This is a genomic window from Hymenobacter daeguensis (assembly GCF_054780555.1).
Window position 1 is genome coordinate 1 of sequence record NZ_BAAGWC010000024.1, and the last position, 55,990, is coordinate 55,990.

At 63.5% G+C, this 55,990-nt stretch carries 50 protein-coding genes and 1 riboswitch (1 of these 51 cut by a window edge); of the genes, 26 read left to right on the forward strand and 24 right to left on the reverse strand.

Annotated elements, in window-relative coordinates:
* Positions 1-273: 273 nt before the first annotated feature.
* On the reverse strand, positions 274-1,224 hold the full coding sequence (locus ACYVHT_RS18915; protein ID WP_460555641.1) for a hypothetical protein: 951 nt from the start codon (positions 1,222-1,224) through the stop codon (positions 274-276).
* A 126-nt stretch (positions 1,225-1,350) separates the two neighbouring features.
* Here ACYVHT_RS18915 and ACYVHT_RS18920 point away from each other — a divergent pair, with 126 nt between their 5' ends.
* The 3 genes from ACYVHT_RS18920 to kdsA all read left to right on the forward strand — a co-directional run bounded on the left by ACYVHT_RS18920 (position 1,351) and on the right by kdsA (position 3,179).
* Positions 1,351-1,974 carry a class I SAM-dependent methyltransferase gene (locus ACYVHT_RS18920; RefSeq protein WP_460555644.1) on the forward strand — a complete coding sequence of 208 codons (624 nt, stop codon included), beginning with the start codon at positions 1,351-1,353 and terminating at the stop codon, positions 1,972-1,974.
* The gene (locus tag ACYVHT_RS18925; protein WP_460555647.1) at positions 1,967-2,233 is read left to right on the forward strand and encodes a hypothetical protein; all 267 of its coding nucleotides are present in this window, start codon (positions 1,967-1,969) and stop codon (positions 2,231-2,233) included. The genes ACYVHT_RS18920 and ACYVHT_RS18925 overlap by 8 nt, the downstream gene beginning before the upstream one ends.
* A gap of 88 nt (positions 2,234-2,321) precedes the next feature.
* A complete protein-coding gene (gene kdsA, locus ACYVHT_RS18930; protein WP_460555650.1) occupies positions 2,322-3,179 on the forward strand; it encodes a 3-deoxy-8-phosphooctulonate synthase in 858 nt (285 codons plus the stop codon).
* 124 nt (positions 3,180-3,303) lie between these two features.
* Here kdsA and ACYVHT_RS18935 read toward each other — a convergent pair whose 3' ends face one another.
* Both ACYVHT_RS18935 and apaG read right to left on the reverse strand, forming a co-directional pair.
* Positions 3,304-4,083, reverse strand: a complete 780-nt coding sequence (locus ACYVHT_RS18935) for an O-methyltransferase (RefSeq protein WP_460555653.1) — start codon at positions 4,081-4,083, stop codon at positions 3,304-3,306.
* 97 nt (positions 4,084-4,180) lie between these two features.
* Positions 4,181-4,567 carry a Co(2+)/Mg(2+) efflux protein ApaG gene (gene apaG / locus ACYVHT_RS18940; RefSeq protein WP_460555656.1) on the reverse strand — a complete coding sequence of 129 codons (387 nt, stop codon included), beginning with the start codon at positions 4,565-4,567 and terminating at the stop codon, positions 4,181-4,183.
* A 117-nt stretch (positions 4,568-4,684) separates the two neighbouring features.
* Here apaG and ACYVHT_RS18945 point away from each other — a divergent pair, with 117 nt between their 5' ends.
* A complete protein-coding gene (locus tag ACYVHT_RS18945) occupies positions 4,685-5,347 on the forward strand; it encodes a uracil-DNA glycosylase (protein WP_460555659.1) in 663 nt (220 codons plus the stop codon).
* 227 nt (positions 5,348-5,574) lie between these two features.
* Here ACYVHT_RS18945 and lepB read toward each other — a convergent pair whose 3' ends face one another.
* The 6 genes from lepB to ACYVHT_RS18975 all read right to left on the reverse strand — a co-directional run bounded on the left by lepB (position 5,575) and on the right by ACYVHT_RS18975 (position 10,884).
* Entirely contained in the window at positions 5,575-6,723 is a 1,149-nt protein-coding gene (gene lepB / locus ACYVHT_RS18950; protein WP_460555662.1) for a S26 family signal peptidase, read from the reverse strand.
* 87 nt (positions 6,724-6,810) lie between these two features.
* Entirely contained in the window at positions 6,811-7,530 is a 720-nt protein-coding gene (gene dapB, locus ACYVHT_RS18955; RefSeq protein ID WP_460555665.1) for a 4-hydroxy-tetrahydrodipicolinate reductase, read from the reverse strand.
* An 87-nt stretch (positions 7,531-7,617) separates the two neighbouring features.
* Positions 7,618-8,340, reverse strand: coding sequence for a DUF5683 domain-containing protein (locus tag ACYVHT_RS18960; RefSeq protein WP_460555668.1), 723 nt, complete (start codon positions 8,338-8,340; stop codon positions 7,618-7,620).
* An 89-nt stretch (positions 8,341-8,429) separates the two neighbouring features.
* Positions 8,430-9,374, reverse strand: coding sequence for a ParB/RepB/Spo0J family partition protein (locus ACYVHT_RS18965; RefSeq protein WP_460555671.1), 945 nt, complete (start codon positions 9,372-9,374; stop codon positions 8,430-8,432).
* A gap of 314 nt (positions 9,375-9,688) precedes the next feature.
* Positions 9,689-10,075: a hypothetical protein gene (locus ACYVHT_RS18970; protein ID WP_460555674.1), complete on the reverse strand. Its 387-nt coding sequence runs from the start codon at positions 10,073-10,075 to the stop codon at positions 9,689-9,691.
* A gap of 2 nt (positions 10,076-10,077) precedes the next feature.
* Positions 10,078-10,884 (reverse strand): ParA family protein, encoded by an 807-nt coding sequence (locus ACYVHT_RS18975; RefSeq protein ID WP_208176324.1) that lies wholly within the window; start codon positions 10,882-10,884, stop codon positions 10,078-10,080.
* A gap of 182 nt (positions 10,885-11,066) precedes the next feature.
* Here ACYVHT_RS18975 and ACYVHT_RS18980 point away from each other — a divergent pair, with 182 nt between their 5' ends.
* Together ACYVHT_RS18980 and ACYVHT_RS18985 are read left to right on the forward strand one after the other, a co-directional pair.
* Positions 11,067-12,830 (forward strand): ABC transporter substrate-binding protein, encoded by a 1,764-nt coding sequence (locus tag ACYVHT_RS18980; protein WP_460555678.1) that lies wholly within the window; start codon positions 11,067-11,069, stop codon positions 12,828-12,830.
* Between the two features lie 12 nt (positions 12,831-12,842).
* Positions 12,843-13,700, forward strand: a complete 858-nt coding sequence (locus tag ACYVHT_RS18985) for an alpha/beta hydrolase (protein ID WP_460555681.1) — start codon at positions 12,843-12,845, stop codon at positions 13,698-13,700.
* 107 nt (positions 13,701-13,807) lie between these two features.
* Here ACYVHT_RS18985 and ACYVHT_RS18990 read toward each other — a convergent pair whose 3' ends face one another.
* The 3 genes from ACYVHT_RS18990 to ACYVHT_RS19000 form a co-directional block, all read right to left on the reverse strand.
* Positions 13,808-14,326: a DUF6438 domain-containing protein gene (locus tag ACYVHT_RS18990; protein ID WP_460555684.1), complete on the reverse strand. Its 519-nt coding sequence runs from the start codon at positions 14,324-14,326 to the stop codon at positions 13,808-13,810.
* A 208-nt stretch (positions 14,327-14,534) separates the two neighbouring features.
* On the reverse strand, positions 14,535-16,322 hold the full coding sequence (yidC, locus tag ACYVHT_RS18995; protein ID WP_460555687.1) for a membrane protein insertase YidC: 1,788 nt from the start codon (positions 16,320-16,322) through the stop codon (positions 14,535-14,537).
* A 210-nt stretch (positions 16,323-16,532) separates the two neighbouring features.
* Positions 16,533-18,179: a CTP synthase gene (locus ACYVHT_RS19000; RefSeq protein WP_460555690.1), complete on the reverse strand. Its 1,647-nt coding sequence runs from the start codon at positions 18,177-18,179 to the stop codon at positions 16,533-16,535.
* A gap of 240 nt (positions 18,180-18,419) precedes the next feature.
* On the opposite strand from ACYVHT_RS19000, the gene ACYVHT_RS19005 reads away from it, so the two are divergent.
* The 3 genes from ACYVHT_RS19005 to ACYVHT_RS19015 all read left to right on the forward strand — a co-directional run bounded on the left by ACYVHT_RS19005 (position 18,420) and on the right by ACYVHT_RS19015 (position 22,055).
* Positions 18,420-20,030: a cation:proton antiporter gene (locus tag ACYVHT_RS19005; protein WP_460555693.1), complete on the forward strand. Its 1,611-nt coding sequence runs from the start codon at positions 18,420-18,422 to the stop codon at positions 20,028-20,030.
* A 224-nt stretch (positions 20,031-20,254) separates the two neighbouring features.
* Positions 20,255-20,458: a hypothetical protein gene (locus tag ACYVHT_RS19010; protein WP_460555696.1), complete on the forward strand. Its 204-nt coding sequence runs from the start codon at positions 20,255-20,257 to the stop codon at positions 20,456-20,458.
* A 143-nt stretch (positions 20,459-20,601) separates the two neighbouring features.
* A riboswitch (SAM riboswitch) is annotated at positions 20,602-20,716 on the forward strand.
* A gap of 142 nt (positions 20,717-20,858) precedes the next feature.
* Positions 20,859-22,055, forward strand: a complete 1,197-nt coding sequence (locus tag ACYVHT_RS19015) for a trans-sulfuration enzyme family protein (protein WP_460555699.1) — start codon at positions 20,859-20,861, stop codon at positions 22,053-22,055.
* 83 nt (positions 22,056-22,138) lie between these two features.
* Here the strand turns inward: ACYVHT_RS19015 and ACYVHT_RS19020 are convergent, their stop codons facing one another.
* Together ACYVHT_RS19020 and ACYVHT_RS19025 are read right to left on the reverse strand one after the other, a co-directional pair.
* On the reverse strand, positions 22,139-23,245 hold the full coding sequence (locus tag ACYVHT_RS19020) for an NADH:flavin oxidoreductase (protein WP_460555702.1): 1,107 nt from the start codon (positions 23,243-23,245) through the stop codon (positions 22,139-22,141).
* Positions 23,246-23,396: 151 nt separating this feature from the next.
* Positions 23,397-23,969: a helix-turn-helix domain-containing protein gene (locus ACYVHT_RS19025; RefSeq protein WP_460555705.1), complete on the reverse strand. Its 573-nt coding sequence runs from the start codon at positions 23,967-23,969 to the stop codon at positions 23,397-23,399.
* Positions 23,970-24,330: 361 nt separating this feature from the next.
* Here ACYVHT_RS19025 and ACYVHT_RS19030 point away from each other — a divergent pair, with 361 nt between their 5' ends.
* Positions 24,331-25,776 (forward strand): D-alanyl-D-alanine carboxypeptidase, encoded by a 1,446-nt coding sequence (locus ACYVHT_RS19030; RefSeq protein ID WP_460555708.1) that lies wholly within the window; start codon positions 24,331-24,333, stop codon positions 25,774-25,776.
* Between the two features lie 92 nt (positions 25,777-25,868).
* Here the strand turns inward: ACYVHT_RS19030 and ACYVHT_RS19035 are convergent, their stop codons facing one another.
* Positions 25,869-27,107: a YHYH protein gene (locus tag ACYVHT_RS19035; RefSeq protein ID WP_460555711.1), complete on the reverse strand. Its 1,239-nt coding sequence runs from the start codon at positions 27,105-27,107 to the stop codon at positions 25,869-25,871.
* A 413-nt stretch (positions 27,108-27,520) separates the two neighbouring features.
* Here ACYVHT_RS19035 and ACYVHT_RS19040 point away from each other — a divergent pair, with 413 nt between their 5' ends.
* Positions 27,521-29,362, forward strand: coding sequence for an FG-GAP-like repeat-containing protein (locus ACYVHT_RS19040; protein ID WP_460555714.1), 1,842 nt, complete (start codon positions 27,521-27,523; stop codon positions 29,360-29,362).
* A gap of 95 nt (positions 29,363-29,457) precedes the next feature.
* Here ACYVHT_RS19040 and ACYVHT_RS19045 read toward each other — a convergent pair whose 3' ends face one another.
* Positions 29,458-29,868: a hypothetical protein gene (locus tag ACYVHT_RS19045; protein ID WP_460555717.1), complete on the reverse strand. Its 411-nt coding sequence runs from the start codon at positions 29,866-29,868 to the stop codon at positions 29,458-29,460.
* Between the two features lie 252 nt (positions 29,869-30,120).
* Between ACYVHT_RS19045 and ACYVHT_RS19050 the strand changes: the two genes are divergently transcribed.
* Positions 30,121-30,471: a hypothetical protein gene (locus ACYVHT_RS19050; protein ID WP_460555720.1), complete on the forward strand. Its 351-nt coding sequence runs from the start codon at positions 30,121-30,123 to the stop codon at positions 30,469-30,471.
* 78 nt (positions 30,472-30,549) lie between these two features.
* Here the strand turns inward: ACYVHT_RS19050 and ACYVHT_RS19055 are convergent, their stop codons facing one another.
* On the reverse strand, positions 30,550-32,466 hold the full coding sequence (locus ACYVHT_RS19055) for a hypothetical protein (protein ID WP_460555723.1): 1,917 nt from the start codon (positions 32,464-32,466) through the stop codon (positions 30,550-30,552).
* 18 nt (positions 32,467-32,484) lie between these two features.
* Positions 32,485-34,386 carry a phosphoglycerate dehydrogenase gene (gene serA / locus ACYVHT_RS19060; protein WP_460555804.1) on the reverse strand — a complete coding sequence of 634 codons (1,902 nt, stop codon included), beginning with the start codon at positions 34,384-34,386 and terminating at the stop codon, positions 32,485-32,487.
* A 55-nt stretch (positions 34,387-34,441) separates the two neighbouring features.
* On the opposite strand from serA, the gene ACYVHT_RS19065 reads away from it, so the two are divergent.
* The 4 genes from ACYVHT_RS19065 (at position 34,442) to ACYVHT_RS19080 (ending at position 38,773) form a co-directional block, all read left to right on the forward strand.
* Positions 34,442-35,113 carry a hypothetical protein gene (locus ACYVHT_RS19065; protein WP_460555725.1) on the forward strand — a complete coding sequence of 224 codons (672 nt, stop codon included), beginning with the start codon at positions 34,442-34,444 and terminating at the stop codon, positions 35,111-35,113.
* Positions 35,114-35,120: 7 nt separating this feature from the next.
* Positions 35,121-36,092, forward strand: a complete 972-nt coding sequence (locus ACYVHT_RS19070) for a hypothetical protein (protein ID WP_460555729.1) — start codon at positions 35,121-35,123, stop codon at positions 36,090-36,092.
* A gap of 210 nt (positions 36,093-36,302) precedes the next feature.
* The gene (locus tag ACYVHT_RS19075) at positions 36,303-36,659 is read left to right on the forward strand and encodes a hypothetical protein (RefSeq protein ID WP_460555732.1); all 357 of its coding nucleotides are present in this window, start codon (positions 36,303-36,305) and stop codon (positions 36,657-36,659) included.
* Positions 36,660-36,778: 119 nt separating this feature from the next.
* Positions 36,779-38,773 carry a M1 family metallopeptidase gene (locus tag ACYVHT_RS19080; RefSeq protein WP_460555735.1) on the forward strand — a complete coding sequence of 665 codons (1,995 nt, stop codon included), beginning with the start codon at positions 36,779-36,781 and terminating at the stop codon, positions 38,771-38,773.
* A 118-nt stretch (positions 38,774-38,891) separates the two neighbouring features.
* On the opposite strand, the gene ACYVHT_RS19085 is transcribed toward ACYVHT_RS19080, so the two are convergent.
* The 3 genes from ACYVHT_RS19085 to ACYVHT_RS19095 form a co-directional block, all read right to left on the reverse strand.
* On the reverse strand, positions 38,892-39,353 hold the full coding sequence (locus ACYVHT_RS19085) for a DUF983 domain-containing protein (protein WP_460555738.1): 462 nt from the start codon (positions 39,351-39,353) through the stop codon (positions 38,892-38,894).
* 139 nt (positions 39,354-39,492) lie between these two features.
* Positions 39,493-40,353, reverse strand: coding sequence for a helix-turn-helix transcriptional regulator (locus ACYVHT_RS19090; protein WP_460555741.1), 861 nt, complete (start codon positions 40,351-40,353; stop codon positions 39,493-39,495).
* A 160-nt stretch (positions 40,354-40,513) separates the two neighbouring features.
* Positions 40,514-41,230, reverse strand: a complete 717-nt coding sequence (locus tag ACYVHT_RS19095; RefSeq protein WP_460555744.1) for a DUF421 domain-containing protein — start codon at positions 41,228-41,230, stop codon at positions 40,514-40,516.
* Between the two features lie 231 nt (positions 41,231-41,461).
* Here ACYVHT_RS19095 and ACYVHT_RS19100 point away from each other — a divergent pair, with 231 nt between their 5' ends.
* Positions 41,462-42,490, forward strand: a complete 1,029-nt coding sequence (locus tag ACYVHT_RS19100) for a transglutaminase-like domain-containing protein (protein ID WP_460555747.1) — start codon at positions 41,462-41,464, stop codon at positions 42,488-42,490.
* A gap of 14 nt (positions 42,491-42,504) precedes the next feature.
* On the opposite strand, the gene ACYVHT_RS19105 is transcribed toward ACYVHT_RS19100, so the two are convergent.
* Complete coding sequence (locus tag ACYVHT_RS19105) at positions 42,505-43,605, reverse strand: serine hydrolase domain-containing protein (protein ID WP_460555750.1); 1,101 nt, start codon at positions 43,603-43,605, stop codon at positions 42,505-42,507.
* Between the two features lie 234 nt (positions 43,606-43,839).
* Between ACYVHT_RS19105 and ACYVHT_RS19110 the strand changes: the two genes are divergently transcribed.
* The 8 genes from ACYVHT_RS19110 (at position 43,840) to ACYVHT_RS19145 (ending at position 51,634) form a co-directional block, all read left to right on the forward strand.
* On the forward strand, positions 43,840-45,291 hold the full coding sequence (locus tag ACYVHT_RS19110) for an alpha-amylase family glycosyl hydrolase (protein WP_460555753.1): 1,452 nt from the start codon (positions 43,840-43,842) through the stop codon (positions 45,289-45,291).
* 142 nt (positions 45,292-45,433) lie between these two features.
* The gene (locus ACYVHT_RS19115) at positions 45,434-46,027 is read left to right on the forward strand and encodes a nitroreductase family protein (RefSeq protein ID WP_460555756.1); all 594 of its coding nucleotides are present in this window, start codon (positions 45,434-45,436) and stop codon (positions 46,025-46,027) included.
* Positions 46,028-46,158: 131 nt separating this feature from the next.
* Positions 46,159-47,295: a redoxin domain-containing protein gene (locus tag ACYVHT_RS19120; protein WP_460555759.1), complete on the forward strand. Its 1,137-nt coding sequence runs from the start codon at positions 46,159-46,161 to the stop codon at positions 47,293-47,295.
* Positions 47,296-47,463: 168 nt separating this feature from the next.
* Positions 47,464-47,853, forward strand: coding sequence for a VOC family protein (locus ACYVHT_RS19125; RefSeq protein ID WP_460555762.1), 390 nt, complete (start codon positions 47,464-47,466; stop codon positions 47,851-47,853).
* A 205-nt stretch (positions 47,854-48,058) separates the two neighbouring features.
* Complete coding sequence (locus ACYVHT_RS19130; protein ID WP_460555765.1) at positions 48,059-49,402, forward strand: alpha-amylase family glycosyl hydrolase; 1,344 nt, start codon at positions 48,059-48,061, stop codon at positions 49,400-49,402.
* 8 nt (positions 49,403-49,410) lie between these two features.
* On the forward strand, positions 49,411-49,890 hold the full coding sequence (locus ACYVHT_RS19135) for a DinB family protein (protein WP_460555768.1): 480 nt from the start codon (positions 49,411-49,413) through the stop codon (positions 49,888-49,890).
* A 70-nt stretch (positions 49,891-49,960) separates the two neighbouring features.
* Positions 49,961-50,926: an aldo/keto reductase gene (locus ACYVHT_RS19140; protein ID WP_460555771.1), complete on the forward strand. Its 966-nt coding sequence runs from the start codon at positions 49,961-49,963 to the stop codon at positions 50,924-50,926.
* 54 nt (positions 50,927-50,980) lie between these two features.
* Entirely contained in the window at positions 50,981-51,634 is a 654-nt protein-coding gene (locus ACYVHT_RS19145) for a phosphatase PAP2 family protein (RefSeq protein ID WP_460555774.1), read from the forward strand.
* On the opposite strand, the gene ACYVHT_RS19150 is transcribed toward ACYVHT_RS19145, so the two are convergent.
* Together ACYVHT_RS19150 and ACYVHT_RS19155 are read right to left on the reverse strand one after the other, a co-directional pair.
* Positions 51,635-52,180 carry a GNAT family N-acetyltransferase gene (locus ACYVHT_RS19150; RefSeq protein ID WP_460555777.1) on the reverse strand — a complete coding sequence of 182 codons (546 nt, stop codon included), beginning with the start codon at positions 52,178-52,180 and terminating at the stop codon, positions 51,635-51,637.
* Between the two features lie 89 nt (positions 52,181-52,269).
* On the reverse strand, positions 52,270-55,443 hold the full coding sequence (locus ACYVHT_RS19155) for a TIM-barrel domain-containing protein (RefSeq protein WP_460555780.1): 3,174 nt from the start codon (positions 55,441-55,443) through the stop codon (positions 52,270-52,272).
* Here ACYVHT_RS19155 and ACYVHT_RS19160 point away from each other — a divergent pair.
* Positions 55,385-55,990 carry the 5' portion of an NYN domain-containing protein gene (locus ACYVHT_RS19160; RefSeq protein ID WP_460555783.1) on the forward strand. 459 nt of this gene lie beyond the right edge of the window, so only the first 606 of its 1,065 coding nucleotides appear in the window; its start codon is at positions 55,385-55,387; the stop codon falls past the right edge of the window. The two genes, ACYVHT_RS19155 and ACYVHT_RS19160, sit on opposite strands and share 59 nt — an antisense overlap.

The following is a 55,990-nucleotide window of genomic DNA, read 5'->3' on the forward strand; positions in this document are numbered from 1 at the left end:
GCGCCGCTGGCCCTGACCGATGCGCTGGGCCGCACCGTGCGCCGCTACCCCGCCCCGGCCGGCCCCGAGGCCGCGCTCGACCTACAGGGCCTACCCGCCGGGCTCTACCTGCTGCGCGGGGCTGGCCCGGCCCAGCGCCTGGCGGTGGAGTAAGACAATAAAAAAAGCCGCTCATGTAGCGGCTTTTTTATTGATTCCGGCGGGCTTGAAAGTGGCTTGTTTATGCGTCCATAAAATCCGTGAAATCCGCTTAAATCCGAGCGAACCCGTGGTCTACTTCAGCGTGAACGTCGTTTTGCCCATCAGCTGGCCGCTCTCATAGAGCTCCACCGTGTGCGAGCCTTTCTTGTATTCGGCGCCTTTGGCGTACACGAATTCCACTTTCTGGCGGGTGTTGTCATACACCACGTCCTGCTTCTGGGTGTAGAAGGCCTCCTGGCCATCCACGGTGAAAGTGCCGCCGCCGGTGCTCAGGTTGTAGAGGGCCGCGCCATCGGGCTCCAGAATGCGCATATAGATGGCCTTGGTTTCCTTGGGCGACACGTCGTTGCGGGCCAGGTTGAAGGTCACCTTCACCTTTTCCACGCGCTTGGCCTTGAATTCTTCCTTGTCGTCTTCTTTTTCCTTGTTTTTCGAGGTGATGATGGCGACGTGAATGTTGTCGGCCTGCAGGCGCGAGGCCACCGACACCTTGTCCGACAGCTCGCGGTTGGTGCGGGCAATGGTGCTGATGGTGTCGGTGAGCTTGTTCTGCTTCTCCTTCAGCGTGGTGGTTTCGGTGTAGAGCGTTTCGTTGTCTTTTTTCAGCTGGGAAATGTCCTCGTCCTTTTTGCGGAGCTGGCCTTCCAGGTTCTGGGCGCGCTGCTTGAACAGGTTTTGCTGGGCAATGGAGAAGCTGCCGGCGCGGAAGGAGCGGAGCTTCAGCAAGTCGGCGTTCACGCTGGCAATCTTGGCTTCGAGCGAGTCGTTGCTCAGGCCCAGGGCTTGCAGCTCCTGGCTTTGGCGCTCAAAATCAGCCTTTAAGGCTTCGTACTGCTTGATTTGCTCCTGCAGCTTGCTGTCCTTGGCTTTCACCTCGGTGGTCAGCTCTTCGTTTTTCTGCCCCTTCTGCTGGTTGAGGTAGAACAGGACCCCGTTGATGCCGAGCAGCACGAGCACGAGGGCAACCCAGAGCAGGACGCGGCTGTTGTTGGAGCGAGGTTCGGGGGTTTCGTTAGGGTCCATGCGGGAATAGTTAAGCGAAAAGAAGCGTAAGAAAATTCGCGGTCCGTGGCGCACTGCGGCACGTACCTTTGGCGTAAAAATAGGGGACTTTGCTGCCCTGGCAACTTTCTCCTATACTTTGGCTGAATGGAAACGGTTTTACCCAACTTCGATGCCGCCTACTGGCAAGCACGTTACGCCACCGGCCGCGACGGCTGGGACGCCCACGCCATCACCCCGCCGCTGCGCGCCTATTTCGACCAGCTCGACGTGGCCCGGCAGCCGCGCATCCTCATTCCCGGGGCCGGCCGCGCCTACGAGGCCGAGTACCTGCACCAGCTGGGGTTCCGCCAGGTTTTCGTGGCCGACATTGCCCCCGAAGCCCTGGCCGCCCTGGCCGCCCGCGTGCCCGATTTCCCAACCGAGCACCTGCTGCTGGCCGATTTTTTTACCCTGCCCAACGACCCGCCCTACGATTTAATTGTGGAGCAGACGTTTTTCTGCGCCCTCAATCCCGGCCTGCGCCCGGCCTACGCCCGGCAGTGCACCCGCCTGCTGCGCCCCGGCGGCACCCTCATGGGCCTGCTCTTCGATACCGATTTCGGGCCGGTGCAGGAGCCGCCGTTTGGTGGCAGCAAAGACGAATACCGCGAATACTTTGCGCCTTACTTCGAGTTTCGGCATTTCGAAACCGCTACCAATTCGCTCCGGCCCCGGCAGGGGCGGGAGTTGTTTATTTGTTTGAAAAAGAAGCCTAGAGTAGATGCTTAAAGTTTCAACTCGTTTTGCTAAGCTTCTAGCCAATGTGGTTATGGTTGCGCAGCTATTGATTGCGCTGTTCTTCGGCTATTTGTGGGCGACGAGAAGGAATCAGGTTTATCCAAAAAATCAATTGCCGGACGCAAACCGTCAGTACACTGAAGATACATTAACCGCTTACGCCGCTCTCGCCACAGCCGGCATTGTACTGGCTGCCATTCAATATTTTATCCGCAAGTCTCCGCGACTAATGCGTTTGTTTACAGATTAAGAAGCAAGAGCAGCTTGGGATTACGGCTTATCACCAATACCAAGCTCACTACTTGCTACTTATTACCCTCCACTAACTACTGACCGCCATGCTCCAAGCCCTCGCCAATACCCTCCCGCACTTCCGCCATACCAATTCCGGCCAGTTTTTTCTCATGGCCGGGCCCTGCGTCATCGAAGGCGAGGACATGGCCCTGCGCATCGCCGAGCGCATCAAGCACATCACCGACAAGCTCCAGATTCCTTACATTTTCAAGGGCTCGTACCGCAAGGCCAACCGCTCGCGGCTGGATTCCTTCACCGGCATTGGCGACGAAACGGCGCTGCGCATCCTGCAAAAAGTAGGGCGCGAAATCGGCGTGCCCACCGTGACGGACATCCACGAATCGACCGAAGCTGCGCTGGCGGCCGAGTACGTTGATGTGCTGCAAATCCCGGCTTTCCTATGCCGGCAGACCGATTTGCTGGTGGCCGCCGCCCAGACCGGCAAGGTGGTCAACATCAAGAAAGGCCAGTTCCTGAGCGGTGAGGCCATGAAATGGGCCGTGGACAAGGTGCGCCAGGCCGGCAACGAAAACGTTATTCTCACCGAGCGCGGCAACTCGTTCGGCTACTCCGAGCTGGTGGTCGATTTCCGTAACCTGCCCACCATGCGCCGCTTCGAGGTGCCCGTGGTGATGGACGTGACGCACTCGCTGCAGCAGCCCAACCAAGCCAGCGGCGTGACCGGCGGCCAGCCCGCCCTCATCGAAACCATTGCCAAAGCCGCCATCGCCGTGGGGGCCGACGGCCTGTTCATCGAAACCCACCCCACGCCCGCCACGGCCCTTTCCGATGGCGCCAATATGCTGCCCCTCGACCAATTGGAAGCCCTGCTGATGAAGCTCACGCGCGTGCGCCAGGCCATTCAGGACCGCGGCGAAGTGGAGCTGAATCAGCTACCGTAGTTTGTAGCGTCTGTCATCCTGAGCGCAGCGAAGGACCTTATCACGTTGATGTAGCTTGCCGTGCAGGCATCACAAACGTGGTAAGGTCCTTCGCTGCACTCAGGATGACGGATGGGGAGTTGGCTCACGTTCGCAGCCAGAAGTGCTGCTTGGGCTGGTTCTTCCGAAAGAAAACCAGGCCGATGTAGAACAGGTCGACCGTCAGCGTCACCTCGGGGTGCGCTTTGATGACTTCCCAGGCCCGCTCCATGTCTGCCGACCAGTGGATGTCGTCGAATACGAACACCGACTCATCGGTCCGGTGCTGCAGGCACAGCTCGAAGTAATGCAGCGTAGGCTCGTAGCGGTGATTGCCGTCGAAAAAAGCAAAGTCGATGGGCACCGGCAGCGCGGCCAGGGCAGGAGCGAGGGTGTCGTCGATATTGCCTTCCACCACCTCAATATTGCGTAGCTCCAGCTTATCAAACGTGTCGCGGGCCACGCCGGCCACATTCGGGCAGCCCTCGAAGGTGATGACGCGGTGGCGCGAGTCGGCCGCCGCCAGGTAGGCCGTGGTGAGGCCCAGCGAGGTGCCCAGCTCCAGAATGGTTGCCGGGCGGAAATAGTTGGCCAGCCGGAACAGCAGCTGCGCCAAGGGCCTGGGCTTAGCCGCCGTGCGGGCAATGTCGGCAACGCGGCGCTGGCGGCCGGCCCCTGTGTGCGAGCCCGCCCCAAAATCGGTCACGCTGATGCTGGCCGGGCTGTTGAGCAATTGCCGCCGCCGTTCCTCGATGGCGGCGTAAGCTTTGTAGAGGCCCGTGTGCCGCACCACGGAGGTGTAGAGGCCAAATACAAACGGTGAGTGCAGCCCGTGGGCGTTGCCGGAACGCAGCCAGAAGCGGAGGTAGGCGAGGAGTTGAAACAAGACGTAGCGCGAACGTTGTAGGTCGCGTTCCCGAACGACGAACGATAACACGGCCGAATAGCCTGGAAACGCGAACTACAAAGTTCGCGCTACTTTCCTAATTCATCCGGTACGGCACCATGAGGGTAAACTCCGGGATTTCCACCACAAATTCCTGGCCGTTGGCGAGGCGCTCCATCAGGTAGGTGCCGCGCATCTTGCCCACGCCCGATTTCAGGTTGCAGCCGCTCACATACTGGTGAGCCTCACCGGGTTCCAGCACGGGCTGGCGGCCCACCACGCCCTCGCCCTCCACTTCGCGCACCACGCCGTTGGCATCGTGAATGTGCCAGTGGCGGCGCAGCAGCTTCACCGTAAACTCGCTGTTGTTGCGAATCTCAATCTTGTAGGCAAACACAAAATGCTCCTGGCCGGGGCTGGAATAATCGGGCAGGTAATTGGTCGTAACCGAAACGGTGACGCCTTGCGTAGTGGTGGTGGGCATAGGTGTCGGGAACTGAAGAGTAGCTTGCGGACGTAACAGCCGCCCGCTGAAATTGGTTTTACGCGAATACGGTTGTCAAACGCCGTGAAATCCCCTTTATTTTCCTGAAAACGTTCGATGGTAAAGATAGCCGAAAGCTGGCGGCCCGTGCTAGCCGATGAGTTCGAAAAGCCGTATTTTCAGCGGCTTATTGCTTTTGTGAAGGGCGAGTACGCCACCACGACTGTGTACCCGGCCGGTCCTCAGATTTTCCACGCCTTCGACGCCACGCCGTTCGACAACGTCAAGGTCGTCATTCTGGGCCAGGACCCTTACCACGGCAAAAACCAGGCCCACGGCCTCTCGTTTTCGGTGCAGGAGGGCCAGCGCACGCCGCCCTCGCTGGTCAATATTTTCAAGGAGCTGCAGAGCGACATGCCCGGCACGCCCCCGGCCCCCAACGGCAACCTCGACCGCTGGGCCCGCCAGGGGGTGCTGCTCCTCAATGCCACCCTCACCGTGCGCGCCAGTGAGCCGGCCTCGCACCAGAAAAAGGGCTGGGAGGAGTTCACCGATGCCGTTATCCGCAAGGTTTCGGAGGAGAAGGAACACGTTGTGTTCATCCTCTGGGGCGCCTATGCCGGCAAGAAGTCAGAGCTGATTGACGAGAAAAAGCATTTGATTCTGAAGTCGGTGCACCCCTCGCCCTACGCGGCCGACAAAGGCTTTTTTGGCAGCAAGCCCTTCAGCAAGGCCAACGCCTGGCTGGAAAGCAAAGGGCTGACGCCGATTGAGTGGTAAAGCTTATGGTCTGTCATTGCGAGGGCGCAGCCCGTAGCAATCCGTCCTGTTCTCAGCGACCAGCCTCCTAATGTGCAACCCGTTATCTGAAACGCTGAAACGCAAAAAGCCCCGACACTACGCAGTGTCGGGGCTTTTCACATCTTAGGGCTGGTGACATCGGGAGGACGGATTGCTTCGTCGTGCCTCTTCGCAATGACAGATGGGCCCTGTCGATTACGGGTCGCTTAGTGAATGATGTTGAACAAGCGGCTCCAGCGGATTTTGTGCCAGAAGTCGCCGTTGGGGTCCATCGACAGCCAGATGAGGACGGCCTTGCCCACCACATGGTCTTCGGGCACGAAGCCCCAAAAGCGCGAGTCTTCCGAGTTGTGGCGGTTGTCGCCCATCATCATGTAGTAATTCTGCTTGATGGTGTAGCTGGTGAGCGGCTTGCCGTTCTGGTAAATCATGCCGTCCTGCCAGGTCACGCCGTCGTTGTGCTCGTAGCGGGCCACTATTTTGTAGTAGATGGCCGCATTGCCGGGCGTGAGGGCAATGGTCTGGCCTTTTTTCGGGATGGGCAGCGGTCCGTAGTTGTCGAGGTTCCAGTTGCGCGGCGTGGCGCTCATGGCCGCCGAGCCGTGGAAATCAGCCACATCCGGAAACAGCTGCACCTGCGGTTGCAGCACGGTCATTGCCTTCACGTAGGGCTGGGCTTTGAAGTAGTCGTAGGTGGCTTTGGTGCAGCTGATGGCGTAGCCAAACTTGCCGTCGGGGCCGGCCACGGCCTGGGGCAGGCCGCCGGGCTGGTCGTAGTCGACCACCCCCTGGGCACGCAGCGCCGCCAGCACCTCGTCGTTCGGGTTGTCCACCTGCATGAAGTAGGTGGTTTGCAGGCCGGGGGGCGTCACGCCGGGCTTGCCGTTGAGGTACACCTGGCCGTCTTTGATTTCGAGGGTGTCGCCGGCCACGGCCACGCAGCGCTTGATGTAGTTGGTGCGCAGGTCGGCGGGGTACTGGGCTTCGTGCGGCACGTGGAAGACCACCACGTCGTTGCGCTTGATTTCGGAGAAGCCGGGCAGCCGGTACGTCGGCAGCTGAATCAGCTCGGAGTAGCTTTTCAGGCCGGTGCCCCAGATGGTCTGGTGGGTGAGGGGTACCTGCAAGGGCGTTTGGGGCGTGATGGGCCCGTAGTGCAGCTTGCTCACAAACAGGTAGTCGCCCACCAGCAGGGAGTTTTCCATGCTGGGCGAAGGAATGGTGTAGGCCTCAAACGTGGCCCAGCGAATGAGCGTGGCCGCCACGATGGCAAAAATCAGCGAATCGGCCCACTCACGGGTTTTCGTTTTGGGCGGCTTCGGGGGAGCAGTGGGGTCGGTTTTGAGGAAGGGCATGAGGAGGGCAAGCTTGGGCCTGGCAATGAATATCAGGTAAAGAAACGCAGCAGAACGCCAGTGCGCCTGCGCCGGGCACGACGAGGACTACAAATCCAGCAGGTCTTTCATGCCGAATACGCCCTGGCGGCCGGGCAGCCACTCGGCCGCCAGCAGCGCACCCAGCGCAAAACCGGTCCGGCTGTGGGCTTCGTGCCTGAGCTCCAGCGTGTCCACGTCGGAGGTGTAGGTCACGATGTGCGTGCCCACGGCTTCGCCCTCGCGCTCGCTGATGATGGCCAGCTCGGTGGGTGCTTCGGCGGGGGCGTTGCGCCAGGTGGTTTTGGTGGGGAAGTGGCGCAGAATACCCTCGGCCGTGGTGAGGGCCGTGCCGCTGGGCTGGTCGATTTTGTGGGTGTGGTGAATTTCGCGCACCGCTACGTCGTAGCCGCCAAACTGCGCCATCTTGCTGGCAATGTACTCGTTGAAGTGGAAGAACAGGTTCACGCCCACGCTGTAGTTGGAAGCGTAGAACAGGCTGCCGCCCAGCTCATCGGTCAGGGCCCGGGCTTCTTCAAAGTGGTGCAGCCAGCCCGTGGAGCCGCACACCACCGGCAGGCCCTGGCGCAGGCAGGCCGTCACGTTGGCAAACGCCGAGTCGGGGTGCGTAAACTCGATGGCTACATCGACGATGGCAGGCGTGAAGTCGGCAATGGTGGCCTCGCTGGCGTGAGAATCGACGATGCCGGCAATTTCATGGCCGCGCTGCTGCGCGAGAGTGGCAATGGTGCGGCCCATTTTACCGTAGCCGATGAGTAGAATTTTCATGGAAATTAACAGTGGTTCACCGTTCGCTGCGGATAATCCGGACGTTAGAAAAAGCCTGACAACGGACCATCAGCAGCAAACAACTAATTATTTCACCCGCAGCGCAAACGTGAGGCCGGGGTTGGTGGGAAATGCGGCGCGCTGGCCGGGCACGGCCATGAGCGTCGGCTCCCAGTGCAGGCTCAGGTCGTCGCTCACGTCGAAGTCTTTGAGGTGGGCATCTACCAGCGCATCCACAATCTGCAGGCCGTACACGAGGCCGATGTAGAGGTAAAAAATGTCGCGGTAGCCGCGGTAGAACACCACGCCCGTGTTCAGCGCATCAGCCGTGTTGAAGAGGCGGGCACGAGGGCCTAACAAGGGGCTATGCAGCGGCACGCCCTGCTGCGTAACCATATTGTAGGCATCGGCAAATTCGCGGTAGCCTTGCTGGTAGAAAATCTCGCCGTAGATGACGCCGCCCAGCCCGCCGTATACCAGCGGCAGCTTCCAGTAGCTGTGGTTGTAAATCTGGCCCGCGCCGGGCAGCACCAGCGCCAGCATGGCCGCCTTGCCGGGCCGCGTGAGGCGGATGCCCTTGAAGCCGAAGGCCCGGAACATGTGCTCCGTGCGCTTGGCCGAGTCGGCGGCGGCTTTCTGCTTTTTGGCCTCGGGCGTCACCACCACTTCGCGGCGCTCGGTGGTGTCGGCCAGAATCTCGGCCGAGGTGCGGGTAGCGGGCACGTTGGGGTCAATTACTTGCGCCCGTCCGGCGTGGCCCGCCAGCAGGCTGCCCGCTGCCACTGCTACCGCCAGGAGGCGGGAATACACATTTTTCATAACCAACCTGCTAACGGAAAACGCCGGCTCTTAGCGTGTTTGGCATGTTGCGAAGCGCAGAATCTCAATGCAAAGCGTACTTACGATGGCTGCAGAATGTGCAGAATGCGCTGCATGTCCTCCACCGAGTCGAAGGCAATTTTGATTTCGCCGTTGCCCTTGGCCGTGGGCCGCACCTGCACCCGCGAGCCAAACCGCTCCGCGAGGTGGCGTTCGGCCCGGCGGATTTCGGCCACGGGCACGGCCGGCTGAGCGGGCGCGCTGCTGCCGGTGGCGCTGGTTTTCTCGCCATCGCCGCTCCGGCCGAAACCGGCACGCACCAGCTCTTCCACGCGGCGCACGGAAAGCTCCTCGGCCACGATTTTGCGGAACAACTCCACCTGCGCTTTGGCATCGTCGAGGCCAATGAGGGCGCGGGCGTGGCCCATGCTGATTTCCGCGTCGCGCAGGCCAATCTGCACGTCGGGCGGCAGCTTGAGCAGGCGCAGGTAGTTGGTCACGGTCGAGCGGTTTTTGCCCACCCGGTCGCCCAGCTCTTCCTGGCGCAGGTTGCACTCGCTCAGCAGGCGCTGGTAGCTGAGGGCAATTTCGATGGCATTCAGGTTCTCGCGCTGAATGTTCTCAATCAGGGCCATTTCCAGCATTTGCTGGTCGTCGGCCTTGCGGATGTATGCCGGAATGGTTTCCAGGCCGGCCAGTTTGGAGGCCTGCAGGCGGCGCTCCCCGCTGATAAGCTGGTAGGAGTTGGTGCCGAGCTGGCGCAGGGTCACGGGCTGGATAATGCCCTGAATTTTAATGCTGTCGGCCAGTTCCTGCAGGGCTTGCTGGTCGAAATGGGTGCGGGGCTGGTAGGGGTTGGCCTCGATGTGCTCGACGGAGATGAAGCCCACCGAGTTGACGGGGTGCGACACCAGCCGGTCGCCGGTACCGGGCCGGTCGCCTTTTTTCTCGTAGCTGCCCTCAATGAGGGCGTTCAGGCCGCGGCCCAGGCCACCCTTGCGTTTTACTGCGGCGGCGGCAGCCAAAGCAGCTTGCAATTTCTCTTCGTTCTTCTCTAGCGGCATAGTTCATCGGCCGAACCCATAAAAGGCACGCGGCAACGGATGTCAAAATTACGGATTGTTGGGCGAAGGGCAAGCCGATAAGTTTGGCGGCGGCGGTTGGGGTTAGAATTAGCCCCAGCGGGGCGGCATATCGGAAGAAAAACTGGGTGGCAAGAATGACAAAGCCCCGAGGGGGCGACACTCGTTCAACGAATGCCGCCCCCACGGGGCTTTGAGAATCCGGAAGATGCTGGAGGTGCTACCGATATGTCGCCCCTTTGGGGCTAAATGATGAACTACGACTTTGGATTCTGGTGAAGCGCGAGTACCTCAACGACTTCACATACTCCAATTCGATGCCCTTCGTGGAGATACCCTCGCAAGCCTGGCTTAATATGCTGGCAATGAAACTCTCGATATGCTGGGTTAATGATAAACATGTTTGCCAAGCCATACTGAGGCATTGGCTCTCCTTCAGGTAATATTTCGCCAGATGGTGAAATAAATTCAGGCCAAATCATGAACAGTAGATTGCGAGTAGCAATTGCTTCATCCTCATAAGAGAAATCCCACCGAATATGCTGAAAATGAGATGTTTTGCGTCCGCCTTCTTCTGCACTGAACACGCTATAGCTTACCCGAAAATCGGGGGGTAACCCTGTTTGTTCGGTGTAAGAAGACATACTTAAATCCGCTCGTCCTCCGCCGTTTCCTCCGTCGCTTCCACGCTGTTTTTCTCCACGATTTCGCGGGCCAGGTTGAGGTAGCTGATGGAGCCTTTGCTCTCGGCGTCGTGCAGGATGACGGGGATGCCGAAGCTGGGCGACTCGCTCAGCTTCACGTTGCGCGGGATGATGGTATCGAAGGCCAGCTGCTGGAAGTGCATCCGCACTTCTTCCACCACCTGGTTGCTCAGGCGAAGGCGCACGTCGTACATCGTGAGCAGGATGCCTTCGATTTCGAGCTCCGTGTTGAGGCGACTCTGAATGATTTTGATGGTATTCAGGAGCTTACCCAAACCTTCGAGGGCGAAATACTCGCACTGCACCGGGATGATGACCGAGTGCGCGGCCGTGAGCGCATTCACCGTGATGAGGCCGAGCGAGGGCGAGCAGTCGATGATGATGAAGTCGTACTCGGCGGCGAGGGGGCGCAGGGCCTCCTTCATTTTCTCCTCGCGGTTGGGCAGGTTTATCATCTCCACCTCGGCGCCCACCAGGTCGATGTGGGAGGGCATGAGGTCGAGGTGGGGCAGAATGTTGGTGGGCACGATGATGTCGTGGGCGTTGATGCCGTCCACCATGCACTCGTAGATGCTGTTCTGGATGTCCTTGGGGTCGTAGCCCACGCCCGAGGTGGCGTTGGCCTGGGGGTCGGCGTCGACGAGCAGGGTCCGGTAGTCCAGGGCGGCCAGGGACGCCGCGAGGTTAATGGAAGTAGTGGTTTTGCCCACCCCGCCTTTCTGATTGGCTACCGCGATGATTTTTCCCATGAGTCTCTCTAATTGTCAGTTGTTCGTTGTCAGTTGTCAGTTGCTTGGTATTGGATGTTCAGTATCAGTGCCTGGGAGGTTTTACGCTTTCCGACGAACAACTGATAACGAACAACTGGCAACTAATAACTAATAACTTTTGCCGTAGCATTGTGACAAAGATACATTCTTTCCCTGTTCGCATGGCCCCTTTTTTGGCTCGTTGGGCTGGCTTCTCGGCTAAACTGTTTGGATTTTCGGCGGGCGTGCTGGCGCTGGCCGGCTGCCACGACGCGGCCCGCTCGGCGGCCGACGAGCGCCGCGTTTTCCGCTACAACCAGCCCGAGGCGCTGTCCTCGCTCGACCCTGCTTTTGCCCGCAACCAGGCCAATTCCTGGGCCGTCTCGCAGCTCTACAACGGGTTGATGGAGCTGGATTCGACCCTGGTGCCGGTGCCTGCGCTGGCCCGGCGCTACACCATTTCGCCCGATGGACGGACGTACACTTTTGTGCTGCGGAAGGGAATTTTCTTCCATGAAAATCAAGAGGTGTTTCCGGTTTCTGAAACGGATTTGCATCCGGAGCTCAATACGAAGCTGAGAGCCTCTAATGACCTTTCCACCCCAGTTGCCACCCGCCGGGTCACCGCTCACGACTTTGTCTACAGCTTCAAGCGCATCCTCGACCCGGCCACAGCCAGCTCGGGCGGCTGGATTTTCCGGGGCAAGGTGCTGGAGAAGCCCGATGGCAGCATCAGCGACACGGCCTTCGTGGCGGCAAACGACTCCACGCTGCGCATTCACCTGAAGGAGCCGTTCATCCCGTTTCTGGGCATTCTCACCATGCCGTATGCCTACGTGGTGCCGCACGAGGCCGTGGAGAAATACGGCAAGGACTTCCGCGAGCACCCGGTGGGCACGGGGCCGTTCCGCTTCAAGCTCTGGGACGAGGGCAACGTGCTGCTCTACGAGCGCAACCCGGACTATTGGCGTAGTGACCGGCAGGGCCGCAGGCTGCCCTACCTCGATGCCGTGGCCGTGAGCTTCCTGCCCGACCGCAAGACGGAATTTCTGACTTTCATGCAGGGCAAGCTGGATTTCCTCTCCGGCATCCGGGCCGGCTCGCGCGACCTCATTATGCACGCCGATGGCTCCATTCGGGCCGATTTCAAGGGCAAGTTCACGGTGCAGAAAGCGCCCTACCTCAACACCGAATACCTCGGCATTCAGCTTGATTCGGCCAATCTGATTGGCGAGCAGGCCGTGCAGGGCCGGGCTTTTCGCGACAAGCGCGTGCGGCAGGCCCTCAACTATGCCCTCAACAAGCCGGAGATGCTGACCTACCTGCTCAACCACGTGGGGCACCCCGGCACGTCGGGCTTTGTGCCGGCGGCGCTGCCGTCGTTTTCGGAAAAGGAAGTGCCCGGCTACTCGTACCAGCCGCAGAAGGCGCGGCTGCTGCTGCGCGCCGCCGGCTACGGCCCGCAACGGCCCTTGAAGCTGCGCCTGAGTACGGTGCTGGAACGCAAGGAGATAGGCGAATACCTGCAGAAGCAGTGGGCCGATGTGGGCGTGCAGGTTCAGATTGACATCAACCAGTCGGCCGCGCAGCAGGATTTGGTGGACAACGGTCGGGTGGCCTTCTTCGCCAAGAGCTGGCTGGGCGACTACCCCGACGCCGAAAACTACCTGGCGCTGTTCTACAGCCCCAATTTCAGCCCCGCTGGCCCCGACAAAACCCACTTCAAAAACACAGCCTACGACAAGCTCTACGACGAAGCCCGCCGCACCCAGGACGTGGCCAAACGCACGGCTTTGTACCAGGCCATGGACCGCATTGTGGTGGAGGAGTGCCCGGTTATCAGCCTGTATTACGATGAAGTAGTGCGCCTGACGCAGAACAACGTGCGCGGCCTCACTCCAAATCCGATGAACCAGCTGCTGCTGGAGCGCGTGCGCAAGGAGTAGTAACTTCCCCTAATGATAGCAACGATGCGGAGTCTGCAAACTGTAGGGCTGACTGTGGCGCTGGCCTGGGCCGGACTGAATAATGCCCATAGCCAAAGCGCGGCTCCGGCTGCGGCTCCGCTGACCATCGGCCAGACGTTTACCCTGCAATCGAAGGCGTTGGGCGAAACCCGCCGCATCAACGTGTACCTGCCGCCGGTTTACACCGATTCGGCCACGGTCCGGCTGCCGGTGCTCTACATGCCGGACGGCGGCATGGGGGAGGATTTTCTGCACGTAGCGGGCCTAGTGCAGGTATTGGTGGGCAATGGCACCATGCGGCCCTTCGTGCTGGTGGGCATCGAAAACACCCAGCGGCGGCGCGACCTGACCGGCCCCACCACCAACGCTGAAGACCGGAAAATTGCGCCCCGCGTGGGCGGCTCGGCCGCTTTTCGCCAATTCCTCCGCGAGGAGCTGATGCCGCAGGTGAAGCAGCGCTACCGCACCACGGCCGAAACCGCCATTGTGGGCGAGTCGCTGGCCGGCCTGTTCGTGGTCGAAACCCTGCTGCTCGAGCCTACACTGTTCAATACCTACCTGGCCTTCGACCCCAGCCTGTGGTGGAACAACGGCCAGCTCGCCGCGCAGGCCAGCACCTATCTGCAGAAAACCCGCCCCGCCGCCACCGTCTACCTGGCCACCAGCATCCACGGCGACACGGCCGGCACGCGCCGCCTGGTGGAACTGGCCCGTCCGCAGGCGGCACGCCTGGGCGCCTGGCACTACGAGCCGATGCCGCAGGAAACGCACGCGACGATTTATCATCCGGCGGCGCTGCGGGCTTTCCGGGCAGTATTCAAGCCCAAAGCTGGCGGCAGTTCGCGCTGAGTTTTATTCGGATGCCGAGACGCGACACTTCGCGTCTCGGTACTGAACGATTTCATTCGGATGACACCCCAATGCCAGGACGCGAAGTGTCGCGCCTCTACAGCGTTCTACTTATCAGCGCCTTTCGCCAGCGTGTCAAGCTGGTTGCCGAAGTAGGTGAACAGCTCGCGCACGTTTTCCGGCGCGCCTTCCTCCATGGCCACGGTTTTGAGCTTGCCGTCGGGCTGCTTTACGCCGATAATGGTGCTGGGCAGGTCAGTGGTGCCATGAGAATACCGCGCCTCGAAGCTTTCGAAGTGGGATTCTTTGGCCTGGCGCAGCAAATCGGCCACGGTGGCCGCGGGCAGCTTAAAGTCCTTTTTGCCCTCAATTGCTACAAAGCGCCGGCCTTCATACGCCACGCGGCCGTCGGCATACACCTGCATGACGTAGCTGGGGCAGGTGCCGAAGCAGGGCGTGCGCTCGAAGGTGATAACCGGACCGGCTTCGGCAGGGGCGGGCTTCTTAGCCGGCGTGGTGGCCTTTTTGCTGGCTTTTTTGGTTTTCTGAACGGTGGCCTTCTGGGCGCAGGAGGGCAGGCTTAGGCCAAAGAAGCTGAGCAGGAGAAGCAACGAAAAGTAACGCATGGCGGATTGGGGAAGTGGGGCCGTGAAAGTAGGCAAACAAAAACCCGGCAGAACGAAAACCGTGCCTGGGGGTTCGCGTTGCCGGGTTTGGGCCGATACCCTGAGCGTAGCGAAGGACCTTACCACGTTCGGATAGTCTGCATCACTACAAACTTTTCCGACGTGATAAGGTCCTTCGCTGCGCTCGGGATGACAGATGCTCAGGAAGTTACGACTGCTTCTTGCGGGCCTGGGCTTCGCGCTCCTGCGCGGCTTTCATGGCCTCGGCAATGCGGCCCTGCAGGCCGCCGGGCTTCTTGTCCTTGTTCTTGATTTTGTTGGCGTCGAGCTGGGCGCGGATTTTGGTGTCGTCCACGAAGGTTTTCGTGATGGCCTGCTGCGCGAAAGTGATGACGTTCGACACGAAGTAGTACCAGGTGAGGCCGGCCGCAAAGCTGTTCAGCACGAACAGGAAGATGATGGGCATCAGGTAGCTATAGGTCTTCATCGGGCCCTGCATGGCGGTGTTGGTCTGGTTGCTCTGCCAGGTCATGAGCAGGGTCGAGGCCGTCATCAGCAGGGTGAAGAGCGACACGTGGTCGCCGTACCATTTCACGTAGAAAGGCAGCTTGATGAATACGTCGTAGCTGCTCAGGTCCTTGGCCCACAGGAAGCTTTGCTGGCGCAGCTCAATGGCATTCGGGAAGAACTGGAACATGGCGAACAGAATCGGGAGCGTGAGCAGCGTGGGCACGCAGCCGCTGAGCGGGCTCACCCCGAATTCCTGGTACAGCTTCATGGTTTCCTGCTGCACCTTGGTGTTGTCGTCGCCGTACTTGGCTTTCAGCGCGTCAATCTCCGGCTTCAGCACTTTCATGCGGGCCTGGCTCTCGTAGGTTTTGTAGGTGAGCGGCCAGGTTACCAGCTTGATAAGCAGCACCAACAGCGCGATGATGACGCCGTAGGATGAGATAAACTGCTCCAGGAAGTGGAATACCGGCAGCACCACAAAGCGGTTCACCCAGCGGAACAAGCCCCAGCCCAGGTACACGTTGCGGTCGAATTCCGGCGCTACTTCCTTCAGCGTATTGAAGGCGTTCGGGCCAAAGAAGAAACGGTACTGGCCGCGGCCCTGCTCCACCTCGGCCACCGGAATGGTGAGGGTTGAGCTCAGGGTTTTGATGGTCGTGGAGTCTTCCAGGTTCACGTTGGCGTTGAACGCGCCGCCCGCGAAGGGCTGCTGGTCGGCAATAAGGCCGGCCACGAAGAAATCGTGCTTGTGGGCGGCCCATTTCACGGGGCCGGCGGCCTTGTATTCCTCGGGCTTCTCGCTGGCTTCGGCCAGGGCGCCCTGGTCGCCGGCGGCCAGGTAGTGGTTGATGGTGGTGTGGTTGCGGTTCTGCTTGAGGTCCTGCTCGGTCTGGCGCACCTCATCCACGAAGGTGAAGGTGAGCGGCTCCTGGGCCACGGTGCGCTCCAGGCCGTTCAGGCGCAGGTCGTATTTCAGCTCGAAGCCTTTGGCGGGCAGGGTGTAGGTCTGCACGATGCTGCCACCGGCCACGGGCGCGGTGAAGGTGAGCACCGACCCGCCATCGGTGGCCTGCGAAGCCGCCGACTGGAAGTTCAAGTCCGAAAACTTCACCGTTTTGCCGTCCACGGTCCGGAATCTGGTATCCATGCGGGCGCTTTTGGCGTCGAACAGGTCCATCGGCTTGCCGAAGAAGGTCTTGTACTTGCGCAGGCGCACGGCCGTGATGCGGCCCCCGCGGCTGGAAAAAGCCACACGCAGGTTTTCGTTGACCAGGCTGTCGTTCTTCACCACGCCGGCCGTGGTGTCGAGGGCCGCTTCCGGCGCAATGGCGGTGGCGGGAATGGCGGGCGCTTTGGCGGCGGCAGTGGTGGCGGCGGGCGTTTTGCCGGCGGCTTTTTCATCCGGCTTCTTCGGGCTGAAGAAGAACAGGTACACGAGGAGCAAGGCCGCAATGAGGAAAAGGCCGGTTGCTGAATTTCTATCCATCAGGTATTAAAGGTTGCGAAGGGGCAAAGGTACGGCGCGACGCTGCGCTTAAGGAAGAATGAGCAATTAAGAATGAAGTCGCCTGTCATCCTGAGCGCCACGAAGGACCTTATCGCGTTTGCCTGGCCTGCCATTACAGCAAACCGTTCGGCGGTGATAAGGTCCTTCGCAGCGCTCAGGATGACAGGCGACTTCTGACGGCGTGGCCGACTACCCCTTGCGGTGCTGGATGGCCGCCCGCACAAACCGCACAAATAGCGGGTGGGGCTGCTCCACGGTGCTTTTCAGCTCGGGGTGGAACTGGCCGGCCACGAACCACGGGTGCGTGGGCAGCTCAATTACTTCCACCAGGCCGGTGTCGGGGTTGGTGCCGGTGGCTTGCAGGCCGGCCTCCTCGAACTGCTTCAGGTAGTCGTTGTTGAACTCGTAGCGGTGGCGGTGGCGCTCGCTGATGTGGTTTTTGCCGTAGGCTTTGGCGGCGCGGGAGTTGCGGCGCAGGTCGCAGGCGTAGGCCCCGAGGCGCATGGTGCCGCCTTTGAGGGTGATGTTTTTCTGCTCTTCCATCATGGCCACCACGGGGTTGGGCGTGAGGGCGTCCATCTCGGTGGAGTTGGCGTGGGGCAGGCCCAGCACGTTGCGGGCGTATTCCACCACGGCCACCTGCATGCCCAGGCAGATGCCGAAGAACGGAATGTTGTTCTCCCGCACGTATTTCACGGCGGCAATCTTGCCCTCAAAGCCCCGCTCGCCGAAGCCGGGCGCTACCAGCACCCCGTCGCAGCCGTGGAGCAGCGCGGCCACGTTTTCGTGGGTGATGTTATCGGACTGAATGCTGCGCAGCGTGACTTTGCACTCGTTCTGCGCGCCGGCGTGCACGAAAGCTTCGTTGATGGATTTGTAGGCGTCGGGCAGCTCCACGTACTTGCCCACAAGGGCAATGGTCACTTCCTCGGTCGGGTTTTTCAGCTTGCCGAGGAAGTCTTTCCAGGCTTCCAAATCGGGCTGCTGCGCACCGCCGGTCAGCTTCAGGCGCTTGATAACCCGCTCATCCAAACCTTCTTTGCGCATGAGCAGCGGCACCGAGTAGATGCTGTCGGCATCGAGGCTTTCGATAACCGAGTTGATTTTGACGTTGCAGAACAGCGCGATTTTGCGGCGCATCTCCATCGGAATGGGGTGCTCGGAGCGGCACACCAGGATGTCGGGCTGCAGGCCGGCCTCGCGCAGGTCGCGCACCGAGTGCTGGGTGGGCTTGGTTTTGAGCTCGCCGGCCGCCTTCAGATAAGGCAGCAGCGTGAGGTGAATCACCAGCGAATCGTACTCGGGCAGCTCCCAGCGGAGCTGGCGCACGGCCTCCACGAAGGGCAGGCTCTCAATATCACCAATACAGCCGCCTATTTCGGTGATAACGACGTCGAACTGGCCGTTCTGGCCCAGCAGGAGCATCCGGCGCTTGATTTCGTCGGTGATGTGGGGGACCACCTGCACGGTTTTGCCGAGGAAAGCGCCTTCGCGCTCGCGGCGGATGACGTGGTCGTAGATGCGGCCGGTGGTGACGTTGTTGGCCTGCGAGGTCGGTGTGTTCAGGAACCGCTCGTAGTGACCGAGGTCGAGGTCGGTTTCGGCCCCGTCATCGGTCACGTAGCACTCGCCGTGCTCGTACGGGTTGAGCGTACCGGGGTCGATGTTGATGTAGGGGTCGAACTTCTGGATGGTGACTCGGAACCCGCGGGCCTGCAAAAGCTTGGCCAGCGAGGCGGAAACAATTCCTTTGCCGAGTGAAGAAGTGACGCCGCCGGTAACGAAAATGAATTTCGCAGCCGACGCGGAGGGGGTGGGGGAGGGGCGTTCGGGCATGACGGGGGACAAAAGTACGGCTTCCGGAGTTGGGAATGGGAAAAATCTGCGCGGTGCGGGTGAGAAGGAGGCGGTGCGGGGAAGGCCGGGGCAGCCGTCGGCCGGCCGTAAGCGCGTCACAATCAGCGCGTGGAGGCAGTGTCGCCGCTTCGTTGAATTTGCCAGGGCCGGTTGTGCCGCAGCGCCGCTTCCACAAGCTCCGCAAGGCGTTCTTACTTTGTGCGCTCAACGCCTTGCCCCATGCTGCATTCCACTTTACTCCTCATTCTGGGCCTGCTCTTCGCCGTGTTTCTGCTGGTGATGCTGGGGCAGAAGCTGCACATTTCCTATCCCATCTTCCTGGTGCTGGGCGGGCTGGCGCTGAGCTTCATCCCCGGCCTGCCGCGCGTGGCCATTGCGCCCGACCTCATTTTCCTGATTTTCCTGCCGCCGCTGCTCTACGAAGCGGCCTGGACCACGTCCTGGAACGACTTCTGGCGCTGGCGGCGGGCCATCGGGCTGCTCGCGTTCGGGCTGGTGGCGTTCACCTCGCTCATCGTGGCCTACGCGGCGCGGGCCGTCATTCCGGGGTTCACGCTGGCGCTGGGGTTTCTGCTGGGCGGCATCATCTCGCCGCCCGATGCCGTGGCGGCCACGTCGGTGCTGCGCGGCATTAAGGTGCCCCGGCGCGTCACGGCCATTCTGGAGGGCGAAAGCCTGATTAACGACGCCAGCAGCCTGATTGTGTTTCGGTTTGCGCTGCTGGCGGTGCTCTCCGGTACGTTTGTGTGGCAGCAGGCGGCCACCAGCTTTGTGGTGGTGAGCGGCATGGGCCTGGTGGTGGGCATCGTGGTGGCCTGCGGCTTTTTTCTCATTCACAAGTACCTGCCCACCACGCCCAGCATCAACACGGTGCTCACCTTCATGGCGCCCTACGTGATGTACCTGCTGGCCGAGGAGTTCCACTTTTCGGGCGTGCTGGCGGTGGTGAGCGGCGGGCTGCTGCTCTCGCACCTCTCGCACCGCGTGTTCGATGCCAACACCCGCCTACAGGCCAACAGCGTGTGGGCCAGCGTGAGCTTCGTGCTCAATGGCCTGGTGTTCATTCTCATCGGCCTGCAGCTGCCCATTGCGGTGGAGGGGCTGGGCAATTATTCGCTGCAGCAGGCCATCACCTACGGCCTACTGATGAGCGGGCTGGTCATCGTCATCCGGCTGCTGTGGATGTACCCGGCGGCCTTCATTCCGCGCTGGCTTAGCCAAACCGTGCGCAATAGCGAGCCCAGCCCCGGCTGGCAGGGCACGCTGGTGCTGGGCTGGGCGGGCATGCGCGGGGTGGTGTCGCTGGCGTCGGCGCTGTCGGTGCCGCTGCTGGCGGCCGACGGCTCGGCCTTCCCGCAGCGCAACCTCATTCTGTTCATCACCTTCGTGGTGATTCTGGTTACGCTGGTGGTGCAGGGGCTCACGCTGCCGGCCATCATCCGCTTCACCCGCATGGCCGAGCGCGACGACCGCACGCCCCTCGAAGAGCAGGAGGCCGGCGTGCGCCTGCACCTGCGCACCGCCGCCGTGAAGCACCTGCAGCGGAAATACCCCGCCGAGACGGAGGCCAATGAGCTCATTGCCCGCCTGCAGCAGCGCATGCAAACCGAAATCAACCTCACCACCCGCACCCTCAACTCGCTGGAAGTCGATGAGTCGGGCCGCGAGGCGCTGCGCCAGTACCACCTCGTGCTGCTCGACGTGCTAAACGTGGAGCGCGAAGCCCTGGCCCACCTGCGCCACCACGACAGTTTCGACGACGAAGTGCTGCGCCAGCAGGAGGCCCAGCTCGACCTGGACGAGGCCAAAGTGAAGCACATCGAGCGCTAGCACCGGGCGTGTGGCACCGGGAACAAAACCGGGTGGCAGCAGGCCGTTGAAACGGTGCAAACGATTTAAGGGGCCTTAAGCCGCATGCCTCACTATAAAATAGCGGTTCTTGATGCCGTAATGCCTGTTTTGCAGTAGAAAACAGCCCGTGAATAAAAAATGAAGTGAACGATAATATTTTGGCTTTGTGTTACAAAACCAGCTGATAATGCGTAGCTTCAATCATGGAACATTTCATCAAGCACCTCGCCCTCGTCTGGCACCTGAGCCCGGCCGAATACTGGCACCTGCGCCTGCTGGTAGCCATCACGCTGGCACCCCTGCTTGGGCTGCTTTATGTGGTGTTCATTGACAGAACCTGGGGCACGTCGCTGCCGAAGCACCTGCGGCTCACGCTGCGCGACAAGTCCGGAAAAGTCGTGGTGTGATTTCCGGGAAGGCAGGCTTTTTGACGCTTACCCGGAACCTCATGCCGAGCGGAGCCGAAGCATGAGGTTCTGATTTTTTTTTGTGCCGCTGCTTGCGCCTTTTCACCCGGCCGCTATCTTTGCAGCGCGCTCCCTAATCGGAGCACTTATCAAGAAAGGCGGAGGGACAGGCCCTGCGATGCCTTAGCAACCAGTAGCAATACCAGGTGCTAAATCCTGTTCTGAGTCGGCTGCGGCCGGCTTGGGAGAAGATAAGTCGAAAAGATGCTGGCCGTCTGCAGCGGTGGTGCTCTTCTGACTTGTCGGAAGGGCTTTTTTTATGCCCTTTCGGTGAGAACTCTTGAAAGTGCTTAGGTGACCGGGTGCGTTTTCGTCTCAACCACAAAAACGCCATAACCCCATGCAAGCCTCCACCCGCCTCATTCAGTCCTTCCCCGTCGACGAGCTCACCGGCGCCCTCGCCGTGCCGATTTACCAGACCTGTACCTTCGTGCAGGAGTCGCCGGGCGTGCACAAGGGCTTCGACTACTCCCGCACCGCCAACCCCACCCGCAGCGCCCTCGAAGAACTGCTGGCCGGCCTCGAGCACGGCCACTCGGCCTACGCCTTCGCCAGCGGCATGGCCGCCATCGACGCCGTACTGAAGCTGCTCTCGACCGGCGACCAGATTGTGGCCATCGACGACATCTACGGCGGCGCGTTCCGCCTGTTCGAGCACGTGTACCGCCGTTTCGGCATCGACATCGTGTATTGCGACACGGCCGACCTGGCGCAGGTGCAGGCCGCCATCACCGGGCGCACCAAGCTGGTGTGGCTGGAAACGCCTTCCAACCCCACGCTCAAAATCTCCGACATTGCCGGGCTGGCCGAGCTGGCCCACGCTGCCGGCGCCTGGCTGTGCGTCGACAACACGTTTGCCTCGCCGGTGCTGCAGCAGCCCATCCTGCTGGGGGCTGATTTAGTGGTGCACAGCGCCACCAAGTACCTGGGCGGCCATTCCGACCTCATTGCCGGCGCCGTGGTGGCGGCCACCGAAGAGCTGGGCAAGCAGATTCAGTTCATTCAGAACGCCTCGGGGGCCATTCTCGGGCCGTTCGATTCGTTTCTCGTCATTCGCGGGCTCGAAACGCTGCACCTGCGCATTGCCCAGCACTGCCGCGCGGCGCTGAAGGTGGCCCAATTCCTGCAAACCCGGCCCGAAATCAGCGCCGTGTACTACCCCGGGCTGGAATCGCACCCCAACCACGCCCTGGCCCGGCAGCAGCAGCCCGACGGTTTCGGCGGCATCATTGCCCTGGTGCTGAAGGACGATACCGTGGAAGCGGCCACGCAGCTGGCTACCAGGCTGAACTACTTCAAGCTGGCCGTGAGCTTGGGCGGCGGCAAGAGCCTGGTGTGCCACTCGGCCTCGATGACGCACACGGCCGTGCCCGCCGAGCAGCGCCGGGCCGCCGGCTTTGCCGACAGCCTGCTGCGCCTCTCCATCGGCCTCGAAGCGGCCGATGATTTGATTGCCGATTTGGCGCAGGCGCTGGATGGCCTGAGCGCAGCCGCTGAGGTGCCGGCCGTGCGGGAATCGGAAGCGGTGCTGGCGTAGCATCGGCTGCTTGGCCTAAAAACAACGTCATGCCGAGCGTAGCCGAGGCATGACGTTGTTTTTTTGCGCTATAGCTGTCCGCTTTACACCAGCGTGCGCAGCGCCTCGCGGCTGAAGCCGACCATTTCATCCGTGCGGCCCTGCTCGATTTTCTCCACCCAGTTGGGGTCCACGAGGAGCTGGCGGCCCACGGCCACGAGGTCGAACTCGTTGCGGTCGAGCCGGCGCAGGAGCTCCTCGATGCCCTGCGGCTCGGAGGCTTCGCCCGCGAAGCCGGCCAGGAACTCACCCGACAGGCCCACCGAGCCCACGGTGATGGTGGTTTTGCCGGTGAGCTTCTTCACCCAGCCGGCGAAGTTAAGGTCCGAGCCTGCGTTTTCGAACTCGGGTTCCCAGAAGCGGCGCTGCGAGCAGTGGAAGATGTCGACGCCGGCCTCGGCCAGGGGCTGGAGCCAGGCTTCGAGCTCCCGGGGCGTGTGGGCCAGCTTCACGGCGTAGTCCTGCTGCTTCCACTGCGAGAGGCGCAGGCTGATGACGAACTCCTCGCCCACAGCCCGACGCACTTCCTTCACCAGCTCCACGGCCAGGCGGCTGCGCTGGGCGAGGCTGGCGCCGCCGTACTGGTCGGTGCGCTCGTTGAGGCCGGCCCAGAAAAACTGGTCAATGAGGTAGCCGTGGGCGCCGTGCAGCTCCAGGCAGTCGAAGCCCAGGCGCTTGGTGTCGGCGGCGGCGCGGGCGAAGGCGGCGATGGTGTCGGCGATGTCGTTTTCGCTCATGGCCTTGCCGGTGGGCTGGCCGGGCTTGAGCAGGCCGGAGGGGCCTTCGAACGCTTCGGCGGGCTGCCAGCCGGAGCGGTGCCCGGCCATCACGCCCATGTGCCAGAGCTGCGGGCCCATGCGGCCCCCGGCGGCGTGCACTTCCTCAATGACGTGCTGCCAGCCGGCCAGCGCGGCTTCGCCGTAGAAATGCGGGATGTTGGGGTCGTTGGACGAGGCCGGGCGCTCCACCACGGTGCCTTCGGAGAGGATGAGGCCGACGTGGCCCTCGGCGCGGCGGCGGTAGTAGGCGGCCACGTCGGCGCCCGGCACGCCGTGGGGCGAGAACGAGCGGGTCATGGGGGCCATCACAATGCGGTTTTTGAGCTGCAGGGATTTCAGCGCGAAGGGCGCGAACAGGGCGTTGAGGGACATGGACAGGGGGTTGGGTATAAAGGAAGAATTGACAACAACCGGTTAGGGGAGATGTTGATTTTTTAGCGGTAGGGGCGGGGCTTGTCCCCGCCCGTCGTTGAAGAGAATCGGTGGAACGGCACCAACGTCCGGGCGGGGACAAGCCCCGCCCCTACAGCAGGGCGGTCAGGGCGGCGGCTTCGGTTTCCAGGGCTTCGGCCTGCAGGCGCAGCAGGTGGTGCCGGGCCGCGTCGTCGGGGGTGAAGGCGGTGGCCCAGAGCTGCGCCAGCTCGCGCGGGTAGGTGAGGCGGCTCCACTCACCGGGCGGGGCCGGGTCGGGCGCGGCGGCGGGCAGGGCGGCCAGCAGCGCGGGCAGGGCGGTTTGCCAGCGTGCGCCCACGGCGGCCTTCTGGTGCAGGGCCAGCAATTCGTGACGCAGGTTGCGGGCACGCCACTGGCAGAAGTCGCGGCGCGCCTCGAGCGGGCCGGGGGCCGGCGCGGTGGGCAGGGCGGGGGGCGGCGTCGGCAAGCCCAGTACCTGGCGTCGCGCGTCTTCGGGCACCAGGTTCAGCAGCGGCGCGGCCCGCTCGGCCACGGCCCGGCTCATGCTGCGGCGGTTGGCCTCCAGGTTGGCCAGCAGGCTGCGGCTGATGCCCAGGAAGCCGGCCAGCTCCTGTTGCGGAATGCCCAGGTACTGCCGCATCACGGCCAGCTGGGAATCGGGAAAGTTGGAGGGACGGGCCATGCGGAAGAAAAGCAAGCTTGAAACATATTTCGTCAAATATCGGGAATAAGTTTCAGCCCCTGAAACTTATTCCCGCCGGGCGGTCAAATATGTTTCACCCCATTCGGGTGGCTTCGGAAAACGGAGACGGCCCAACGGCGTGCAAGCTGCCAGTGGGCGGCGGCGGCGGCGCGCAAAGTGTGCGATGATGAACGGGAGCCGGTTGCTGGTTTTTCCGTTGCGGAGCCGGGTTGCCAGCTATGCGCAGCACCGCCGGGGCGCCCGGTTCCGGCGGCGGCGCTGCCCGCAGCGGAAGGCCGCATCGCCGACAATTTGCCTCCGGAAGCCACCCCAGCCCCATCTGTTGCGTAAGTTGCGGCCGATGTTACGTCCCCTCTATTTCCTGTTGCTGCTCACCCTCGGCGCTACCCAGCTGCCGGCCTGCGCCCAGGCCCCGCCCGAGAAGCCGGCCGTGGTGGCCGAAATCGGCGTGCCCGGCAAGCCGCTGCCCTGGCTCGATTCCATCCTGTCGGCTTCGCCCATCCTGGCCCGGCACCAGGTGGGCATGAGCCTGGCCTACGCCGACAGCGCCCGGCCGTTCTACGGCTACCAGGAAACCCGCTACTTCACCCCGGCCAGCACCATGAAGCTGTTCAGCCTGTATGCCGGGCTGCACCTGCTGGGCGACTCGCTGCCCAGCCTGCGCTACTTCTCGCGCAACGACACCCTGTTTTTCCAGGGCACCGGCGACCCCACCCTGCTGCACGGCGACGTGCCCAGCCGCCGCGCCTACAGCTTCCTGCTGAACCGGCCGGAGCGCAGCCTCGCCTACTGCGCCATTGCCTGCGTCAAGCCCTTCGGCCCCGGCTGGACCTGGGACGACTACGGCTACTACTTCCAGCCCGAGCGCACGGCTTTCCCCATTTATGGCAACACCGTGCGCTTCTACGCCACGCCGCCCGCGCCGCGAAAAGGAAAATCGTCAGGCTCCCCTCTCCTGGGGAGAGGGGCCGGGGGGGAGGTTTCGCGCGTTCGGGTGCTGCCGCGCTTCTTCGCGCCGCTGGTGGGGCCTGCCCCGGCCGAGATGCTTTCGCCGGATATCGACAAGGACAGCCACGTCGTCCGGGCCCTGCACGACAACCGCTTCTACGTGTTGCCCACCACCAAAAAGTGGGTCGATGAAACGCCCTTCGTGACCAGCAGCGGGCTGATGCTGCGGCTGCTGGGCGACACCCTGCGCCGCGCCACCACCGGGGCCGTGTGGCGGCCCCGGCCCGGCCGCGACTCCATCCGCACGCTCTACGGCCTGCGCGTCGATTCGCTCTACCGGCGCATGCTGCGCGTGAGCGACAACTTCCTGGCCGAGCAGCTGCTGCTCATGTGCAGCACCAAAATCGGCTACCGCGACTCGCTCAGCACCGGCCGCGTCATCCGTTACACCCGCAAAAACCTGCTCCCCGGCCTGCCCGACCCCGTGCATTGGGTGGATGGCTCCGGGCTTTCGCGCCTCAACCTCATCACCCCGCGCACCCTCACCGGCCTGCTGCTCCGGCTGCACCAGGAGCTGCCCGAGCGCCGCCTGCTGAGCCTGCTGGCGGCCGGCGGCGGCCAGGGCACCCTGCGCAAGCGCTACCACGACGCCGCCGGCCCCTGGGTATGGGGCAAAACCGGCACCCTGAGCAACAACCTCAACATGTGCGGCTACCTGCGCACCAAAAGTGGCCGGCTCATCGCCTTCACCTTCATGAACAACAACCACGTGGTGGACAGCTACTACATGCGCAACGAGGTGGAACGGGTGCTGCGGCTGGTGCGCGAGCGGCTGTAGCGCCGTAGCGCGAACTTTGTAGTTCGCGTCCCCGAACGTCAATCGTCAGAACGGCACAGAAGCGCGAACTGCAAAGTTAGCGCTACGGCTCCTCAGTGCGTCACCGCCACCTTCTGCGTGGTCATAACGCCATTGCCGGTCACTTTCAGGATATAAACTCCCGCCGCCAGATTCGACAGGTCGAAATCGACCGGCACCGAAGGATGCAGCCCGGCCGGCGCCGTCACGGGCTGGCCCAGCAGGTTGAACAGCTGACCCCGCAGGTCGTTGAGCAAGCCATTCTCCACATCGACGGTGAGCGAGCTGCTGGCCGGGTTGGGAAAAATGTTGACTTCCGGACTGGCCGCCGCGAAAGTGGCTGTCACCACATACGTCGTTACCGGCTCATTCACTACGGCGTGGCCCGACTGCGGCCCGATGGCCCCGGCCGGAATCACGCCATAGTACGTGGGGCCGGGCGTGTAGGGGTAGGCGCCTTCGTAGCGGCTGTTGATGGTGACGAAATAGGCGTAGGTGCCCTGGGGGTACTCCGGCGTCACGCAGAAGCGGCCGTTGTGGCTGTCCAAATCGCCGCGGCCGGCCACGTACTCGAAGTCCTCGACGTAATAGCCCAGCGGCTTGGCGGCGCTCACAACGGGGCCGGCCGAGGGGGCGGCGCTGCCGTCGGGCAGGGTGGTGCGGGTGCTGATGTTGCGGGCGCGGTACGAGCTGCGCAGGCTTTTGATGGCGCCGGTGCCGTTGGCATTGGCGTAGCCGTAAGCTCCGTAGATGGGGTAGCCATCGAAGGCGAAGCCGATGAGCGGGGCGTGGCGGCTGCTGTCGTGGTCGTTGTAGAGGCAGCGCGGGTTGAGGTGGTGGTGGTACTCGCCGTTGGGGGCGGGGTGACCCAGGCAGGAGTCGAAGCCCGGCCCTTCCACCACGATGGCGTTCTGGTTCCACACGCCCTGGCCGTTGTAGCTCATGGCATCTTTGGCGTTGAACAGGCTCACGCCGTTGCTCCAGATGCCGGTGTGGCCCAGGGGCGTGGCGGTGGGCGTGCCGGTATTGGGCGTGGGCGTGCGCGTGATTTTGAACACGAAGTTCTGGTTGGTGGGCGTGTTGGGGTTGCCGGGCCAGGCCCCGATGCTGTAGCTGGGAATGCCCGTGCAGGTGATGTACACGTTGGCGGCGGAGTATTGCACGCGCTGCACGTTGCTCGGAATGCCGTTGTAGCCGGTGGCCCCGGTAGTGTTCACAATCCAGCCGCTCACGTTGGGCGTGACCTGGGCGCGGGCCGTGGCGGCCAGCAGCAGCAGCGACAGGAAGAAGAGGGCGTAGCGGTTACGGTGCATAGGATGCGGAATGAAAAAAGCCGGCGGACGGCCGTTCGTGAAAGCGTTCAGGCCCGTTGATAGGACTTGCTAAATATAGCGCCCCGGCCTGCCGGGAAACGCGCCGAATCCATGAAGCAGCGGTTTGACCCGACCAAAGGAGGGCGCGCGCCGACGGCCTCCTCCCCAAGCAGGGAGTGCCCCGCAACCAGCGCCTCCCGCGCCCGGGTGGGGGGCGCTGGGGGCTGCTACGGCCGGGCTTTTTTTAGTCGGCGTGCAGCATTCTTTCGCTGGGAATTCACCCCGACTTAACGAGCAACTGACCGGATTAAACGATAAGAAAAATAGCGCCTGCGCCCTGTCGCCAGCTTTGTATCACCAAACCGGTACAAACGCTTCCGGCTCCTCCCTCAGACTCTTTATTGCTTATCGCCATGTTTGCTTTTTCCGCTTCCAACTCCCTCCAGACCCTGCGCCGCGCCGCCCTGGCCAGCTTCGCATTGTTCGTGCCGGCCGCTGTATCGGCCCAAACCATCCTTTCGTTCTCGCCGGCTACGGCTGCGGCTGGCAGCACGGTTACGATTATTGGCACGGCCCTGAACCAGTTGAAATCGGTGCAGCTCAACGGGCTGGCCATGCAGATTACTTCCAGCAATGCCAACACCATTGCGGTGATTGTGCCGCCGGCTGCCGCTACCGGTAAATTCCGCATCACCACGGCCGGCGGCACGGTGCTGAGCAACTCGAAGCTGGGCATCACCCGCCAGTCGTCGGCCACCAGCTACGGCCAGCAGGCTACCTCGGTAACCGGGGGCACGGCCGCCGGCAACTTCTCGACCCCCACCACCGCCGACCTCAACCACAACGGACTGGTGGAAATGATTGTGGGCCAGGGCGACGGCACGATAATGTGGTATGAGCAAACGGCGGCTAACCAAACCGCGCTCAGCGCCGGCACCAACCTGCTGACCAGCACCGGCGCCACCCTCGACGTGGGCTACTACGCCAAGCCGACGGTGACCGACCTCGACGGCGACGGCCTGCTCGACCTGCTGGTGGGCGAAGAAAACGGCACCGTCATCGACTACGAGCAGGTGGCGGCCACCGGTGCCAACGCGCTGCGCTTCACGTCGGCTACGCTCTTCGCCAACCCCGCCGGCAGCACCGTGCACAACTCGCCCAACGCCGGCTCCTACGCCCGCCCCGGCGTGGCCGACATCGACAACAACGGCCTGCTCGACATTCTGGTGGGCAGCAACGACGGGATGCTGCGCCGCTACGAGCAGCTGGCCGCCAATAACAACACCACGGCCGGCTTCCGGACGTGGGGCACGGTGAAGCTGAGCGACGGCACCACGGCCCTCGACGCCGGCGACGTATCGAAGCCCCTGCTCACGGACTACAACGGCGACGGCTACCTCGACCTGCTGGTGGGCAACTACGCCGGCAACATCCAGCTCTACACCCAGAGCACGAAAGATGCCGTTACCTTCCAGTCGCTGGGCAACCTGAGCACGGCGGGCACGGCGGCCACCGTCATCAACATGGGCAACTCGGGCACCAACGCCCTCAACATGGGCGGCTACGCTGCCCCGGCCGTAACGGACATCGACGGCGACGGCCTGCTCGACCTCTTCATCGGCAACGGCAACGGCACGGTGTACCGCTACGAGCAGACGCAGTCGGCCTCGGTGCCCACGCTCTCGGCCCCGCTGCCGGTGGTGCTCACGGCCTTCACCGGCCAGGCCACCAGCGCCGGCAACCAGTTGAGCTGGGCCACGGCGCAGGAAATCAAGAGCGCCAGCTTCGTGGTTGAAGCCTCGGCCGACGGCAGCACCTTCGCCGCCGTGGCCGAACTGGCCGCCGCCGGCAACAGCAGCACCGCCCGCAGCTACCAGTACCTCGATGCGTCGGCCGCCGCCCAAAACGCCGCCCGCCGCTACTACCGCCTGCGCCAGGTGGACCTCGACGGCACCGTGACCTACTCGGCCATCGTAGCCGTGAGCCGCACCGTAGCCGCCACCTCGGCCATCTTCGAAGCCTACCCCAACCCCTTCGCCGGCCAGCTGTCGGTGGCCCTGCCCGGCAGCTTCGAGCCCCAGGCCGCCACAGTTACCCTGCTGAGCCTGGCCGGCCGCCCGGTGTACGAAGCCAGGCTGCAGCTGAGCGCCGCACCCCAGGCCCTCAGCGCCCTGCCCGAGCTGCCCGCCGGGGTGTACGTGCTGCGCCTGACCACGGCCAGCGGCAGCATCAGCCAGAAGGTGGTGCGCCAATAGGCAGCCGCTTTGCCGCTGAAAAGCATCGGCCCCGGTCTTCGCAAGGAAGGCCGGGGCCGATGCCTTTGAGGCGGTTTTCCCAACGGCCGGGCGGCTTATTCGTGCCCGCCGCCGGCCCAGGCGCGGGCCAGCTCCAGGTCATCGAACCGGCGAATTTCGAAGGCCACGCCGTCGAGGGCGCGCTCGTACATGGTGGCAATGGTGAGGCGGTTGAGCGCATCGTGCGACTCGAGCTGGGCGAAGCGTTGCAGGCCCATGTTGCTCAGGGCCAGCAGCAGTTCTTCATGAATCCAGTCCAGGTCGCGGGGGCGCACGGCCCCCAGCCGGCGGTCGTCGGCCACCCAGCCTTTCACCCGATGCTGCCGGGCCAGCTGCAACGCCTGCTCCACCGAGCTGCGAAACTCGGCGCTGGTGGCAAAGCTCAGCCACTCGGTTTCGAGCACGGGCCAGGCGCCCGTGGTGTGCAGGTGCACGTTGAGGTACGGAAACGAGAGGGCGGGCGTCATGGCGGAAGAAAAGCGTTGTCCTGCCTGAATGGTTCAGGAGCAGACATGGGTGGGGGTGAAGGTAGCGGTTAACGGGCGGGGAGACAGAGGCAGCATAGCGAAAATTCGGAAGCCAGAGGAAAAAGGTTGGGTGCGGTACGGCAAACGGCCGCGCAAACACCTCGGGGAATGAACCCCAGGCCAGCCAGCGGCCCCTGCCAGTGGCCAGCGCAATCCTGCGCTATTTTTGCCGGCCTCACTCATTCCTGCCTCATGCCCGCCGCTCCCCGCGCCCGTCAGCTTCGCCGCGACAAAACCGTGTTCAATCTTCTGATGAACGTCATTCGCCTGCACCTGGAAGAGGACGACCGGCTGGCCCGGCAGCCCGAGCTGCGCGACTTCCCGGATGCCAGCCTGTTGCATCTGCAGCAGGTGGCCGACCAGTGGGTGGGCCTGGCCATTGGCTACGTCATGCAGCGGCACAAGTGCCCGATGACCACCGCCATGCGCGTGATTGGCGACGTGCAGATGGAGCTGAAAGCCGTGGTACCCGCCGCAGAAGTGCGGGCAGTGCCCCTGGATACGGTGATGCGCCTGCCGCCGGGGCTGCTGGCCGACGCCTAGCCGCTGGGTTTGCCTTATCGGGGCCGCGAGCTGGTGAACCCAAGCGCTTGCCACCCGGCAAGCGTGAGGTGGCGGGCTTCAATCGGCCGGCGCAGGCAGTGTGTCCTCGTCGTGGCTCGTTTCGAATAGCTCGGGCTGCGTCTTATGCAAGGCCGTGTACTGCCGGGGCGTCAGAAAAATAAGCCCTTCGCCATCCAGGCAATCGTAAAATGTGCCTCCCGCGTGCTGCTCACTCAGGGCGCGGTTGATGAGCGTGGTCGCTTCCGGCGCCATCCAGTCATTGTTAACCGGCAGCTGCGTTTGATAGGCCCGGCCACCCAGCGTGAAGCCGAAGGGCACCGTGGGCGAGGTTGGGTAGCGCAGGCCGAAGCCGTCGTGCACCCGCGTGGGCGCGAAGCCGCCGCGCGACATGGCCGCCAGCTCCTTCACCAATGCCCGATAGGGATACGGCGGGTTGGCCGACTCGCCATCCGATGCATACAGCATACGCGGAAAGCACCCCAGCACCTCGGCGCAGCTTGCGTGCTGGCCGGCCAGGGCTTTGCGCCGGCCCTCGGCCATTTCGGCGGCCGAAAGGTGCGTAAACAGGCCCAGCCGCTGGTAAGTGGCCAACAGCTGCTCGATGCCCGCCGAGCTGAAGCGGTTGTCGTGCGATTCGCGGGACAGCAGGTAGCCGTTATCGCCCCACAGGCGGCGCTGGGAGGCCGTCATGGCAAGCAGGCCCAGCCGCTCGCTGCCATACACGGAGCGGGCATCGGGCATGTGCGCCAGGTAGAGGCGCCGGGGGGAGTCATGGTCGGCCAGCCACCGGTTGATGCTGGCGTGGAAGCCCTCGCCAAGCTGAACCCCGGTTTTGTCTTTGGCATCGGTGCCGTCGCGGCGGCGGAAATCCTGCCAGAAGGTGTTTTCATACGTTCGGCCGTCGGCCTGAAAGCGAATGGTGGCTTCCTGGCGGATGATGTCCGGCCCCTCGGGCTGCTCGCGCAGCAGCACGCGGAGGCCGGTGTACCGAAAGTCGGGCAGCAGCGCCTGCACCTGCCGGAACAGCGCCGGGTACAACGCCTGCGGCTGGCGGGGCAGCTGGCGCAGGTCCACGATGCGGCCCTGCTTGCAGTAGCCGATTACATCAAACAGGCTTTTCACCTGGTAGGGCAAGGTTTCGGCCCCGATGCGCTGCCGCTGGCTGGCGGTGAGCTGGCCGGCCCGCTCCAGTTTCAGCAGCCACTGCTGTTGCTGGGCTAAGTCCTGCGCGTAGGTTTGGCGGCGCTGCATGATGGCCGCCGCCGCCTGGCACACCTCCGCTTCCCGCAGAAAGCCGCGCCGCATGATGCGTTGCAGCTCCTGATAGGCTGCCTTGTCCAGCAGGCCCACGGCCAGTAGGTCGTGGGCGGTGCGGGTGCGGGTTTTGCCGAAAACGCTGCGGCTTTCACTAATCCAGTGATGCAAGCCCGGCCCTACACCCAGGCCGCTCATCGGCGGATAAATGGTCCAGCCCTCTTTAGGCAAGGAATCTTCGGTCGGAATAGCTTCCTCGATGCGTGTGCGGGCCGGCTGTTGCGCATAGCGGTGGCGCAGCCAGGCATTGGTGTCGCCTCCAAAACGTTTTAATTCCTGCTCAAGCTTGTGTTGCGCGGCTGTTTGCTTTTCCGGGTCGAGAGCCTGCCCAGCTATGTACAGGTCACTGGCCTCGAGGTCAGGCGTCGGCAATCGGTATCCCAATTCTGTTTGAAAGGCATCGGCGCAGAAACTCAGAATGGAAGCCCGGTTGGTTGCCGGAATCTCCTGGCGGCTGTCAGTAAACGGGTCGGTGCGCTCCATTTTCAACTCATTCGCACGCATCCGGCGCAACAGCTCGTCGCGGCCGGCCGCGTTCAGCAGCTTCACTGCGTAGAGCCGCTCGGCAACGGCCGCGCCGGGCCCGGCCGCTGGCGGTCCGAAATACCGAACCGCCAGCGCCAGCAGCAGCGCCAGCCCCAGAATGAGCAGTGCTTTCACGCGCATCTGGCCGGACGGCTAGTACAGCACCCGGAACTTGATGGTGTGCTCCACCGCCCGCAGGGCCTGAATCACGTCCTGGTCATACTGCCGGTCGATGTCGGTAATCACGTAGCCGATGTGCTCGTTGGTTTTCAGGTACTGGCCCAGAATGTTGACGTGGTGGCGGGCCAGCACGTTGTTGATGTTGGCCAGCACGCCCGGCACGTTGGCGTGAATGTGGATGAGGCGGTGGGCCTGCTGCGCGGGCAGCTGAATGTTGGGGAAGTTGACCGACTGCTGGGTGTTGCCGGTGTTGATGTACTGCATGATGCGCTCCGGCACAAACTCGGCGATGTTGCGCTGGGCCTCGGCCGTGCTGCCGCCGATGTGGGGCGTGAGCAGCACGTTTTTCAGGCCGCGCAGCTCGTTTTCGAAGCTCTCGCTGTTGGTTTTGGGCTCATAGGGAAACACATCCACGGCCGCGCCGCCGAGGTGGCCGCTGCGCAGGGCGGCGGCCAGCGCGGGCACGTCCACCACGTGGCCGCGGGCGTTGTTGATGAACAGCGCGCCGGGTTTCATCAGGGCAAACTCCTTTTCGCCGAAGAAGTCCTGGTTTTCGGGGCGGCCGTCGATGTGCAGCGTCACCACGTCAGACTGCGCCAGCAGCTCTTCCAGCGTGCGGGCCTTCACGGCGTTGCCGAGCTGCAGCTTTTCGGCCATGTCGTAGTACATCACCTTCATGCCCACGGCTTCGGCCACCACGCTCAGCTGCGAGCCGATGTTGCCGTAGCCCACAATGCCGAGGGTTTTGCCCCGAATCTCGAACGAGCCGCTGGCCGATTTGTCCCACTCGCCGGCGTGCATCTTGGGGTTCTTTTCGGGGATGCGGCGGGCCAGCACAATCAGCTCGGCCAGCGTCAGCTCCACCACCGAGCGGGTGTTCGAAAACGGCGCGTTGAACACCGCCACGCCCTTTTTCATGGCGGCCGTGAGGTCAATCTGGTTGGTGCCGATGCAGAACGCGCCGATGCCAATCAGCCGGTTGGCGGCGTCGAGCACGCGCTGGGTCACCTGCGTTTTCGAGCGGATGCCCAGCAGGCTCACGCCCTCGATGCGGGCAATCAGCTCTTCCTCGTCGAGGCCGCCCTTCACTTCCTCCACCTGGTAGCCTTCCTGGCGGAAAAGCTCGGCGGCGCGGGCGTCCGGATTCTCCAGCAGCAGCACCTTGATGCGGTTCTTGGGGTATGATAAAGTCATGGGGAGTCTTAGTTGGTACAAAAATTCATCGAATGTCGGCAGCACCTCATCGGCGTGCGCCACCACGCTGGGGCGCGTAACATTCTCAGTGTAAGCGTAGAATCGGTGGGCCAGGCCGGCTTCGCGAATCTGGTAGTCGGTATAACCGTCGCCGAGCACGTACACCGGCCCGTCCAAATCGAGGAGCACCAGCTGGCGGATTTTGCCGCCGTCGCGGCTCAGCACGTTGGCCGGGTCGCAGCCGGTGATGTTGCCTTCGGCATCGAAGGTGAACGTATTGGCCAGCACGTGTTCGGGCCGGATGCCGAACTCGGCCACCACCGGCTCAATGAACTCGCGGAAGCCGCTGCTCACCACGTAAATGCGGTCGGCAAACTGGTGGAAGAACGCGCCGTTGCGCCGGATGCTCTCGCTCACCTTGGTTTTGAGGCGGGCCACCAGCGGTGCCAGGTGCGCCCGGTTGGCCCCCAGCAGCGCCAGCCGCCGGCTCAACGATTCCTGAAAGCCGATTTCGCCGGCCATGCCCTGGTCGGTGAGGGCCCGGATTTGGGCCACGCGCACGGCCGCATCGGGGCGGCCGTGGAGGGCAATGTCGGCCAGCTCATCGAGGCCTTCGACCTGGGTGAAGGTGCTGTCGAAATCGAAAACGAGGTAGGGCAGGGGCGCGGTGGCGTTGGGCATGGGCGCAAAGATGCGCCCGGTGCTACCTTGTCGGGGCATTTAACCGCTACTTTTTATGAAACCTGCGCTGCTGTTGCTGCTGGCGCTGCTGCTGAAACTGCCAGCCGGCGCGCCGCCGAAAGTGCGCGTCACCTTCAGCCCGCTGACGAAAGCAGCGTATCTGGCGGCAGCGAAAGGCGGCATTGTGACCGCGCCGACGATGACGTTTCCGCTGAAAAAGCAAAACGGGCGCATTGTGATTCCAACCGTGAAAGGCCCGAAAGTCTTCAAGGACGTGCGGAGGGCCGAGGATGAAACCGCAGAGGTCACCTACTTATACCAGGGGTTTTACGCAAAGCTTCAGCACCACCTGCTGCAAATCCGGTATTATGAAAACGCTGAATGGGTGATTGTCGAAGCCAATGGCAAAATCAGCAGGCTATGGAGCCCGCCCGGCTACTCGCCGGGCCTCGATTACCTGTTTACGGGCAGCGGCAGTCTGGATTACGACATGATGCCCAATGGCCTGCAGCTATTTCGGATTGGCCCGGGCGGCCTGAAAAAGGTATGGGAAACTGCGCCCACGGCCTGGGCTCCCGAAGACGCTTTCTGGACTTCCGGAAATACCTTGTTTGTCAAGCAGCGGCGGTACGTAAACCTGGAAGTGAGCGACAAGCATTATTTCACTTATGCTAAGCTGACGATAACCCCGCCGCCCGGCGCATCGGCAGCCCAGGCGCATGACTAAATTATTCATGGCTAAATCATTGGTCCTGCTGGTTAGTAGCGCACTGCTGGCCCTCGCCGGCTGCACCGCCACGCGCCCCGTCAACTCGGCCCTGCAAGCCGAGCCCGAATACTGCGTGCCGCCGCTGGCCTACCGCTACGACCCCGCCACCGCGCCGCTGCCCGACATCGCGCCGCTGCTCGACAGCGCCCTGACGGCCCGCTACGCCCGCCGCAGCCTGCTGGTGGCCAACGCCGCCGGGGCGCTGCCGCAGCTTCGGGAGCTGGTGCGGCTGGAGCAGGCCGCCCGCCGGGAGCCCACCACCGCCCGCACCCTGGCCGTGCTGGGGCAGCGCCAGCGCGTGCAAACCCGGCTGCAGCTGCTGTCGGTGGCCATTGCCAGCGTGGCGGCCGAGCTGGACTGCGAGGGCGAGCGGGCCGACCAGGTGGCCGGCTACCTCAACGCGCAGGCCGGCAGCCGTACGCAGCGCCTCACGGTGCTTTCCATTGCGGTGGGCGCGGTGTCGGGCATTGGCACCACCGTGAGCAGTAACCAGACCACGCAATATATTTTCGGCATCGGGGGCGGGTTGCTGACGGCGGGACTGGGGCTGCTCACGCTGTCGTCGCACCGCACGGTGAAGTTTGTGCACCCGCGCAACCTGCTGGTGGACGTGTGGAAGGAAGCGCCGACCTCGGCCGTGTACCCGCCCGGGGTGTGGTACATGCTCACGGAGAAGGCGTTCAGCAACCGGGGCGAAAACTCGGTGGCCCACAACACCCGCCTGCGCTGGCAGCGCTACGGTGAGCTGGACGCGCCCGAATCCCGGGCCGGCCGGCAGCAGCAGGCCCTGCTGTTTGGCGACGGCGGCCTCTACGAAGCCGACGACCTGACGGTGCGGGCCAATATGCTCAACGAGCTGCAGGCCTCGGTGCGGCTCCTGAACCAGGAGCTGCAAGGGCTGCTGCTGAGCCTGGACAGCACCGCCGGGCAGCCCTGAGTCGGGCATTGGTGGGGTGTAATCTTCTGAATATGAAAGCAATGCTGTTGGTTCGGTCCTTGGGCCTTGGGCCGGCCACTGCGCCCGCCCAAGCCGCTGCCCGAGTACGAGGCTTACTGCGCCCGGGCAGTGGAAAACACACGGCAAAGCAATGAGCCTGGCGAGAGTCATCAGAGCAGTCTATCTTGGACCGCCATCCAGCGTATTGCCGTGCCCCAACGCCTCGTTTTCGTGTACAATGCCGACGGCGGCCGCCTGGCCGGGCTGAAGGACCTGTTTCACAAAATCCTCTCGCCGGCCACGTATCCGTGCTCGCTGTGCGCCATCACCTACGGGGCCACCAGCATGCGGCCGGAGTGGCGCGGGTTTGTGAAAACGCTGCCGGTGCCGGTCGATTTTCTGCACCGCGACGAGTTTGTGCGCGGCTACCCGCAGTGGGCACGGCACCCGCTGCCCGCTGCCTTTGCCTTGAGTGAAAACGGCGAGCTAACCCCGTTCATTGACGCTGCGACAATGGATGCGACGGATTTGAACGGACTGATGGAACTGGTGCGTCGGCATCTGTAGGGGCGGGGCTTGCCCCCGCCCGTCGTTGAACATCAGGCTTTGGAATCGTTCAACGACGGGCGGGAACAAGCCCCGTCCCTGCGGTTATCTTTGACGCTGCTCCACCAGAAGCTTTCTACATGAAACTCCCTTTTTTGCCCGGTGCGCTGCTGGGCGCTGCCCTGCTGGCGGCCGGCCCGGCGCTGGCCCAAACCGTTAACGTCGGCCCGGCCTTCGATGCCCGCGCGCTGTTCAATCCTTCCTTCATCGAGCAGCTGAGCACGCCCACGCGCACGGCCGGCGGCCAGCCCGGCGCCCAATACTGGCAAAACGCGGCCGACTACAAAATTGCCGCCCGCCTCGATGAGAAAGCCGCCCGCGTGACGGCCACCGCCGACATCACCTACACCAACAACAGCCCCGACAACCTGGCCTTCGTGTGGCTGCAGCTCGACCAGAACCTGTACCGCGCCGACTCGCGCGGAGCCGCCGCGACGGCCCCGGCCGGCGGACGCTTCGGCAACTCGGCCCGCAATTTTCAGGGCGGCGACTCGCTGCAAACCGTGAGCATTGAGCTGCACGGCAAGAAGCTGAAAGCCAGCTACCGCGTGACCGATACCCGTATGCAAATCATGCTGCCCGAGGCGCTGAAGCCCAAAGGCGACAAGCTGAAAATCAGCATAACTTACGGCTTCAACGTGCCCGAATACGGCTCGGACCGCCTGGGCCGCCTCCAGACCAAGAACGGCGAAATCTTCGAAATAGCGCAGTGGTACCCGCGCATGGCCGTGTACGACGACGTGGAAGGCTGGAACACGCTGCCCTACATGGTGGCCGAGTTTTACCTCGACTACGGCAACTTCGACTACACCGTGAACGTGCCGGCCAACTACCTGGTGGGTGGCTCGGGCGAACTGGTGAACCCCACCGAAGTGCTGACCAGCACCCAGCAAACCCGCCTCGCCAAAGCCGCCGGTTCCGACCAGACCGTGCTGGTGCGCTCGGCCGAGGAGGTGACGCAGGCGGGCTCGCGCCCGGCTGGCAAAAACGGCCGCCTGACCTGGCATTTCCGCTGCCAGCGGGCACGGGACGTGGCCTGGGCGGCTTCGGCTGCTTTCGTATGGGATGCGGCCAAGATGAACCTGCCCAGCGGGCGTAAGTCGCTGGCCATGTCGCTCTACCCCGTGGAGGCGGCGCAGGACACGGCCTGGAACCGCAGCACGGAATACGTGAAAAAGAGCATCGAATACAACTCCCGGCAGTGGTACGAATACACCTACCCGGTGGCCACCAACGTGGCCGGTGTGGTGGGCGGCATGGAGTATCCGGGCATCGTGTTTTGCGGGGCGAAGTCGCGCAAGGCCCGGCTCTGGGCCGTGACCGACCACGAGTTTGGCCACAACTGGTTCCCAATGATAGTGGGCTCGAACGAGCGCAAGTACCCGTGGATGGACGAAGGCTTCAATACTTTTATCAACATCCTGTCGAGCAACGCCTTCAACAACGGCGAGTATGCCAAGCAGCTGAACGACACCGCCCGGCTGGTGAGCGGCACGGTGCGCAGCATCCTCGACCCCGCCACCGACCCGCCCTACACCGTGCCCGACGTGACGCAGCCCCGCAACCTGGGCTTCGCGGCCTACAGCAAGATGGGCTACGGACTGTTTTTGCTGCGCGCCGAAATTCTGGGCCCCGAGCGGTTCGACTACGCGTTCCGTACCTACATCAACCGCTGGGCCTTCAAACACCCGCAGCCGAAAGACTTTTTCCGGACCATGAACGAGGCCAGCGGCGAGGACCTGACCTGGTTCTGGCGCGAGTGGGTGTACAACAACTGGGTGCTGGACCAGGCCGTGACCACCGTGGCCTACGTGAACCAGGACCCCGCCAAGGGCGCGCTCATCACCATCGAAAACCGGGGCCAGGCCGCCATGCCCGTGACGGCCGACGTGACCGAAACCAGCGGCAAAACCACCCGCGTGAAGCTGCCGGTGGAAATCTGGCAGCGCGGCGGCACCTGGACGTTCCGCTACAATTCGACCACGCCGCTCACGCAGGTGCGCCTCAACGCCAGCAAGCTGCTGCCCGATGCCAACCCCGGCAACAACGTGTGGCAGGCGCAGGTGCTGCGGTAAAACAGAGTACAGTAAGTAGTCAGGCTGAGCGGAGCCGAAGCATCTCTACCGCAAGAGTATATAGATTACTCACACGGTAGAGATGCTTCGGCTCCGCTCAGCATGACGGTCTTTGTTTCTAATCTTCGTTGGAAGCGCCCAGGTGGCGGTGCCGCGCCCAGTTGCGGTTGTACTGCACCCCGCCGAACAAATACAGCATCAGCGCCCGCGAGTAGCGCAGAATAACGGGCGTGAGCAGCACCGTGGCTCCGGTGATGATGGTCACGTACACCCACGTATCGGGATTGCCGAGCAAGGCGTAAATCAGCAGGCCCAGCACCAGAAACGTGGCCACGTTGAAGGCGAAGGTGATGTACATGGAGCCGAAATAGAAGCCCGGCTCCGGCTCGAAGCTTTGCCCGCAGGTGGGGCACTGGTGGGGCATCTGGGCAAATCTGGTCACGTTCAGGGCCGAGTGGCTGAAGAGCTTGCCGGTGTGGCAGCGCGGGCAGCGCAGCGTGAGCAGGGCCAGGGCGGTAGAATCGACGAATTCGGAAGGAGCGGCGGGTTCGGCCATGACCGGGGCGGGGGAGGTGAGCATGCGTGAGATGGGCTATACGGATAAGGGCGGCAGACGCTCGAACAAGGAGCACAATCGCCGCTAACTCATTGTGCTGATGCAAAATTAGCAGCCCGCCAAAGCCCCCTCGCAGCCCGTTTGCGGGCACTTACAGGACAAATCAACGCTGCTGCCGAAACACCTCCGGCGTGGTGCCCGCGTACTTGCGGAAGTAGCGCACGAAGTACGAAGCGTCGTCAAAACCCAGCTCATACGCCACCTGCGCCACGCTCAGGGCCGAGTGGCTGAGCAGGCGCTGCGCCTCCGTGACGACCCGCTCGTGGATGAGGGCGCTGGCCGTTTTGTTGAGCACGCGGCGGCACAGCGCGTTGAGGTGGTTGGCCGATACGTGCAGCAGGTCGGCGTAGTCGCGCACGCTGCGCCGGGTGCGGTAGTGCTGGTTGAGCAGGGTGCCGAACTGCCGGATTTGCTGCTGGGCCAGGTTGGTTTCGGCGGCCGGCAGGGCGGGGTAGTGGCGGGCGGCCAGCTCCAGGCCCAGGTGCAGGTACGACCGGAAAACCTCGGCCTGGTTGCGCTGCGGCTGCTGGTATTCAGCATAAAGCCGTTCGAGCAGCGGCCGGATTTCCGGCTCATCGGCCGGCAGGTAGAGCACCGGCGGGTGCGCGTGGTCGAAAAACGGGTATTCGTAGAGCCGGCTGCCGGGGTAGCGGAAGAGGTAGAAATCGGTATCGAAAAACACCAGAAAGCCGCGCGCATCGGCCTGCAGCTGCCAGTGGTGCACCTGCCCCGGCGTGAGAAAAAACAGGCTGCCCGGCCGCAGCGCATACGTCACCAAATCGATGGTGTGCGTGCCCGCGCCTTCGGTGACGTAGAGCAGCAGGTAGAAGTCGTGCGCGTGCGGCTCATTCACGTGCGGAAACCGCACTACGTGGATTTCCAGCCGCTCGCAGTAGTAGGGCGTGCGGGCCAGCGGCGGCGGAAAGGAGGCCAGGGCGAGCACTGGCGGCGCAGTCGGTTTCATGGCGCGAAGGTCGACAGAAAGGGAAGAAACCGAACCGAAAAAGAACCTTCTGCGGAGCGCCGCCGAAGCAGCGTGCGGCAGCAGCTCAAGCGTTGGAGCCGGGAATTACCAGTGCACGCCAGCTGCTTCGGCGGCGCTCCGCAGGACTCTCCAGGGGGGCTTATGCTTCGCGCTGCGCCGCGCACACCGGCACCCAGCCCTCGCCCTGGCACGTGGGGCAGGTGGCGGTTTCGCCTTTGGCCAGCTCCCGCACGTGGCCGCACTTGCAGCAGGCGTGGGGGCCGGCGGCGGCCACGCGGCGCTGCGCGGCGGCCAGCAGCTCGGGCCAGATGGGCAGGCCGGGCGCGGCCTCGTCCGGCGCGTAGAAATAGGCGCTGAGGTTGCCGGTGGCTTCCATGTAGGCGCGGCGCACCTGGCCCAGGTGCTCCACCTGCTGCTGGCGCAGCTCGCCAAACAGCTCCTTCTGGGTCAGGTTCAGGTTGTTGAGATTTTTCATGTTGATGCGGCCTTCCTCCACCAGCAGCACGGGCGTGCCTTCGAGCCAGTCGCTGAAGCGCGGAAACCACTCGGTGAGGCGGTTGAAAAACCAGTACAGCGCCCCCACCACCACAAACACCAGGATGACGGGCAGAAACGGCGTGTCGTGGTAGAGCATGGTATCGCCGGCCGCCGTGCCCAGGCCGAGGATGATGCTGAGCTCGAAAATGGAGAGCTGCCGCACGCCGCGCCGGCCCGTGACGCGCAGGGCGGCCAGCAGCAGCACGTAGGTGGCCACGCAGCGAAACACCACTTCGAGCAGGTAGGAGGGCGGCGCATCGGCCGTCCAGAGCATGCGGTGCCAGTCGAAGGGCGTGATGGGTTCGGCAAGAAAAAGCATGGGCGAGAGCGGCAGATGAGCCGCATCTGGTACGTGCCGCCCAACCTGCGGTTGGCCGCGCCGTACTTTTGGGCTACTGCTGGGGTCTGGTTGGCCCTGACTGGCGGGCGCTTCCCCAGGCGCTGCGTCGGCGGGCGGCGCCTCGTGCTCCGGCCGCCGAATGGGTGTTGCTTTTCAACGCCAATCCAGCTCTGCCGACGCCCGCCAGCAGCGACCTGTTGCCCCGTTGCCGTGACGTTTTCTTTCCCGATTTCCCCCGCCATTCGGGCGGGGCTGCTGGCTGCGGCTGCCCTTGCCGCCCATTCGGCCATTGCCCAAACGGCCGCCGCGCCGCGCAGCCGCACGTTTGTGCTCGCCAGCACGGCCACCGTGCCCGTGCCGCCCGCCGGCACCAAAACCCTGGACCTCTGGCTGCCCGTGCCGCACACCGACGCCAGCCAGGACGTGCGCGACCTGAAAATTGAGTCGCCGCTGCCGTATAAAATCGAGAAAGGGGCCTTCGGCAACCAGATGCTGCACCTGCGCCCCGCCACGCTGCCCACCGCGCCGCTGGTGGTGAAGCTCAGCGCCCAGATTACGCGCCGCGAGCACCTCAACCTGCGCGCTACCAGGCCGGCCGCGCTGGCTTCCAGCACCAAAAACGAAAAGCCCGACCCCGACATGGCCCGCTGGCTGGCCCCCGACCGCCTCGTGCCGCTCGATGCCAAAATCAGGCAGCAGGCCGAAGAAGTGGTGGCGAAGGCCCACGCCAGCACGCCGCTCGAAAAAGCCCGCGCCATCTACGAGCACGTGGTGAGCACCGTGACCTACGACAAAACCGGCCAGGGCTGGGGCCGGGGCGACATTTACTACGCCTGCGATGCCCGGCGCGGCAACTGCACCGATTTCCACGCCATCGTCATCGGCTACTGCCGCAGCCTGGGCATTCCGGCGCGGTTCAGCATCGGGCTGCCGCTGCCGGTGGGCCGGGGCCGGGGCGAAATCAAGGGCTACCACTGCTGGGCCGAGTTCTACACCAAAGAAACCGGCTGGGTGCCCGTCGATGCCTCCGAAGCCGCCAAGAACCCCGACAAGCGCAACTACTTCTTCGGGGCGCACGACGAAAACCGCGTCGAGTTCACCCGGGGCCGCGACCTGGAGCTGACGCCCCGGCAGGCCGGCCCGCCGCTCAACTACTTCGTGTACCCCTACGCCGAGGCCGACGGCCAGCCGCTGGAAGTGGGCCGAATGTATGAATATTCGGACATCACGGCGCAGTAGGGAAGGTCGACCAGTTAGGGCCGGGAACGAATAAACAACTCGGCAATTTTTCCCATTTCTACCTCGGCAAAGTCGGGGTTGCCCAAGTTGGTTGTGATGGCCAGCACCACGTGCTGGTCGGGGTAGAGCAGGAGGAAGGCCCGGCCGCCCCAGGCGGTGCCGCCATGGTGCACAATGCGCCGCCCGTGGCCGTCCTGGCCCGTGCGCCAGCCCAGGCCGTAGCCGGTTTCCTGGCCGTCGCGGGTGTGCTGGCTGGTGAAAAGCAGTTGGGTCGTTTCGGCCCGCAACAGCTGGCCCGATAGCAGCGCCTGACCTAGCGTGGCCAGGTCGGCGGCAGAGGAAAGAAAGCCTCCGCCGGCCCATTTATAGCTTACGTCTTCCCACGGGGCCACCATCACCACTTGCCGGCGCTTGCTCCATTGGTAGTAGCCGGTCCGACCGACGAGTACGCTGTCGCTGAAATCGGGGCGGGTGTGTGCCAGGTGCAACGGCGCAAAAACGTGCTGCGCCATGTAGGTAGTAAACGGCTGGCCGGAGGCGTTTTCGATGGCCGCGCTGAGTAGGTTCCAGCCGTAGGAAGAATAGGAATAGCGCGTGCCGGGCTCAAACAGCAGCGAGTCGTTTTGGAAGATGCTCAGGCTCTGCGTCACGCTGGCGTAGTGCTTCCGCATGGTGCCTTCGCTGCCTTGGTAGTGCCGAATGCCGGCCAAGTGCCCGGCCAGTTGGCGCAACGTCACGGGGTAGCGTTTCAGCGGAAAGCTCGGCACGTACCGCTGAATGGGCGCATCCAAATCGAGCTTACCCTGCTCTACCAACTGTGCCAGGGCCACCGAAGTGAGAGATTTTGAGACGCTGCCCACGCGAAACAACGAGGTGCTGCGCACCGGCGCGGGGTTTTCCAAATCGGCCAGGCCGAAGCCTTCCTGCCACACCACCGTGCCGCCCGCCACTACCGTAATGGCCAGCCCCGGAATGTGCTGCTGCACGCGCAACGAGTCCAGGTAGCGCGTGGCCTGCCGGATGGCCGCGCGGTAGCTCTTGGCTTTGATTGGCTTGTCAGGACGGACCGTCCCCTGGCCTGGGCTCACCAATGGGAGGCCAAATAGCAGGAACACTAGAAAGTAGCAGTAATGGCTCATAAGGCAGGACTACGGGAGCAAATGAACGGGTGAGTTTGTAGGGAAATACCCGCCGCAGAGCGGGTACCCATGAAACTGCCGCTGCGTTACAGGCAGTTGAAAAAATGCTAAAGACAGCTTGGTAACTCAGTGCAAATTAATGGATGAAGCCCCGCACTGAGCTGTGCAGAAGCAATGCCTGATATATCAAGAGCCGCTTTACCTTGCGCCATGACTCTTCCCACCCGCTCTCATCTCCGGAGTGCCCTGCTGGCACCGCTGCTCCTGCTCGGAGCCTGCCAGTCATCGGGCACCAAATCCAGCACCGATACTGAAACGGCTACCACCGCCGCTGCGCCCGACTCATCCGCCTTCACCATCAAGCACCCGGCCTGGGCACGCAATGCTACCATTTACCAGGTAAATGTGCGGCAATACACGCCGCAGGGCACGTTTCGGGCGGCCGAGGCGGACCTGCCGCGCCTGCAACGGATGGGCGTGGGCATTCTGTGGCTGATGCCGATAAACCCCATTGGTGTGAGCCACCGCAAGGGCACGCTGGGCAGCGCCTACTCCGTGCGCGACTACCGCGCCATGAACCCCGACCTGGGCACGCTGGCCGATTTGCAGCACTACGTGAACACGGCCCACCAGCTGGGCATGCACGTTATTCTGGATTGGGTGGCCAACCACACGGCCTGGGACAGCAACCTCACCACCGCCCACCCCGACTGGTACACCCGCGACAGCCTCGGCCGTTTCCGCCCGCCCGTGGCCGACTGGCAGGACGTCATCGACCTCGATTACAGCAAGCCCGCCCTGCGCCAGTACATGACCGAAACCATGGCCTACTGGGTGAAAACGGCCGACCTCGACGGCTTCCGCTGCGACGTGGCCGGGCTGGTGCCCACCGATTTCTGGAACCACACCCGGCAGGAATTGGAGAAGATAAAACCCGTTTTCATGCTGGCTGAGTGGGACGAGTTATTCCCGCCTACCTTCATCTCGCGCAAGGAATTCGACCCCAACACCCGCCTGCTCGAAAAGGCCTTCGACGCCACCTACGCCCTGCGCCTGCACGGCCTGCTCGACAGCCTAGGCCGGGGCCAGAAACCCACCGCCGAACTAGCCCACTACTGGGCCGCCGAACGGAAGCTCTACCCGCTCGGCGTGAACCTGATGACCTTCACCAGCACTCACGACATCAACGCCTGGGATGGCAGCGAAGTCGAGCGTTTGGGCGAGAATGCCCAGCCGGAAGCCGTACTCACCATGCTCTGGCCCGGTATTCCGATGCTGTATAACGGTCAGGAATCGGCCATGAAACGGCGGTTGCGCTTCTTTGATAAGGACACCATTCCGTGGGGGAATTACCCACTGCAGGGCTTTTACTCTACGCTGCTGGAATTGAAAAAACGGCATCCGGCGCTCCGCAATTTTGATGCTAAAGGTGACTTTCAGCTGCTCCCAGCACCAGAGCAATGCGTTGCCTTTGTGCGGCAAAAAGGGGCAGCGAAGGTTTTTGTGGCCATCAACCTTGGCAATTCGCCTAAGGAAGTAAAGCTGCCCGCCGGCCCGGCGCAAGTGTGGCAGGATGTATTTTCCAAGGCCGAGTCGCAGACGCCGACCAATGCGTCAGTGCTGGTGGTGCCCCACGGCTGGGCGGTGCGCAGCGTTGAGTGAGTCCGTCGCGGCCCAATCAAAACCTTCGGCAGAATGGTTGGGTAAACAACGCAACCGGCCCCGCTGAGCGTCTGCCCGGCTAGGCGCATGACCGTTTTCATGGCAGCCACCTGGTTTTCATTTCTCTAATGCCTTCTGCAACATGACCTCTCCGCTCTTCGACACCGAACAAATCAATACGCTCATCCGCACGCGGCGCAGCACGTTCATTCCGCAGTTCGTGCCCGGCCGGGTCATTCCGGATTCCACCATCTGGCAACTGCTCGAAAACGCCAACTGGGCCCCCAGCCACAAGCAAACCGAACCCTGGCGCTTCACCGTGTTCACGGGTGCGGGGCTGGTAAAGCTGGCCGAATTCCAGGCCGATTTGTATGAGCAAACGGCCGGGCCGGCCTACCGCGCCGCCAAGCACGCCAACCTGCGCCACAATCCGCCGCAGTGCTCGCACGTCATCGCCATTGCCATGAAGCGCACCGAGCCGCGCCTGCCCGAAATTGAGGAAATTGAGGCCGTGGCCTGTGCCGTGCAAAACCTGCACCTCTCGGCCCACGCCTACGGCCTGGGCGGCTACTGGAGCAGCGGCGGCATCACCTACACCGAGGAGGCCAAGGCGTTTTTCGGCCTCGGGCCGGAGGATAGGCTGCTGGGCTTCTTTCAGCTGGGGTATATCGAGGTGCCTTCCGCGCCCGGCCAGCGCGGGTCGGTTCACGATAAAACCCGCTGGGTGAGCGAGTAGCCGGCACCGGTCAGGAATGCCCCGTGACTAGGGTGCGTTTTCGGCTATAAAACCGGGTGGCTTTTTTGCGGTGGCCGAGGCAACCATTTCCGGGTATCGGGTATCACTACCCACTCATCGACCTTGCTCTTATGAAAAGCCTCCTCTACAGTGCCCTTTTCCTGCTGCCCGCTCTGGCACAGGCCCAAACCGATAATTTTGTGGTGAAAGGTACCGTGGGTGCCCAGGCCGGCGTCATCAAAGCCTATCTGGGCCACGCGGCCAACCAACAATGGGTAACCGACTCGGCCGTTGTGAAAGACGGCCATTTCGAATTCAGGGGTACGCTCCTCGAACCGGTGCGGGCCACCCTCACGTTCAGTCACCATGGTACGCCGCTCAGCCAATCGCAGGATAGGAAGAGGGAAATATTTTACCTCGAAAACGGTACGGTAGAGATAACCACGCCCGATTCGGCCACGAAAGCCACCGTGCGCAGCCCGATGAACGAGGAAGACGCCCGGCTCCATGCCGCATTGAAACCGCTGTTCGCCCGCTCCAATGCGCTCACCCAGGCGTCGCTGGCCCAGCCCGAAGCCACCCGCAAAGACCCGGCGCACGCGCAGGCGCTGAAATCCCGTCTTGCTGCCCTCGACGCTGAGCAAGACAAGGTCCGGACCGACTTTATAAAAGCGCATCCGGATTCGCGCTACAGCTTATTCGTCTTGTTTGATATAGCCAATGGGGCGCCGGATGTGACACCGTACATGGCGCTGTATCAGGGCCTGAACGCTGGCGTGCGGAGCACACCGCGGGGCCAGCGCATTGCCACGCAGTTCCAAAAATCGCAGAAAGTGTCGGTGGGCACAATGGCCCCCGACTTCACCCAGAACACGCCCGACAATGTGCCCGTGACCCTGAGCAGCCTGCGCGGCAAGTACGTGCTGATTGATTTCTGGGCCAGCTGGTGCGGCCCCTGCCGGGCCGAAAACCCCAACGTGGTGAAGGCCTACAATGCCTTTAAGAACAAAGGTTTCACCGTCATCGGCGTATCGCTCGACAAGGAAGGAGCCCGCGAAGCCTGGGTGCGTGCCATCCAGAAAGACGGCCTGACCTGGACGCAGGTATCGGACCTGAAATTTTTTGACAACGCGGTGGCCCAGGCTTACAACGTGAAAGCCGTGCCGCAGAGCTTTCTGGTAGACCCGCAGGGCAAAATCGTGGCCATCAACCTGCGCGGCGACGAGCTGCAAAGCACCCTCGGCAAGCTGCTGAGCAAGGTCAACTAGCCTGCTTCAATTTAAGTTAAGGAAGCAAGTAGCACGTCATGCTGAGCGGAGTCGAAGCATCTCTACCACGGGAGTAATTCAGTTACTCTTGCGGTAGAGATGCTTCGACTCCGCTCAGCATGACGTGCTACTTGGTCTTGGCTACTCCATCATCAAGCCTACATGCCCATGCCGCCCCTCCTTGGCCTGCACCACGTCGCCGTCATCGTTTCCGATTACGAAGTCTCCAAACGCTTCTACACCGAAACAGTCGGGCTGGAAATACTGGCCGAAACCTACCGCGCTGCCCGCGACTCCTGGAAGCTCGACCTGGCCATCAACGGCCAGTACGTCATCGAGCTGTTCTCTTTTCCGAGCCCGCCGCCGCGCCCCAGCTACCCCGAGGCGGCCGGCCTGCGCCACCTCGCCTTTGCCGTGCCCGATGTGGCCGCCGCCATCCGCCACCTGGAGCAGCACGGCGTGGCCTGCGAACCCATTCGCATCGATGAGCTGACCGGCCGCCGCTTCACCTTCTTTGCCGACCCCGACGGCCTGCCGCTGGAATTCTACGAGGGGTAGGGGCGGGGCCTGCCCCCGCCCGGGCGTTCGGGCCGGACCAACGACGACGTTCGGCCACGGGCGGGGCCTGCCCCCGCCCGGGCGTTCGGGCCGGACCAACGACGCCGTTCGGCCACGGGCGGGGCCTGCCCCCGCCCCACAAGCACGGTAACCACGGCTGCGGCGGGCGCGTAGCAAAAATATCCGCCACCCATTTCCTGCTGCCATGCCCGACGACCACCCGCTTGCCGCCCGCTTCACCGTGCCCCATCCCGAGTGGGCCGCCCACGCCACCATCTACGAGGTCAACGTTCGAAATTTTACGCCGGAAGGCACGTTTCGGGCTTTCGAAGCCCACCTGCCGCGCCTGGCGGCAATGGGCGTAAGCATTGTGTGGCTGATGCCGGTGCATCCCATTGGCGAAGTCGGGCGCAAAGGCACGCTGGGCTCGCCCTACGCCGTGCGCGACTACTTCGCCGTAAACCCTGAGTTCGGCACGCTCGATGATTTGCGGCATCTGGTGCAGGCGGCCCATGGGCTGGGCATGAAGGTGATTCTCGACTGGGTGGCCAACCACACCAGCCGCGACAACGCCCTCATTGCCGAACACCCCGACTGGTACCAGCACGATGCCGCCGGCCAGCTGGTGCCGCCCGTGGCCGACTGGACCGACGTGGTGGCGCTGGACTACCGCAACCGCGCCCTGCGCCACTACATGACCGAAGCGCTGGCCTACTGGATTTGGGAAGCCGACGTGGACGGCTACCGCTGCGACGTGGCCGGCCTGGTGCCCACCGATTTCTGGGACGAGGCCCGGCCCGCGCTCGATGTCATCAAGCCCGTATTCATGCTGGCCGAGTGGGACGAGCTGTACCCCTCGGGCGGGCTGACCTGGGAGGAGTTCAACGCCGACACGCGGCTACTCGAAAAGGCCTTCAACATGACCTTCGGCCTGCGCCTGCACTACCTGCTCGACCGCATTGCCGAAGGCCACGCCGCCCTGGCCGACATCGACCTGTACCTGGCCGCCGAGCGCGAGAAATACCCGCCCAGCGTGTACCTGATGCACTTCACCAGCAACCACGACGTGAACAGTTGGGACGGCACCGAATACGAGCGGCTGGGCCCGCTGGCGCTGCCCTTTGCCGTGTTCACGGCTCTGCTGCCGGGCATGCCCATGCTCTACTCGGGCCAGGAGGCGGCCCTGAACCGCCGGCTGGAGTTCTTCGAGCGCGACACCATTGAATGGGGCAATTATCCGCTGCAGGACTTCTACACGCGCCTGCTCACCCTCAAGCAGCGCCACCCGGCCCTGCGCAACGGCGACCCGGCCAGCCAGTTTCAGCGCCTGCCGGGCTCGGCCGAGGTGTACGGTTTCGTGCGCAGCAAAGGCCCGGCGGCCGTGCTGTGCGCCGTCAACATCGCGGCTGAGCCGTGTGCTTTGCCCGCCGTGCCCGGCCAGTGGCGCGACCTGTTCAGCAACGAAACCCTGACGCTCCAAACGGGTGAGGAAATCAGCGTGCCCGGCCACGGCTGGCGGGTGCTGGTGGCAGCAGCGCCCGGCGCGTAAACTTGCGTATGATTTCGGCCTTCCTGACTCAGTATGAATTGGTGCGTGGCGCGCGCGGGGCCTTGCTTGACTACTGCGCTACGCTCAGGCCCGCCGATTTCATCGCGCCGGTTCCGGCCTTCAACCACAGCTCCATGCGCGACCTGCTGGTGCACGTGGCCGGGGCTTACAGCGTCTGGCTGGGCGAAGTTGGCCTGCAGCGGAACACCCCGCGGCCGGTAGCGGCCGAAGTGCCGGATGTGGCGGCCGTGCGCGTGCTTTTCGGGGAAGTTGATGCCTTGCTGGCCGACTTCTGCCAGCACCATGCGGCCCGCTGGCAGCAACCCACGGTGTTCGACTTTCAACGGAAGTCAACTGCGCTCACGCTCATGCCCTTGCAGCTGTTCACGCACGTTGTTACCCACGAGTTTCACCACAAAGGCCAGGTGCTCGGCATGAGCCGGCAGCTGGGCTATACGCCGGTAGATACGGACGTAATCCGGTTTTAGCGCGCCTTACTGCCTTAACCCTGGTGGCAGTTTTCCGGTTAAGGAAGCCTAGCCATCTGTTATTTTCCTTATGCAACTTCGTGAACTGGGCCATTCGGGCCTGCAAATTGCGCCGCTCGTGCTGGGCGGCAACGTCTTCGGCTGGACGGCCGACGAGAAGACTTCCTTTGCCGTGCTCGATGCCTTTGTGGCCGGCGGCGGCAATGCCATCGATACCGCCGACGTGTACTCGGCCTGGGTGCCCGGCCACGAAGGCGGCGGGCAGTCGGAAACCGTGATTGGCAAGTGGCTGAAGCAGCGCGGCCGGCGCAACGACGTGCTCATCTTCACCAAGGTGGGCCACGAGGGCGTGACCGGCCAGCGTGACCTGTCGAAGGCCTACATCAAACGCGCCGTGGAAGCTTCCCTGCGCCGCCTCCAGACCGATTACATCGACCTCTACCAGTCGCACAAAGACGACGAAACCCGGCCCGTGACCGAGCCGCTCGAAGCCTACGCCGAGCTGCTGCAGGAAGGGAAAATCCGCGCCATCGGGGCCAGCAACTTCTCGCCTGCACGCCTGCAGGCCGCCCTCGATGCCGCCAAAACCCACGGCCTGCCCCGCTACGAGAGCATCCAGAACGAGTACAACCTCTACGACCGGGCCGCTTTCGAAACCGATGACTTGCCCCTGGTGCAGGCCAGCGGCATCGGCGCTATTCCGTATTACGGCCTGGCCGCCGGCTTCCTCACCGGCAAGTACCGCACCGAGGCCGACCTGAAAAAGAGCCCGCGCGGGGCCGGCGTGGGCCAGAAATACCTCAACGCGAAAGGCCTGGCGCTGCTCAAAGCCCTCGATGCCGTGGCCGATACGCACTCGGCTACGCTGGCCCAGGTGGCGCTGGCCTGGCTGATGCAGGCCCCCGGCATCACGGCCCCCATCGCCAGCGCCACCAGCCCCGGCCAGACCACCGAGCTGCTCGAAGCCACTGCCCTGCAGCTTACGGCCGATGACATTGCCGCGCTGGAGCAGCCGCACGCCGTGAAAGCATCGTAAAAGGCCGAGTTGCGCAATAACTTCGGGCGCTGCTTCACCAGTCAGTTCTGCCCCATGCCCACTTTACGCCAGCGCCTGCGCCAACTCGTGCCCACGCACCTGACGCAGACGTTGGCCACGGGGGCAGCCTGGGCCACCACCAGCTGGCTGGCGGCGGCCGTGGTGCAGGCCGGCGGCCTGCCCTGGGATGCGCCGCTGCTCACCTACTGGCACCGCCACGCCACGCCCGCGCTGGATAAGCTGGCCATCTTCCTGACCATTACCGGCAATACCTGGCCCATGGTGGGAACCGGCGTGGCCGTGACGGCGTGGCTGCTGGTGCGGCGGCAGTGGCGCGAGGCCTGGGTGTTTGCCCTATCGGTGGGGGGCTCCATGCTGCTCACGCAGGTGCTGAAGTTTCTGGTGGCCCGGCCGCGGCCGGCCCTGTGGGCCAGCATTCGGCCCGAGCACACGTTCAGCTTTCCCAGCGGGCACGCCATGGACACGGCGGCCCTGGCCACGGCGCTGGGGTTTCTGGCGTGGCGCTACCGGGCGCACCGGCTGGTGTGGGGGCTGGCGCCGCTGTTTTCGCTGGCCGTGGGCTGGGCGCGGGTGTACCTGGGCGTGCACAATCCCTCCGATGTGCTGGCCGGCTGGAGCGCCGCCGTGGGCTGGGTGCTGCTGGTGCAGGGCATGGCCGCCCGGCCCCGGCCGCTGAGCTGGGAATAGCTACAGCGCGGTAACTGCTTGCGGGTTAGGTGATTCATACCACACGCAGCGCGTGCCGCCTTCCTCAAACACGTTGCCCGGCTGCAGGCCAATTTTCTCCAGAATCCGGCGCGAGCCTATATTTTCCGCGTCGGCATAGGCACAGATGCGGGGCAGCTTCAGGGTTTGAAAGCCGTAGTCGAGCCAGGCCTGGGCGGCTTCGTAGCCGTAGCCCTGCCGCCAGAACTGTGGCCGGAACCGGTAGCCGAGGTCGTGGAAATCAACTTGCCCGTTTATGGGCCCGGCCACCAGCTTCAGCCCGGCCCAGCCCATAAACTCGCCGGTTTCGCGCAGCAGCACGGCCCAGCGGCCGATGCCGTTGGCGGCGTACTGGGCCTGAATGAAGGCCACGGTAGCCGCGCTTTGCGCCAGGCTGGTGGCCATATTCCCGCCAATGCCGCCGAGGTAGCGGTGCACCGCCGGGTCGGAGTCGAGCGCCAGCATGCCGGCCGCGTCGGCTTCAATAAACGGGCGGAAGTGCAGGCGGGCGGTTTCGAAAGGCTGCATAAAAGCTGGTAGCACACGCTTTCGCGTGTGCGGTGTCGGAGGTTGTTGCTGCGCGATGCACAAGCTAAAGCATGTGCTGCAAAGAACGGCTACCGTGTCACAATCAGGCGCTGGTGCTGGCCGGCCGCTTCGGCGGTGTACACGCCGGGCGGCACCGGCTGGCCAGCGGCATCGCGGGCGTCCCAGGGCAGGGCGTGGGTTCCGATAGACCCATCGAGGGGCAAGGTTCGCACCACGCCGCCCCGGGCGTTGCGAATGCGCAGCGCTGCCTCGGCGGGCCCGGCCGGGTGGCGGGTGTAGCGCAGGGTGGTGCCGCCCGGCCCGAAGCTGCGGCTGTCGGGCACTTCCAGCGTCAGCGTTTCGGGGGCAGCGTCGGGGGCGGCCGTCGTCAGGATTTTCAGGCCGCTCAAGCGCACCGATACGCCGGCATTCATCAGGAAATGCACTTCCAGCTCGTGCTTGATGGGGTCGTAGGAAAACCCTTCGGCCGGCACCGGCTTTTCATCGAAGTAAATGGCCGTGGGCGGCGCGGCCACCCGCTGCACCAGCAGCCGCAGAAACCGAAACGCCGGCTGCCCCGGATACTCGCCGTTGCTGCTCAGTATCACATCCGTCTGCGCGGGCGTGCAGAAGCCCCGCGCCGTGAGGGTTTCGTACTGGCGCCGTGCCAGCGCCTTGGCCGAGTGCCCGTCGTCGTCGTACAGCGTGAACTCCGATTCCGGGGCGCTGGGGTCGGGGTAGTAGCGCAGCAGCAAGGTATCGGGGCGGTAGAGGGCCGTGCTGGGCCGGTAGGCCGTCATCGGCAGGAAAGCGCCGGCCCGCACCAGCAGCGGCGTATGGGCCAATGGCGCGGGCACGCCCGCCGTTTGGTTGCCCGCGTAGGTCTGGTTGGTGTAGAAGTCAATCCAGTTGCCGCCGGGCAGCACCACGTTGCGCCGCCGCTGGCTGGGGTTGAGCACGGGCGCCACCAGCAGGCTGGGGCCGAGCAGGTATTGGTTGTTGGACGCTTCGCTTAATGAAGAATGAGGAATTAAGAATGAGGAATTGCTGCTCGAGCTCAATTCTTCATGAAGCGAAGCGTCATATTCCATGCTCCGCGCCAGCGGTGCGCCCGTCGTCGAGTTCTGCCAGGCCAGCGTGTACAGATACGGCAGCAGCCGATACCGCAGCTGCACCGCCTCGCGCACGCTGCTCTTGTAAGGCTCCGGATAATAATAGGGCTCCGGCGGTACGCCTTCGCCGTGGGGGCGCAGGATGGGGCAGAGGCTGGCCATCTGCAGCCAGCGGGTGTACAGCTCCGGGTCGATGCCGCCCACGCAGAAGCCGCCGGCATCGGAGTGCATGTAGCCCACGCCGCCCTGGCCCATGCCCACCATCACGGGCACCTGGGCGCGGTAGCCGCTCCACGAGCGGTTGATGTCGCCCGACCACGGAAAGACGGAATTGCGCTGCATGCCCGCCCAGCCCGAGCGCGCCAGGTTGAACACCCGCTCCTCGGGCAGGTCGCGGGTGTAGCCTTCGGTGAAAATGCCGGCCCAGGTTTGGCCGTAGGCGTTGTGCACGGCGCGGGCCGGGCCGGCTGCGTGCTGCATGGCCTCGGGGTGGTTTTCGGGCTCGCCGAGGTCGCTCCACCAGCCGGCCGCGCCCTGGTCGTGCAGGGTGCGGTAGTAGTTCCACAGCCAGGTGCGGGCCTGGGGCTTGAACACATCCAGAATGCTGGCCGGCCCCGCCCAAAACGACGAAACCGTGAACGGCCGGCCCGCCGCCGTGGTGCCCACCAGCCCCTGCGTCCGCACCGTCGAGTCGTTGCGCGAGGTGCGCATCACATAGGGCTCCGAAATCAGGATGGTCTTCACGCCCTGCTGGTTCAGGCGGCTCATCATGCCGGCCGGGTCGGGAAAATTGGCCTTGTCCCAACTCAGGTCGCCCTGCCGTTTGGTGCCGCCAAACCAGTACAGGTCCAGCACCAGCGCATCGAGCGGGAAGCCTTCGCGGCGCATGCGGCTGGCCACGTTCTGCATCTCCACATCGGACTTATAGCCGAAGCGGCTCTGAATCAGGCCCAGCGCCCAGCGCGGCGGCAGCGGCTGCCGGCCCGTCAGGCGCGTGTAGCGGTCCAGGATTTCGGCCTGGTCGCGGCCCGTTATCACGAAGTAGGAGAGGGACGTGAGCCCCTCGCCGCCGTATTCCAGCACGTTCGCATCGGTCTTGCCCAGGTCGAGGTAGCCCGGCGCGTGGTTGTCGAAAAACAGCATGTAGCCCCGGCTGCTGAGCACCGTGGGCAGGGCAATGTTCAGGTTGGGCTCGTGGTTCTGGGAGCCGTAGTGCGCCTGGTTGTACAGCTCCAGGCGGTAGCCGCGCCGGTCCACGGGCAGCGCGCGCGAGCCGGTGCCGTATAGCCGCTCGCCCGGCGCGAGGCGGAAGCGCACGCCCACGCCGCCGGGCTCGGGGCGGGTGGCCGGGGTGGGCGCGACAGCTTCGCGGCGGAAGGTCCCCGCTGCTTCAGTCACGACCGTATCAGCGCCCTGCACGATGCTCACCCGTAACGGGTTCTTGTGCACTATCGCGGTAAGGGAGCCAGGCAATGGCAATATGAGTTCCTGATGCCTGGCCTGCACCAATTTTGCAAAGAACCGGTTGCGTGCTTCGTCGTCATCCAAGTCTTCTCTTAGATAGGTGCCCTGCAATACCTCTGTGTTAGGCCATTGCATCACCTCCACGGCCTGTTCCGTATTCGAATAAGTATAAGGACTCTGGCCAGGAACAGAATATTCCACCCTGACCACATTTCGGTCCCAGGGCCACACGCGGACGGTGCTACCATCAGTGGCTTTGACAGTGAGCATTCCATTGCTGAATGCATGCGACTTATACCGCCCGCCCGGCACCGCCCGCGCCGGCACCACGCGCCGGCCAAATGGGTCATTCGTCGGCTGAGTATCCCCGGCGCGCTGGGCGCGGGCTGCCGGCGAAAAGAGGCATAAAGTCAGCGCCAGCCAGGTGGCCACCGTCGGCGCAGAAGCAAGGTTTCGTACCTTCATCAATTCAAGTAAAACACGAGCCGGCAAGTTACGGCCGAAGTCGATGGGCCCTCCTGTCTTTCCGGGGCGGGGCCCGGCCGTTTGTCCGCAAGGCACGTATTGCAAGCTGTTCTGGTCTATCCTCAGGGCTGATTTTCCATGACACGACAACGCATTATGCCCCATGTTGCCCAAACCAGCTGATTCTCCGTACGCTGCCGTTTTCATCGACTTTGAAAACATTTACTACTTCCTGAAGAACCACTTCCACGACCCGCCCGACCTCAACGACATCGTGCTCGATATCGTGCGGAGCCTGCGCGAAGAGCTGGGTAAGAAGAGCCTCGACAGCCTCATCAGCTACGCCTACGCCGACTTCGAGCGCCTGGCCACCGCCCCCCAGGGCGCCCTCTACCTGATGGGCGTGAGCACCCGCAACGTGCTGGGCACCGACCACAAAAACGCCGCCGACATGCAGCTCTGCATCGATGCGCTGGAGGTGATGTACACCCGGCCCGAAATCGGCACCTTCGTGCTCGTGGCCGGCGACCGGGACTACATTCCCGTGCTGCAGCACCTGCGCCGCCAGGCCCGGCAGGTGCTGGTGGCGGGCTTCCGCGAGTCGGTGTCCGGCGACCTGCTGCAGAACATCGGGGCCGCGCAGTTTCTGGATGCCCGCAGCCTGCTGGCAGCCAGCAAAGTAGCCGAGCTGGAAAAGCGCCGGGCCGACCGCCAGCGCACCATCGAGGAAAGCCGCCGCTTGCGCGAGCAGGGCACGGCCGGGGTGCCT

Excerpts from the sequence above, each read along its gene's own strand:
- ACYVHT_RS18970 (WP_460555674.1), bottom strand. The coding sequence starts at position 10,075 with ATGTCTTCTTACACCGAACAAACAGGGTTACCCCCCGATTTTCGGGTA.
- ACYVHT_RS19045 (WP_460555717.1), bottom strand. The coding sequence starts at position 29,868 with ATGACGCCCGCCCTCTCGTTTCCGTACCTCAACGTGCACCTGCACACC.
- ACYVHT_RS19120 (WP_460555759.1), top strand. The coding sequence starts at position 46,159 with ATGAAAAGCCTCCTCTACAGTGCCCTTTTCCTGCTGCCCGCTCTGGCA.
- dapB (WP_460555665.1), bottom strand. The coding sequence starts at position 7,530 with ATGAAAATTCTACTCATCGGCTACGGTAAAATGGGCCGCACCATTGCC.
- ACYVHT_RS19090 (WP_460555741.1), bottom strand. The coding sequence starts at position 40,353 with ATGAAACCGACTGCGCCGCCAGTGCTCGCCCTGGCCTCCTTTCCGCCG.
- ACYVHT_RS19125 (WP_460555762.1), top strand. The coding sequence starts at position 47,464 with ATGCCGCCCCTCCTTGGCCTGCACCACGTCGCCGTCATCGTTTCCGAT.
- ACYVHT_RS19070 (WP_460555729.1), top strand. The coding sequence starts at position 35,121 with ATGGCTAAATCATTGGTCCTGCTGGTTAGTAGCGCACTGCTGGCCCTC.
- ACYVHT_RS19065 (WP_460555725.1), top strand. The coding sequence starts at position 34,442 with ATGAAACCTGCGCTGCTGTTGCTGCTGGCGCTGCTGCTGAAACTGCCA.
- ACYVHT_RS19030 (WP_460555708.1), top strand. The coding sequence starts at position 24,331 with ATGTTACGTCCCCTCTATTTCCTGTTGCTGCTCACCCTCGGCGCTACC.
- ACYVHT_RS19050 (WP_460555720.1), top strand. The coding sequence starts at position 30,121 with ATGCCCGCCGCTCCCCGCGCCCGTCAGCTTCGCCGCGACAAAACCGTG.
- ACYVHT_RS19085 (WP_460555738.1), bottom strand. The coding sequence starts at position 39,353 with ATGCTCACCTCCCCCGCCCCGGTCATGGCCGAACCCGCCGCTCCTTCC.
- ACYVHT_RS19020 (WP_460555702.1), bottom strand. The coding sequence starts at position 23,245 with ATGTCCCTCAACGCCCTGTTCGCGCCCTTCGCGCTGAAATCCCTGCAG.
- serA (WP_460555804.1), bottom strand. The coding sequence starts at position 34,386 with ATGCCCAACGCCACCGCGCCCCTGCCCTACCTCGTTTTCGATTTCGAC.
- ACYVHT_RS19035 (WP_460555711.1), bottom strand. The coding sequence starts at position 27,107 with ATGCACCGTAACCGCTACGCCCTCTTCTTCCTGTCGCTGCTGCTGCTG.
- ACYVHT_RS19155 (WP_460555780.1), bottom strand. The coding sequence starts at position 55,443 with ATGTTTTCAAAGTCGATGAAAACGGCAGCGTACGGAGAATCAGCTGGT.
- ACYVHT_RS18975 (WP_208176324.1), bottom strand. The coding sequence starts at position 10,884 with ATGGGAAAAATCATCGCGGTAGCCAATCAGAAAGGCGGGGTGGGCAAA.
- ACYVHT_RS19010 (WP_460555696.1), top strand. The coding sequence starts at position 20,255 with ATGGAACATTTCATCAAGCACCTCGCCCTCGTCTGGCACCTGAGCCCG.
- ACYVHT_RS19040 (WP_460555714.1), top strand. The coding sequence starts at position 27,521 with ATGTTTGCTTTTTCCGCTTCCAACTCCCTCCAGACCCTGCGCCGCGCC.
- ACYVHT_RS18915 (WP_460555641.1), bottom strand. The coding sequence starts at position 1,224 with ATGGACCCTAACGAAACCCCCGAACCTCGCTCCAACAACAGCCGCGTC.
- ACYVHT_RS19025 (WP_460555705.1), bottom strand. The coding sequence starts at position 23,969 with ATGGCCCGTCCCTCCAACTTTCCCGATTCCCAGCTGGCCGTGATGCGG.
- ACYVHT_RS18925 (WP_460555647.1), top strand. The coding sequence starts at position 1,967 with ATGCTTAAAGTTTCAACTCGTTTTGCTAAGCTTCTAGCCAATGTGGTT.
- ACYVHT_RS19095 (WP_460555744.1), bottom strand. The coding sequence starts at position 41,230 with ATGCTTTTTCTTGCCGAACCCATCACGCCCTTCGACTGGCACCGCATG.
- ACYVHT_RS19145 (WP_460555774.1), top strand. The coding sequence starts at position 50,981 with ATGCCCACTTTACGCCAGCGCCTGCGCCAACTCGTGCCCACGCACCTG.
- ACYVHT_RS19000 (WP_460555690.1), bottom strand. The coding sequence starts at position 18,179 with ATGCCCGAACGCCCCTCCCCCACCCCCTCCGCGTCGGCTGCGAAATTC.
- ACYVHT_RS19080 (WP_460555735.1), top strand. The coding sequence starts at position 36,779 with ATGAAACTCCCTTTTTTGCCCGGTGCGCTGCTGGGCGCTGCCCTGCTG.
- ACYVHT_RS18980 (WP_460555678.1), top strand. The coding sequence starts at position 11,067 with ATGGCCCCTTTTTTGGCTCGTTGGGCTGGCTTCTCGGCTAAACTGTTT.
- lepB (WP_460555662.1), bottom strand. The coding sequence starts at position 6,723 with ATGCCCTTCCTCAAAACCGACCCCACTGCTCCCCCGAAGCCGCCCAAA.
- yidC (WP_460555687.1), bottom strand. The coding sequence starts at position 16,322 with ATGGATAGAAATTCAGCAACCGGCCTTTTCCTCATTGCGGCCTTGCTC.
- ACYVHT_RS18945 (WP_460555659.1), top strand. The coding sequence starts at position 4,685 with ATGGTAAAGATAGCCGAAAGCTGGCGGCCCGTGCTAGCCGATGAGTTC.
- ACYVHT_RS19015 (WP_460555699.1), top strand. The coding sequence starts at position 20,859 with ATGCAAGCCTCCACCCGCCTCATTCAGTCCTTCCCCGTCGACGAGCTC.
- ACYVHT_RS19115 (WP_460555756.1), top strand. The coding sequence starts at position 45,434 with ATGACCTCTCCGCTCTTCGACACCGAACAAATCAATACGCTCATCCGC.
- ACYVHT_RS19140 (WP_460555771.1), top strand. The coding sequence starts at position 49,961 with ATGCAACTTCGTGAACTGGGCCATTCGGGCCTGCAAATTGCGCCGCTC.
- ACYVHT_RS18990 (WP_460555684.1), bottom strand. The coding sequence starts at position 14,326 with ATGCGTTACTTTTCGTTGCTTCTCCTGCTCAGCTTCTTTGGCCTAAGC.
- ACYVHT_RS19150 (WP_460555777.1), bottom strand. The coding sequence starts at position 52,180 with ATGCAGCCTTTCGAAACCGCCCGCCTGCACTTCCGCCCGTTTATTGAA.
- ACYVHT_RS19005 (WP_460555693.1), top strand. The coding sequence starts at position 18,420 with ATGCTGCATTCCACTTTACTCCTCATTCTGGGCCTGCTCTTCGCCGTG.
- ACYVHT_RS18985 (WP_460555681.1), top strand. The coding sequence starts at position 12,843 with ATGATAGCAACGATGCGGAGTCTGCAAACTGTAGGGCTGACTGTGGCG.
- apaG (WP_460555656.1), bottom strand. The coding sequence starts at position 4,567 with ATGCCCACCACCACTACGCAAGGCGTCACCGTTTCGGTTACGACCAAT.
- ACYVHT_RS18920 (WP_460555644.1), top strand. The coding sequence starts at position 1,351 with ATGGAAACGGTTTTACCCAACTTCGATGCCGCCTACTGGCAAGCACGT.
- ACYVHT_RS19130 (WP_460555765.1), top strand. The coding sequence starts at position 48,059 with ATGCCCGACGACCACCCGCTTGCCGCCCGCTTCACCGTGCCCCATCCC.
- ACYVHT_RS19135 (WP_460555768.1), top strand. The coding sequence starts at position 49,411 with ATGATTTCGGCCTTCCTGACTCAGTATGAATTGGTGCGTGGCGCGCGC.
- kdsA (WP_460555650.1), top strand. The coding sequence starts at position 2,322 with ATGCTCCAAGCCCTCGCCAATACCCTCCCGCACTTCCGCCATACCAAT.
- ACYVHT_RS19110 (WP_460555753.1), top strand. The coding sequence starts at position 43,840 with ATGACTCTTCCCACCCGCTCTCATCTCCGGAGTGCCCTGCTGGCACCG.